We start from the raw sequence: 55,966 nt of genomic DNA, 5'->3' as shown, positions 1-55,966 counted from the left end.
TCGAACATCCAGGAACAGCTCGCCCGCCAGACCGCCGACTCCGGCGCGCAGGCCATCGAGGCCCGCACCATGGCGCGCGAGGCCTCCGAAGTGGCGCGCGACACGTCGGCCCGCCTCACGGTGGCCGAATCCCGCGTGAGCGAGGTCGCCCTGCAGCGCACCCAGCTCGAGGAGTTGATGCAGAGCCTCTCGCGCTCGCGCGACGAGAACCTGGTGGTCGACATCGAATCCGGCCTGCGTCTGGCGCTGCAGCAATCGCAGCTCACCGGCAGCCTCGAGCCCGTGATCGCCGCGCTCAAGAGCGCCGACCAGCGCATCGAACGTGCCGCCCAGCCGCGCCTGACGCCCGTGCAGCGCGCCATCGCGCATGACCTCGAGCGCATCGGCAAGTCCGCCGTGACCGACACCTCCGGTCTGCTCGGCCGCGTGGACGATCTCACGCGTCAGGTCGACGAGATCCCGCTGCTCAACGCCGTGGTGCAGGCCTCGACCATGCGCCAGCGCAACGCCAGCTCACGCAATGCCGCCGAAGCGGCCGCCACGCCTCCCGACGCCGACGAGCCGCGTTGGAAGGCCGTGCTCAACACCACCTGGGAAGCCATCGCCGCCGAAGCCCGTGGCCTCGTGCGCGTGAGCCGCATCGACCAGCCCGACGCCGTGCTGATCGCGCCCCAGCAGGCGTATTTCCTGCGCGAGAACCTCAAGCTCTCGCTGATGAACGCGCGCCTGGGCATCCTCTCGCGCCGCCTTGATTCTGCGCGTCTCGACCTCGCCAACGCCAAGACCGCGCTGGTCAAGTATTTCGAACCCGATTCGCGCTACACGCGCCGCGCCATCGAGACCATCTCGGAGCTGCAGAACAACATGCAGGGCATGGAACTGCCGCGCCTCGACGAAACCTTTGCAGCGCTGACCACCGCAGCGGCGGGCCGATGATGACGGCGATCGACATGACGATGAACGGAAGGCCCTGATCGATGCGCGCAGCTCTCTGGCTACTGGCCCTGTTTGGCGTCGCCGTGGCGGTTGCCCTGTTCGCAGGCAACAACCAAGGCACGGTGACCCTGTTCTGGCCGCCCTACCGGGTGGACCTGTCCCTCAACGCGGTGCTGCTGATTCTGTGCAGCGTCTTTGCGATCGTGTATGGCGCTCTGCGCGGCACCGCCGCCCTGCTGCGCCTGCCGCGCCGCGCACGCCGCTGGCGTCTGCAGCAGAAGGAACGCGCGATGCACGCGTCGCTGCTCGACGCCATGTCGCAACTGCTCGCAGGCCGCTTTCTGCGTGCGCGCAAGGCGGCGGAGTCCTCCATCGCCCAGGAAAGCGACCTGTCGCAATCCCTGCCGATTCCGCATGGCAAACAACTGCGCACGCTGGCCCACATCGTCGCCGCCGAAAGCTCGCACGCGCTGCAGGACCGCACCACGCGCGAGACGCATCTGCAGCAGGCGCTCGACTCGATCCCGCCCAACGCCTCCACCTCCGAACAGGAACTGCGTGAAGGCGCACAGCTGCGCGCCGCCCGCTGGTCGCTCGACGAGCGCGACGCCAACGCCGCGCTCGACCGCATGGCGACCTTGTCCGCCGGTGCCGCACGCCGCACGCTCGCCCTGCGCGCCAAGCTCAAAGCCTCGCGCATGGCGCACCTCACCGGAGAAGCGCTCGACACCGCACGCCTGCTCGGCAAGCACCGCGCCTTTTCCCCCGCCGCCGCCGAGAGCATCGTGCGCAGCCTCGCCATCGAGCTGATCAACGACGCCCACGACCCCGCGCAGTTGCAGAACGCCTGGATGTCGCTCGACGTGAACGAGCGCGCCATGCCCGAGCTGTCGATCCACGCCGCCCAGCGCCTGTCCCAGCTCGACGGCGACCCCGCCCAGGTGCGCCACTGGCTGCTGCCGGTGTGGGAGCGCATGGTCGACCCGAACCAATCGCTCTCGCAGCATCAGGCGTTCAAGCTGATCGAAGTGCTCGAAGCCAACCTGAGCGGCATCGACGCGCAGTGGCTCGCCCGCATCGAAAGCGCCCAACAGGCCAACCCACGTGATGCCCGTTTGCAGTATCTGTCTGCAGTGGCTTGCCTGCACCGTGAGCTGTGGGGCAAGGCGCAGCAGCTGTTCACTCAGGCTGCGCCCAAGTTGGCTGACAAGAAGCTGCGTGGGAGTGCGTGGCGGTTCCTGGCCGAGTTGGCCGAGCATCGGGGGGATGAGGAGGCTGCTTCTCAGGCCTGGAAGCAGGCGGCCATCGCTGTTTTGTGATGGGCAAAGGGCGTTTTCCAAACGCCCTTTTTTATTATCCAACGCCGGGTAGAATTTGCCGGCCCACTTGCTCGTCTGGCAGCTTGAAGTTCATGCGCATGAACAGGCGCCGATAGTGCCGACGCTGCTTTGGCTTCTCGCATCGATACCGTTACCGGGAACATCCGAACCGACTGCTCGGCGCAAGTCGGTCGGTCGGTCGGTCAGCTTGTGCGCTCAACATTTGGCCAGCAAGGTACTGCCGCAGTGAACCAGCACAACACCACCAGCACAGAGAAGACATCCACTTCCTCCCTGCCGTCCAGCATGAAGCGCATCGAGTTGTCTGAGCTTCAGCCGGGGCCGTTCTATGCGCAATTGCAGCAGCAAATACAGGCCTTGATTGCCAACGGCAGTTTGAGTGAAGGCAGCCAATTGCCGTCCGAGCGAGAGTTGGCGGATGCATTGAAGATCAGCCGCACGACGGTCAAACGGGCCTATGACGCACTGCGCGATGCGGATGTGATCGCCAGCGGCCAAGGGCGCGGCGGGACGGTGGTCAAACGCATGCCGCGCGTCAGCCCCGTCATGTCGCGCCTCAAAGGTTTTACCGAAGAGATGCAGGAGTTGGGGATGACCCCCTCCACCCGACTGATGGCACTGCAGGTGGTGCATGAACGCACCATCGCGAGCATCTTCGGGCGCCCATCACATGCGCCGCTGTTGCATGTGCGCCGTCTGCGACTGGGCAATGACTCGCCGATGTCGCTGGAGCTGGCGTGGTACGACCTCACGCTGGCCCCCGAGCTCGAAGAGTGGAGCGGCGAAGGCTCCATCTACGCCTGGCTGCGCGAGCGTTGCGGCATTCATATGGCAGATGCCGAGCAGAGCATCGAAGCGGTCATGAGCAGTGCACAGGAAATGGAGGCGTTCGGCTTTGACGCGCCCATGCCCTGCTTGCTCATCAAACGTAAAAGCTTGGACGCGCAATCGCGTTTGATCGAGTACGTCGAAGGCACCTTCCGAGGTGATGCCTACGCGTACCGCGTGCGCCTGGCAGGATAGCGGCGACCACGACCACAACCACGACTGCGCTGTCACTGCCGCAGTCAATTCATCCTTGCTGCCACTTTGTTGCCCGCCCTGTCTCAGCGCATGTTAACGATCTCATCGCGAGGCTTGCAGGATGTGGTTCGGGATGGGCTGCAAGGCGCAAACTGCAGCAATGGCTCGGGCCATTGCGAGGATTTGCAACGCGGTAGACCACCCGAGGCCGCGCCCGCAAGACCGTGTGGAGATCGTCAATACGCTCTCAACTAGCTTTGGCCATCTTGCGACAGCTCAGCATGCTGAGCAAGGCAGCCAGCAATGCCAAGGCCCAGGTCCCCAGTCCAGGCACTGGTGTGGGCGTGGCAGGGCCCGTGTTCAACGGTGCGCCTTGGAATGTCGCCTCAATCGTACAGGCAGCTATCGCTGTGCCGGTGTAGACGTTGCCAGCCAGTGTGCCGTCGCAGCCGGTCACCGATTGCAGTGCGTAGCCGGGCTCGGGAGTGAATGTGTAGGCGAAGGGCTGGTACAGACCATGAACCAGCGGCGACGCCACAGGCGCATGACGCCCGCCGCCGCCGTTGACCGTGACAGTGATCGGCACGTGCCACTGCGCCGGCATGGCATCCTCCACGGACTTCGTTGTGACGGTCATAGTACATCCACCTGGCTCAGTCGCCACCAGTATCACCGGGACGCTGTAAAAGCTGATGGACGTACCAATGGGAAGGACGGCGCAGGGGCTGGGGCTGGGCGCATCCAGCGCGCTCAGCACGTGGCCTGGCGCCGCATTGAACGTGACTGCGGCCCAGTCGCCCATGGCCAGGCTCTGGGGAAGGCCTGGCGCCGTGGCCGTGCCAGGCGGATCGATTTGCAAGGTGTACGAGGTGCGGCCCGTGGCCCATTGCGCGCTGCATCCGCTATCCCATGGGTTCGCGCCGACAGCCTGCTGCCACAGGACGTTTTGCGCGCCGGGCGTCGCGGCTTCGGATACGGCATTCGGGCAGATCATGGCCCCGCTTCCTGCGCCCAGAGACGCCGCCTGCGCGGCACGCAGCACGGGCGCCGCGTCATGCAATCGATTGGCCGCCAGGTTCAGATAGTCCAGCCCATCAGGCAAGCCGCTGAGATCTGCGCTGGTGATGTGATTGAATATGGCCTGCACGTCGATCAGCGACGGCAGGCCCGCCAGATTCAGGGTGGTCAGGGCGTTGAAGCTCACATCCAATTCGGTCAGCAAGGGCAGATTGACCAGCGCCATGCTGGCGATGCGATTGGCTGATGCTTGCACCCGATCCAACTTCGGTAGATCCGCCAAGTTCAACGCCGTCAGCGCGTTGCTGAGCACATTCAAACGCTCCAGTGATGGCAGATTCGTCAGCGACAGATCCGCAATGCGGTTGTTGTCGGCCTCGACGCGACGCAGCGCCGCCAGATCGCTCAGCGTCAACAAAGTCAAGCGGTTATTCGTGATCTCCAAGTCCTCGAGCGCCGGCAGATGGGTCACTTCGAGGCTGACAATGCCCGCATTCTCGGCCGTCACCTCGCGGAGCTTCGGCAGATCTGCAAGATTCAAATTCAGCGGCTGTTGCCCCTGCAGGGCTCCGTTTGAGATATCCAGCTCCAGCAGCTCGGGCAGGTTCGAGAGCTCCACGCGGCTCAACGGATTGCCAGGCGCGTGCACTTCAATCAGTTGGAGAAAGTCGGCAAGCACCAGTGCGGAAATCCGGTTGTTTCTCACCTCGAGGCGCGACAGCGCCGGCAACTGGGTCAGGCTCAGCTCAGTCAACTGGTTGTCGGAGAGCCTGAGAAATGACAGGCGCGGCAGGTTCGCCACGCTGACCGTGCCTGCCAGCTGGTTATCGCCAGCCAGCAAAGATTGCAGCTGGGGCAGGTTGCTGAGCGTCAGCCCCGTCAATGCGTTGTCGGACACATCGAGGCGACTCAAGTTCGGCATGTACGCCAGGTTGACCGTGCCCGACAGCCCGTTGCCGGGAAGGCTCACCTCGGTCACCTGATCGAGATGGCAGGAGACGCCAAACCAGCCATCAGCACACGGGTCGCTATCCGGATTGGACCAGCCCGTGTTATTCGTCCACCCGGCGCCGTTGGTGCGGTCATAGAAGATAAGCAGCGCCGATTTCACGGTGGCACTCACCGCCGCAGTAGCCGGCAATGTGCCTAATGCCAATACGCTGAAGACGCCGATACGGACCATGCGGATCAGATCATTTTTCAGAGAAAACGCCATAGTCGATCCATCCCTTCGTGAGTACTGATGTGGTTCAGTCGGCGCGTCCTGCACGGCGCCAACCCAGCGCCCCCAGCGCTGCAGCCAGCAACGCCAATGCCCAGGCCGCGTTCGCCGGAACGGCCTGTACGCTGGCACCCGGCGTGCCGTTGCCCGGGTTACCTGAACCGGGGCCACCTGTTCCCGGCGCACCAGTGCCGTCATCCTGGGCCGCAACACTCACGCGCACCGCCTGGCCCGTCACCAGCCAGCCGGGCTGCGCCGCATCCACGCCCACACTCACATCCACCGCAGCGGCCGGGCCGCTGGTAGGAGTGAGCGTGCAGGTCGCGGATGTTTGCAGCGCGGCGAAATCCACGCTGGCGCAGCCGCCAAAACGTGCGCCGTCGCCACTGAGCACGAGCGGCAGCGAATAGGCCGACTGCGGGGGATGAACAACGCTCACCGTGCAAGTGGCACTTTGGCCCGGCAACAGCTCTGTAGCAGCGCAGGCCACGCTCGCCTCGGGGATCAGCGGAATCACGGCAAAAGCGGCTGCCTGATTGCTAGTCGAAGTGTTGAAGAATTGGGTACGGATCGCAGTGGGGTTGAGCGTTGGGTGCAGCCAGGCACTGGCGCGATAGTCGGCTGCATCCAAGGGCGCCGCCGGATCATTCTGCGCAGTCAGGCGACTGCTCAGTGTGATGGTGTCGCCCAGATTTCCGAACGCGGGACTGCGGAGCACCGTGGCCGGCTTGTCGCCTCGCACCGGGGTGATCTGTACAGCTTCTGTACCATCCCAACTGCCGCCATCGGTTTGAAAAGACAGGGTTTCGCTCCTGGGCTCGCTATAGTCGCCCGGCGGCACGGGCACGGTCTCTTCGGCATCGGCGGCCACCAGCTTGAATTGCAGGGCGTGCCCGGCCGAATTGCGCAGCACGATCTGGCGCAGATTCAGCAACATGGACCCCGTGGAACTCACCAGCGCCGGGCGACGCGCCGCCGTGTCGGGCTTGTACAGCACCGCGCCCAGTGCCGATCCCCGATGGGATTGGGGGTCGGGATAAGGTGCAGCCACCGGCTTCACCGGCAACGCGGATGCGAGCAAATTACCAGGCCCCGGCGGGAACGGATAAAGAATCCCGGGGCGCCAAAGATTCAAAGCCAGCGTGGCCTGAACGCCCGCGTCCGAGGTGACGGCAAACGCGAAGTCCTGACCCGAGGCACCCTGCGCCTTGGCCACATCCAGCCCGGCGAAATCCAACCAGCGTGCCAACTCCATGCTGCCGACAGGGCCCGCACTCGCCCGATAAGTCTCCGCCGCCGTGGCCTGCGCATAGGCCGCGGGCCCCGCAGCCAGCATCAGTCCCGCGAGCAAGCCCGCTCGAATGGTCGCTGAATGCAACATGGATGGGTGAATAGCTGCATAAGGCTTGCTCATGGGATGTTCCCTCGTGTTTGTCTCTGGACACGACCTGGGCAGTACGCTCAGGCCTGCTCTTTTGAAAGAGTCCAAACTTACGTTTTAAGATTTATTGGACTTTTTGGATTCTAAATAAAAATCCATAAAAAAGTCCAAAGAAATAAACATCCGTCTGAAGATTTCAGATTTGTGCAAGAAAAATGAAGAGGGAATGCAGCGAAATGCGCCTTACGCATCCATTTCACAATATTTTCATGCTATTAAAATAGAAGCAAAAACAAAACTCTGTCAGTTTTGAACAGGTTGCTCTTGCGCGACAAAGGCATCGACTTCGACACGTTGTGGCAACGTAGTCAAGATGCCATTGCGGCTGGCAGCGAGCGCGCCGCAGACGTTCGCCAGTGCCAATGCACTCGCCATGGACTGGCCTTCCGCCAAGGCTGTGCACAGCCCCGCGCTGAAGGCGTCGCCAGCGCCTATGGGCTGCACCGAACGCACCGGATGGCTTGGCTGGTGAATCACCACCGAGTCATCACGGCCATAGGCGACGCAGCCCTGCGCCCCCAGCGTGATGATCAACCAGCGTCCAGCCCATTGGCGCCACACGGCATGCAGCACCAGAGCGGGCAAGGACTCCAGCGCAGGAGACATGCCCTCCTCCTGCGTCCAGGCATGGTGCTCACCAACCCACCGGGAAAGCAACGGCAAAGCTTCGCTGCGATTGACGACCAGTACGTCGGCGGCTGCGAGCGCCTGCGCACCCACGGCGCTGCGCATGCCTTCTGCAGGCCAGGGCGACGGATTGAGCACGGTGAGCACACCCGCACGTCGCGCCGCGTGCAGCGCATCGGCCACCAACGCCAGTGGCGCCTCGCACTGCGCATAAGCCACGGCAGCATGGTGCAGGCACGGTATCACCGGCTGCAATTGCTGCGCGCCCAACAAGTCATTGGCTCCGGTGAAAACCGTGACACTGGTTTCGCCATCTGCCCCCAGCAGGCCACAGCCGTGGGCAGAATGCGCTCCCAAGCGATGAACATGGGCTGCCGGCAGCCCATCACGTTCAAGCAGTTGCAGTGCCGCGTCGCCCGCAGCGTCATGACCAACGGCCATCAGCAAATCCACCGTGGCACCCAGCCGGTGCGCACCCAACGCGACCGCCAGCCCCTTGCCCGCGCATTCGCGCACATAGGCGCTGGCCCGCTGGCTTTCGTCGGCACCCGGCAGGCGCGGCACACTCCAGCAGTGAGCCTCGACAAAGCTGCCGACCACAAAAAGCCTACGCCTGAATGCATCATCACAAGATGGGTACATCGCTCAAGCATATCAAGACGATTGACAGACTGCCGTTCCACTCCCGGCTGGAGCAGCCCCGTGCATGACCGCGCGCTATCTGCGAATCCCATCGCGTTCGAACGTTACTTGCATGCGGCGCGACGATCATGCGGTCGGCAAAGGCGTCGCTGGGCAGTGGGGCAAGGCGCAGCAGCGGTTCACTCAGGCTGCGCCCGAGTTGGCCGAGCGTCGGGGGGATGAGGAGGCTGCTTCTCAGGCCTGGAAGCAGGCGGCTATTGCTGTTTTGTGATTTGGTTTGTTGATTTAGGGTGTTCATTGAACGCCCTCTTTCTTTTTGGGCTTCTGCTGATTTTTGGCGGCGGAGGCCGGGACTGCCCCCGGCGGGGCAGTAACTTTTTGGTCTTGCCCAAAAAGTCACCAAAAATGCGCTTTGAATACCTCCGGCAGAACTCGCTGCGTTCCTTCGTCACTCCGCTCGGACAACCGCCGGAAATCAGTTAGGAAAGAGGTGTTCACGGCACTTCGCTTCGCTCGTGCCTGTTGCTCCCTCTACTTCGTGAGGGAGCGGGGATCTCTTGTGCCGTTTCATCAGGCGCTGGGCGGCCGATCGATATCAGCAAAGATTCATGTCGCCCATTGATCGGCGCTTGATATTTACATCGACATCCATCATGGGGAACGTCGGTTCTCGACTCTGAGCAGGCATCCAAACTACCAATGCCTAAGTTAACGCACGGACCGGCCGGCGCAGCCGGTTCGCTGCGATGACGGGTTAGACCAAACGTGTGAGCGCCCGCTGGCCACAAACAATGGAGACGTTTCCAAACTCGATAGCAAGCGAGAAGGCCGATTGACGGAGTTCAAATTTCTTCCAATATTTGAGAACTTCTCCAGTCTCTGAACGAATGAATGGCTCCGAAAGACAGATTAGTCGGGCATCCGCTGGAGCTCCAACAATGCGACCATGAAGCGAATCGTCCTCCGGACCTGCAGCAAGAAGGCCTCTTGCTTCAAAATTTCGTATGCTAGAAAAATGAAAAGCAGCGTAAGCCCTTGGCTTATCCCATGCTTGCCAAGAGGAGGGAACATTGGACGGCAACTGCAGGAACTGCCCTTCAATTGAAACGCCATCCAGCATCACGCTATAGGCGTGCGGTGCAAACGTGTCGAGCGACGGCGGTTTGCCCTCATACGGCCCGAGAATCTTCATCGGCTCATCTAACAGATTCGTCCACATAACTGGTGCCCACACTTTGCGAAGTAGCCCAACTCAATTCAAACGACAGGCAAACCTAAAAATGTCGAGATTGGAGCTTGTTATGAGCAGTCAAAGGCCAGTGACGAAATGACTGCTTCTGGCCAACCACCGCCATCAATGGATGCGAGCCTGAAACCAGCGCGAACTCTCCCGCGTTCACGCAATCCCCGAACGCTCACCCCACACCACGCACAAGATACCCCAGCAGCGTAGCCACTACCAGAATCCCCATGAACACATCCCAACGCTGCTTGCGCATGTAGTACAGCGCGATCACGGCGACCATGGCGAAGATGGTGATCAGGCGGTTGTGCAGGATCGAGCCGAGGAAGAAGGTGATGGCGATCTGGGCCCAGTAGACCATCATGTTGCGGGTGCCGCGTTCCTTGGGCGAATCGGACTGCTGCGTGGTCTGTGAGCTGCTCTGCTGACGGTTTCCTGATTGCGACGGGCGTGCGGTTCCGTTGGCGTTGCCGCCGGTTTGCGCTTGCGATTGCGGCTGCGCGGGTTGGCGGGCGGCCTTGCGGTCTTCGCGGCGTTGCTGGTCGGTTTTTTCCAGAACCGGCGCGTTGGGCTCGGTGGGTTGCCACCAGGCTTTTCCGTCGGCGCGCACGGGGGGCTGGCCAGCGGCGGAGAGACGGCGGAAGTCTCCGGCGTTGGTCGTTGCACGGTCGGCGCGGCTGGCGGCCAGCAGGGCTTCATTGGCGCGGTCGATGGGGTTGCGCATGAGTTGCTGTGCGCTCGCCAGCAATGGCTTGCCCTGCTTGGCGTCGATCTGGTGCACGAAGGTGGCGAGGCCGAGTAGTTGCGACAGTTGCGCCGCATGGCCCTGCCAATGCGCGGGCCTGGCTGCGGCGTCGGGCTGGGATGCGCGGTGCAGTGCGGCGCGCAGGCGTCTGCGGGTTTCGCGGGAGACGCTGGGCGCGTCGCCGTTGACGACCAGGCCGGTCACCTCCTGCCTGCGGCCCTTGCGCATCACGCGTTCCTTGTCGGGATGCGGCGTGAATCCTTCGTCGCGCAAGATCCAGCGCACTCTCCCGAGCAGGCGGCCGACGTTGTTGCTTGCGGCTTCGCCGGATGCGGAGAACGTGAGGTCGTCGGCGTAGCGCGTGTAGACAAAACCGAGCTGTGCTGCGAGGCCCTGCAGTCGGCGGTCCATGCGGCGGCACAGCAGGTTGGTGAGCATGGGGCTGGTCGGCGCGCCCTGTGGCAATACACGCTCGCGCGCCTTGCCGCCGACAAACAGTTTCTCGCCATCCACCTGCCAAGCCTGCGCGCGGTTTTCGCTGCACAGCAGCGCGAACACGGTGGCGATCTTCTCGCCGTAGCCGAGCTGGCGGAACACGCCCTTGATGCGGCCAAAGGCGATGCTTGGGAAAAAATCCTTCACGTCGAGATTGATCACCACGTCCTGCCCCGCATGCGGTTTGGCGTTGCTGATGATCGAGCGCCCGGCGAGAAAACCGTGCGCCGCATCGTGCGCGGGCATCTTCGCGAGCACGTTGTCGAGCACCCAATACTGCGCACGCTTCAAACGCGGCATCGGCGCGGAGATCAGGCGCTCGCCGCCGGTCTTCTTGGGCAACGTGAACGAGTGGTAATGGTGCGAGCGCGCCACCTCGCGGTGAAAACTCAGGAACCGCAACTCCGCCACACTCACGCCCATGGACTGCGCGAGCTGCGCGGCGCTCGTCAGCGCAGGCAGGCCGTTGACCGCAAGCCGCGCCAGATCAGGCACCGCACGGTCGCGTGTCCGCCCTGCTTTCTTGTCTTGCGACGTGGGCGGCTCCACAGCCTGAAGCGAAGCCGAAACGCCCGGACCCAGATAACCCACATGCGTGGCACGCTTGTCATGCCACGCGAGCGCCTTCTCGTAACGCTGCTGCGCCTGCGCGCGCTTGGTCACCTCGCGCTTGTCGCGCGCATCCTTCATGCGCTGCTTGCGCATCTCGCGCAGCGCCCGCTCGGGATCGCGGCGCACCGCGAGTTGCTTGTGCAGCTCGGACAACTCGCGCTGCAGCTCGCCCTCGCGCCGGATCAGCTCCTCGGCCAACTGCGGCTGGCCCGAGTCCTTGCTCCAGAACCCCAGCCGCTGCATTTCCTCCAGGATGACTTCCTGCTTGCTCGACTGCGCAATGCGCTCGTAGATTTCCGCACGCGTAGGTTGAGGATTGCTCATGCAACACCTCCAACCAAAGCAAATGAATGAATTCGGACTTCGCCAGCGGGCCTTCGGAGCGAAGCGAGCGAACGAACCGAGCGCCACAACGACAAAACAGCCCCTGAGACGCGGCGCCGCGGACGCAGACAGTACTCCGGTACGGCAAGTCCGCGCAACAAAGTATCAGGGGCTGTCTTGTCGCCCCCGCACGACCAACCACCCGAGGCCGCAAGGCTTCGTGCAGCAAAGACAAAAGAGGAAGAAGAAAAAGAAAAAGAAAAATCCGGAGCAACGTGCATCTCGTCGAAGAGCCTGCAAGGCTCACGGGACGGGAGCTGTTCGCTCGACGCCACCCCGCGACGGTAGTGCAGTTTCGCTTGTGGCAAGCCACTCAGGAAATGCACTACCGTCGCTGGGGTGGCACAGTGAAAACGGCGCCCGTGGTGCATGAAACGGCAGTTCACAAGGGCGGCGAAACACCGCCCGGATTGCAAGAGCCTGCGCGTTGCTCCGGAAGAAAAGAGTTTAGTGGAAACCAAAGAAAAAGGGGTGAAAAAATCGATGTTCATCCTCACGCGGTTTCTCCCTGGCTCGTGGTCGTCTTGTCGCTGGCCGTTTGCGCCGCATGCTTGGCGTGCGTGCGATTCGCGTCGAGCTCGGGCTGGGCCATCAGGCGCAGCGCGACGATGTGCTGACAAGGGCCCTGATAAAGCCTGTGCTGCTGAAAGTGATTGCAGGTGCAGGTCGCGTCGGTCATCTGCTCGTCGGCGTTCAGTTCCAGCTGGGTTTCAAAATAGCGCTTGGCGTCATTGCCGCGCGCGATCTTTCCGCGGATGCGGGTATGGCCCTCGGCATAGTCGAGCGACGGCATCGGCACCTTGTGCTCGCGGATCAGCGCGAGCGCGGCCTCTTCCTCGGGCGATGCGGGCACCAGCACCTGGTCGGCGGTGAGCGGCTCGCGCAGCAGCTCGCGCCATGCATAGCGCTCGGCAGAAAGGTCGTAGACCGCGCGGCCCGCGTGCATCCAGCTGGTCATCGCGGTGTGCACCTGCGCACTCGACAGGCCAGTCGCCGTCGCGAGCTCCTGCGCCGTGGCCTGCCAGCGGGATTGCAGGTTGTCGCCCACGGCCTTGATGTCCGCATCCTTCACATCGGCCTGCGGCGCGAGCAGATGAAAGCGCGCACTCGCGGCCCAGTCGTTCGCACTCCAGCCCGACAGGCCGAGCGTGACGGTGACCAGCCCCATGTCGATCACCCAGAAGCTCGGCATGCCCGTGCCCAGCAGATGCACGCGCACACGCGTGGCCTGAGAAATCAGACGCTCGAGCGTGAGCAGCCTGCGCCGTCCCCACATGCGGATCGTCTTGCCGTATGTGAGCGGCTCGCCCACGACTTGCGAGCGCTTGGTGACCAGGCGCTTTTCCCACGGCTCGAACACGATGACCGGTGCGGCGTTCGGGCGCAGCTCGAAGCGCATCGAGCGCGGACCATGCTTCTCGCGCTGGCCGCGCAGTTGCGCGCAGATGTTGAAGAGATCCATCGCATGCAGATCGATCACCGTCGCGGGCAGCGCCATCGCGCTGGAGACCTGCAGAAAACCACGCAGCCAGCTGTCGGGCAGGTCGATCTTTTCTTCGCGCAGGCCAGGATCGTCGCCGGTCTGCACATCGAATCCCGAGGGATCGAGCTGCAGCCGCGTGTCCTTGTAGTTGCGGATCTTCTGGAACTCTTCGTAGAGGCTCGCGGAGTAGTCGATGTTGGTCGTGCCGCACTGCATCTCGCCCGCATGCTCGAACGCCGCGTGCTGGATGCTGACCGAGCAGTAGCTCGATTCGTCCTGGCTGAACGCTTCGAACAGCAGCCGGTCAGGGTGCACGGTGATCACCGGGTCGAGCACATACCAGAGGTCACGGTTGTTCTGGTACAGCCAGTCGAAGTACTGCTTCTGCGCCTTGTAGAACGGGGCGAGCGCCTTGGACTTGCTCGCGTAGATCGTCTTGAGTTCGGCGCGGATTTCCTTGGCGCGCTCCTCGGCCTTTCCGGTGTCAGCCATGAAGCCCGCAAGCAGTTGGGACTCGTGCTCGGCCAGCCATTGGCGGTAGGCAGACTTGTCGCGGCCGCGCGTGCGCATGTCGCTCACCACCACGTCGTGCAGCGCCGAAAGCCCCTCGCGCACCTGCAGATAGGCGAGGCCGTCGCGCTTCAAGGTACCGTCAAAACGCGTGGGCGGCCTGAGCAGATCGGGCGCGAAAGAGAACGATTGGGAGGCTGCCGTGTCGCTGACGCTGGTCGTGCCGTAGTACTGGTATTTGAATTCCATTGCGGACCTCAGTGAGCGACAGAAGTTGCGACAGGGCTTGCAACGGTGCTTGCAACGCCATGCACGCGCGACTCGGCCGCCACGGGCTGCATGAAGCTCTGTGCGAGTTCAGGATGGCGGTCCGCGATGTCGCGCAGCCCGGCCACGTAGTCGGGCTGATCGGCGAGACTCGCGCTCACCACCTGGCGCGCGAAGATGCCCGCGACGACCGCCGCCGTCTGCGGCGATTCGAGCTGCGAGCGCAGAAAGCCCAGCACCCGCGTTTTGCTGGCACGCGCGCGGTGCACCTGGCTGAGCACCGCCAGAAAATACGGCTGCAGCTCCGCAAGACGCGCGGCGCGATCGGTGGGCGATTCGTCGGGCAGGCCAAGCAGCCACTGCGTCACGAACAGCTGCACGCTGGTGCTCGGATGCTGCGACAGCCGCGTGAGGCACATGCTGGCCTCGGGCGCGCTCATGCGCTGCGTGAGCCGCTGTCGGCCCAGCGCCTGCACCCAGACCTGCGGATGATCGACCCACGCGACCAGCAGTTCCGGCGACAGCGCGGATGCGGGCAGGCGCTCGCCGAACAGGGTGCGCGCGTACTCCTGCGTGTCCGCAAAACGCGCATCGGCCAGCGGCAGCAGCTGTTCGGCCTGCTCGGGCGTGGTCGCGTCCATGGGCGTGAGCCGCGCATCGAGACTGCGGCGGCCGCGCGCGCGCACCTCGGTATCGGCATGCCGCGCGATCGTGGACCACTGGCGCAGCGTATAGGCATCGTCCCCGAGCGACTCGAGCGCCCATGCACCGTAGCGCTGCGCGCCGGTCGCGCGCGCCTGCAGCGCACGCCACGTGCCCGATGCGTCGCGCGCGGGCGCGACCTCCTTGAGCGGGCCGGTCAGCAGGGCCAGCACGTCGTCGTACACGCCCTCGCCTTCTTCGGCGCGGAACAGCACGTCGTGCAGACGCTCGGCGATGCGCGCGTTGCAGCGTGCATCCTTGGCGAGCCGCGTGATGATGGGCGCCACCGCCAAGCGCAATTCACGGTGCGGCGACACGGCAAACTCGGCCAGCACGTCGGCCTGTTCGTAGAGCACATCGTCGGGCAGACTGCCCAGCAGCCGGATGCCGCAGGCCACGCGTGCGGGCTCGTCGGAGCCAAGCAGATTGCGCAGCGCGCTCGCGGGCAGCGTCTGCAGCGCGGCGGGATGCACCAGCACCCAGGCGGTGGCGATCTGCACCAGCGGAGTGAGCGAATGCTCGAGCAGGCGCAGCAGCGGCAACGGCGGCACGCCCGCCGCATGCCTTGCGAGCGGCGCGTTCTCGGCAAACAGCGAGACGATGGTGTCGCGGATCTCGGCCAGAGCGGGATGGGAATCATCGACCGTCGGCAGCGCGGCCAGCAGCGCGAGCGCCACGGCCGCTCCATCAGCAAACGACAGCAGCGCCACGCCTTGCGTGCGCAGCGCTGCGGCCGGAGAAATCAGCAGCGCGGCGATCAGCTCCGCATCCGCCGCCGCGCTCACGCGGTCGCGCGAGAGCCAGGCGCTCAGGTAGTCCGCCGCAGGCCCGTCGCCGCACTGCGCGAGCACCAGCAGCCATGGCCGCAGCGCCTCGCCGTCGCGCAGATCGGCCATGTGCCTTTGCGCGACCGAAAGGCCGAGCGCCGCGGCTGGCGCATAGCGCTGATGCAGCAGCGCGGCGATCTGCGCGGGCTCGCGCTGCAGCAGAAAGTCCATCTGATCGGAGAGCGCGCGCGTGAACGACCAGAGCAGCAGCCGCGACTGGCTCTGGCCGACAAGCGCCAGCAATTGCGGCGCGTGCGCGTTCCACATTTCCTGAAGGCCATCGACGCGATTGGGAGCGAGCCGCTCCACGTCGATCGGCGTGCTCACGCCCCAGCTCCACGAGCGGTGCGAGGCATGGAGCTCGGGCCATTGCGGCAGCACCAGCCGCGCGGCAAGCAGCCACTGCATCTCGGGCAGCAGGCGACCGCGCGATGCAGGCGCTTGAGCGCAGAGCTCGTCCATGCGCCGCAGCAACGCCACGGCGAGCCCGGGCGCCTGACTGTGCCCGGCAGCGGCCAGACGCCGCAGATGCCGCCAGCCGCGCAGCCGCATGTAGAGCGCCGTCTCGCGGTGGTATTGGGCGAGCGCGGACTTGCGGCCATCGAAGCGGCCGTGCAGCAGGGCCAGCGTCGCATGGTCGTGCCGCCACTCCGCACGTTTGTAGATGCGCTTGACGGCGGGCCAGAGATCGCTGCTCAGGTCCACACGTTCAAGCTCGTGATGCGACGCGCGCGCCATGGCCTCGTCAAAGCGGCCGAGCTCATCGAGCTGCAGCAGCCGCCTGGCGTCGTCCGACAGCGCACACGACTTGCGCCGCGCACGGCCTTCGAACGAATCCACATCGTCGTGATCGGCAAACATCTGGCGCACCGGTTCCAGCGCTGCGTCGCGCTCCGCCGCGCCCAGCAGCGCCAGCCAGGCCTGCCGCGCGATGTCGCGCGTGGCCTCGCTGCGCCCGCGCTCGGCGAGCGCCTGCATCGCCACCGCCGCGCCACCATCGCCCAGGCGGCCGATCAGATAGGCAAGGCAGTAATCGAGCAGATCGTCGCCCGATTCGAGCAACGCGATCAGACGCGGCACCTGCGAATACAGCAACTGCTGCACCTGCCCGCCGCGCGCCGGGTCGGCATATTCCGCCAGCCGCCAGACAAGCCTGCCCTGCCGCTTGGCCGACAGCCGACGCCACGCGCCGCCGTCGAGCCTGGCGCACAGCGCGGCGATGGCACCGGCCTGCGCGGGCGACTCCACCGCGCCGACTGCTGTCGCGGTTGCCGTCGTGGTTGCGAACGACTCCGCCGAGACGACCTGCGCCACCACATCGTCAAAGCCCTGCTGCGACGTCAGCACCTCGCCCGCCGCGAGCCGCTGCTGCAGATAGCCCAGCGCCCGCTGCCGCGCAAGCGTCAGCGCCACCGGCATGGGGGTCAGCGTGCTCTCGTCGACCTTCACGGCCACTCCCGCCTTGAGATGCGTGGTCTGCAGCGTGACCACATGGCGCGCGGAGTCCCCGCCCTCGGGCTGGTCCAGCGCCACCACGCGCAGCGTGCTGATGCGCTCGTTGGGGCCCTGGGTTCTGGACAGTACGGCTTGAGCGATGAGATTCATGCGGCAGGCATCCATCAATGGGAGTGGGCTGCGGCACGCCAATGCGCCACATGGCGCCCACGATGTCGGTCAAGAAAATATCGGTTGCAGTGTAGAGCACCTTTCGCAAGCGCTCACTTTTTTACTGGTTTCGACGATGAACAAACCAGCGACTCAAGGTGCCTTGTCACCCGCCATCAAACTCCGCCCCCTGTGCGAGCAGCCAGTCGGAGAAGGTCTTCACCACCGGGTCGTGCTGGCGCTCCGCGCGGGTGATCAGAAAGTAGCCGGGCGTGGGCAGCACCTCTGTGCCGAACGGTGCCACCAGCCGCCCCGCCGCAAGGTCGGTGGTGACCAGCGTCGAGTAGCCCATCGCCACGCCGATGCCGTCGATGGCCGCCTGCAGGCAGAAGTACAGATGTTCGAGCTCGAGCGACTGCGCGGGCACCACGCGGCTGTGGTGAACGGTGGTCAGCCATTCGTCCCAGGCCGTGCGCCGCGCCGGGCAATGCAGGATGGTGTGGTGCTGCAGATCGGCGATCTGCGCGAGCGGCAGATGCTCCAGCAGGCCTGGCGAGCAGACCGGAAACGCCGTCTCCGACACCACGTGCGCCTTGTGCAGGCCGGTCACGTCCTGGGGCTCACGGCGGATCACCACGTCGATGTTGGCGGGCAGGCGGCTCATGGGCTCGAGTCCGGTGCTGATCTGCACCTCAATGTGCGGATGCAGCGCGCGGAACTGCGCGAGGCGCGGAAACAGCCAGCGCATGGTGAACGTGGGCAGCGCATTCACCCGCAGCACTTCATGCGCGCTGATGCTGCGCGAGGCCGAAGCGATGGCGGCCAGCGCCGGGCTGATCGAGTCGAGATACAGCCGCCCCTGATCGGTGAGCGCAATGGACTTGCCGAGGCGGCGGAACAGCGGCACGCCCACCCACTCCTCCAGCGCCTTGATCTGGTGGCTCACCGCACCATGCGTCACCGACAGCTCATCCGCCGCGCGCGAAAAACTCAAAAGGCGCCCTGCGGCCTCAAAGGCCCGGATCGACGTGAGCGGGGGAAGCTTGTACATGCAGTGTGAGTTTTACTAACAAGACACCCCAGTTTATATCGTTTGATTTGCGCAGTAACTGTGGATTTAATTTCCATCCAGCACAGCGATGTGAATAAATTTTCTTCCGGAGACAGTCACTCATGCTTTCAGGCAAACGCATTCTCGATCTCAGTTGGGTTCTCGGCGGCCCGTTCGCAGGCCAGCTGCTCGCGCAACTGGGGGCGGAGGTCATCAAAGTCGAGGCGCTCGATGGCGACTACGCCCGCCGCGTGCCGCCGGTGCTCGACTCGGGCGACACGCCGTTCTTTCTCTCGGTCAATCGCGGCAAGCAGAGCATCGCGCTCGATCTGAAATCGCCTGCGGGCAAGCAGGCGCTCGACGATCTGGTGCGCGAGTCGGATGCGGTGATCTACGGCTTCGCGCCATCGGTGCCCAAGCGGCTCGGGCTCGATTTCGAGACGCTCAGCGCGATCAACCCGCGCATCGTCGTGGGCCAGCTCATCGGTCTTCACGATCAGGGCGAATGGGCCGATGCGCCCGCGTTCGACCTGATGCTGCAAGCCATGAGCGGCGTGATGAGCATCACCGGCGAGGAAGGCGGCAAGCCGGTGCGCTTCGGCTACCAGGCGGCCGATCTGGTGGGCGGCCTGTACCTTGCGCTCGGCACCGCGGCCGCGCTCTCCAAGGTGCAGACCACGGGCAAGGGCGAGCAGGTGCAGGTTTCGCTGTTCGACGCGCAGATCGCGATGCTGACCTGGCAGGCGCAAGGCTGGCTCACCGGCGGGCCGCTGCCACGCGCCACCGGAGCGCGCCACGCGATGATCGCGCCGAGCGACATCTATCTCGCCAAGGACGGCAAGTGGCTCGCGCTCGCTCCCACCGGCGAGCCGTTCTGGCGCAAGCTCTGCGAAACCATCGGTCGCCCCGATCTGCCCGAGGATGCCCGCTTCTCGACCGGCGCTGGCCGCATCGAGAACATCGAGGCGCTGACCCGTGCGCTCGGGGACGCCATCGCCACGCGCAACTCGGACGAATGGCTGGAAATATTCAAGCAGGCACGCGTTCCGGCGGCGCTCGTGCACAACGTGGAGGAAGCCCTCGCCCATCCGCTGACGGCCGCGCGTCAAATGGTTGAAGACGTGCCGCGCCCCGGCTCGGCCGATGCGGTGAAGCTGCTCGGCAATCCGTTCAAGTTTGCGGACATGCCCGATCTGCCCTACCCGCCCGCCTTCGCCCACGACACCGCCGACGTGCTGCAGCGCGTGGCCGGATACTCGCGCGAGAAGGTGGAGGAGCTGGCACGCACGGGTGCCATCCGCGTGGCCGGCACCGCTGCCGGAAACACCTCCACAACTGCTACCAAGTCCGCCACAGAGAACGCCGCCGCCTGACGCGCCCCACACGCAAGGAATCACCAGAATGGAATCACAGAACTCCCGCCCAGCCCACACCGCAGAACTCGTCAGCGCCCTGCAAACCTTCGCGCAGCGTGTCGTCGCACCGCTTGCCGCACATCCCTCGCAGGATCAGCAATGGGCTGGAGACGCCATCCGCCAGGCCTGCCGCGAAGGTTTGGGCGGCATCGAGGTGCCCGTCAGCATGGGCGGTCTCGACCTGCCGTTCCAGGCACGCATCGATGCCGCGCAGACGCTTGCAGCCGTGGACTTCGGCTTTGCCTTCGGGTTCATCAATCACCACAACGCCATCCTGCGCATCGCCGAAAACGGATCTCGCGAAGCGCGCGACAAGTACGTGCCCGCCATGCTGCGCGGCGAGTTGATCGGCTGTACCGCGATGACCGAGGACGGCGCGGGCAGCGACTTCGCGGCCATCGGCATGGCGGCGACGAAAGTGGACGGCGGCTGGCGACTCACCGGTGCCAAGCAGTGGATCGCCAACGTGCAGGGCTGCGAACTGGCGCTGGTCTTCGCGCAGACGGACGCGAGCCAGGGCGCGGCGGGCATCGCCTGCTTCATCGTTCGGATCGATTCCGCGCAATGCCGCCGCGTGGCCGACAGGCCCATGGACGGCATCGCCATGGGCGGCATCGGCGGCTTTGCGCTCGACGGTTATTTCGCGGCCGACAGCGACGTGCTCTATCCACCGGGCTCGGGCTTCAAGCAGGCCATGGCGGGCGTGAACAAGGCGCGCGTGCATGTGGCCGCGATGGCCGCCGGCATGCTGCGCGGCGCGCTCACGCAGGCCACGGCGCATGCGGCATCGCGCATGGTGTTCGGCCAGCCGGTGCTCAACCAGCAGGGGCTGCGCTGGTCGCTGACCGAGGTGTCAATGACCGAGAGCATTCTGCAGATGCTGATCACGCGCGCGGCGGACCTGATCACCAGCGGCAGCGAGGACGCGGTGGAGGCCGCCGCCATGGCCAAGCTCTACGCGGGCAATGAGACGCTGGACGCCATCGCCGCCTGCATTCAGGCGCTCGGCGCGCGCGGCATGGCCTATGGCGAAGGCCTCACGCGCAAGCTGCTCGCGGCCAAGGCGCTGTGCCTTGCCGACGGCTCCAACGAGATCATGCGCGACCGGCTCGGTGCCACGCTTGCGCAGCGCCATGCGCGCAGCGTCCGAGCGCAGCAGGCCACGGCGTCCAATGCCTCCGACGCAGCGGCACCGCTCGCGCAGTTCAACGCCATCCGCATCACCAAGCCGGACGGTGGCAGCTACGGCGCGGCGCTCGACACACTGACTCCGGCCGATCTGCCCGACGGCGAGGTGCTGGTGCGCGTGAGCCACTCGACCATGAACTACAAGGACGCGCTCGCCATCACCGGCAAGTCGCCCGTGGTGCGCAAGTTCCCGATGGTGCCGGGCATCGACTTCGCGGGCGTCGTGGAGAAAAGCGCCGACCCGCGCTTTCAACCCGGCGACGCGGTGCTGCTCAACGGCTGGGGCACAGGCGAGGTAAGCTGGGGCGGCCTGTCGCAATACGCGACCACGCGCGCAGACTGGCTGATCCGCCTGCCTGCGGGCATGAGCGCCGAGCAGGCCATGTCCATCGGCACGGCGGGCTACACGGCCATGCTCTGCGTGATGGCGCTGCAGTCGCACGGCCTCACGCCCGAATCCGGCCCGGTGCTGGTGACGGGTGCGAACGGCGGCGTCGGCAGCATCGCCATCGCACTGCTGTCGCGCCTCGGCTTTCTGGTGACGGCATCGACCGGACGCATGGAAGAAGCGCCGCATCTGCAGGCGCTCGGCGCCAGCGCCGTCATGGATCGCCACGCGCTGAGCGCGCAGGGCAAGCCCCTGCAGAAGGAAAACTGGGCGGGCGCGGTCGACGCCGTGGGCAGCCACACGCTCGCCAACGTGCTGGCCACCATGCGATACGGCGGCGTGGTCGCGGCCTGCGGACTGGCGCAGGGCATGGACCTGCCCGCCTCGGTAGCGCCGTTCATTCTGCGCGGCGTCTCGCTCATCGGCGTGGACAGCGTCTACGCGCCCATGTCCCGCCGCCAGACCGCCTGGGATCGCCTCGCGGTGGAACTGCCCGCGAGCGTGCTCGGCAGCAACACGCGCCTCATCGGGCTCTCCGAAGTCATCCCGCTCGCGAACGACCTGCTGGCCGGCAAGGTGCGAGGCCGCATCGTGGTCGACGTCAATCGCTGAGCGAACGAGCCACTGCACGAATCGAACCCGTTTTCATCACAACTTCAAGGAGACAAGACATGCAACGCCACCGCCTCATCCGCAGCGCCCTCGCGCTCGCCGCAGCCAACCTTGCGCTCGGCGCCATGGCCCAGGGGAACTATCCGACCAAGCCGATCCGCCTCATCGTGCCGTTCCCGCCGGGCGGCTCGGTGGACTACGTGGCGCGCACCATCTCGCAGAAGCTCGCCGAAAACATCGGCCAGAGCGTGGTGGTGGACAACAAGGGCGGCGCGTCCGGAACCATCGGCACCTACGAGGCCTCGCGCGCGGCGCCCGATGGCTACACGCTGCTGCTGGTGTTCGATTCGCACGCGGTGAACTCGAGCCTCTACGACATCAAGTACGACACCTTCAAATCCTTCGACTACGTGAGCCTGATCGGCACCATGCCGATGGCGCTGGTCACGTCGAAGAAGTCGGGCTTCACCACGGCCGATGCGCTGATCAAGGCGGCCAAGGCGAATCCCGGCCAGATCAACTACGGCTCGTCCGGCGTGGGCGGCTCCAATCACCTGCAGCCGGTGGCGTTCGCGCGCGCCGCCAACATCAAGCTCACCCACGTGCCGTATCGCGGCGGTGGCCCGATGCTCTCGGCGCTGCTGGGCGGCGAGGTGGATTTCGTCATCGGAAGTCTGCCCACCGTCATCAACTACGCCAAGTCCGGCCAGGCCAACGTGGTGGCCATCGGCACCAAGGAGCGCATCAAGCAGTTGCCCGATCTGCCGACGATCGACTCCGCCGTGCCCGGCTACACCGCGCAGTCCTGGGTCGGGATGATGGCGCCCGCCGGTCTGCCCAAGCCGGTGCTGCAGCACGTGCAGACAGCCCTTCAGAAGACGCTGGCCGATCCCGCCGTCAAGACCAAGATGGAGAACGACGGGTTCAACATCGTCGGCAGCAGCCCGGCGGAGTTCGAAAGCATGGTGCGCGGCGAGTCCAAGCGCTGGGCCGAGATCATCAAGGCCGAGAACATCAAGGTGGAGTAAAGGGCGGCGGCAAAAGGGCTGCGGCATTCCGCCCGCACCTCCCGGCTCATTCTCGCGGCGCCCCGTCGGAACACTTTCCGGCGGGGCGCCGTTTTGCTTTGGAGTCAGCTTTTTGAAGTCTCTGCTTCGATTTGCGCGCGTCCTGTGATCTGAAACAAATACTGAAATGGCCCTGCCTTCACCATCAGGAAACCATCAATTAACAATTTCACTTCCGTAAATTGATTTCGATTAGTAGAATTTCAATTTTCGCTCCCGGAGACATCCATGAACGCCGTCCCCTCCCCCTCTCTGCTCAAAAAGCTGCCCGCCCCGGCTGCCATCCAGCAACTGCACCACTACGCCTACAAGGCCCGCGATGCCGAGGAAACGCGGCACTTCTACGAGGACATCCTCGGTCTGCCGCTCTATCACATCATCCAGAGCGACTACGTGCCCTCGACCGGCGAGTACTGCCCCTACACGCACTTCTTTTTCCGCCTGCAGGACGGCTCGTTCATCGCGTTCTTCGACATCGGTGATGACGAGAAGCCCCTGCCCTCGCCCAACACGCCGCTGTGGGTGAACCACATCGCCTTCCGCGTGGACACGGTGCAGGACCTCGAAGTCACCAAGGCACGCCTGCAGGCCCATGGCATCGAGGTGCTGGGCATCACCGACCACCACATCTTCAAGAGCATCTATTTCTTCGACCCGAACGGCATCCGCCTCGAGTTGTCCGCGCAGCTCGCGGGCGAGGCGCTGATGGCCCGGGAGAGCCGCTCGGCCCATGCTCGTCTGGCCGAATGGACCGAACGCAAGCAGCAGTGGCGCAAGGAGCGCGCGGCGGGATCGAACGTGGTGCCGCTCAAACCACAGGCCAACGACCGACCGGAGTTCGTGCCGCCCTCCACCAAAGGCTGAGCGGACGGCAATTCACCTGTGGCGGGGGCCGCAATCCCAGTACTGCGGGATGCCGCACTCGAAAAGAATAAAATGGCGTGAACCCCTCCGACCATTGCCACAACGGCATCCCACGGGATGCCGTTTCCATTTGCATTGCCATGAGCGACAACAAGATTTCACAACCGGGCCTCGACAGCCTCTCCAAATCCTTTGAACCCGCAGCCATCGAGGCCCAATGGGGCCCCGAATGGGAAAAGCGCGGCTACGGCAACGCGGGCTACCGCGGCACCGGCGCCCCGAATGCGGAATCGGTGGCGGAGCACAAGAACTTCTCCATCCAGCTGCCACCACCCAACGTGACCGGCACGCTGCACATGGGCCATGCGTTCAACCAGACGATCATGGATTCCCTCACGCGCTACTACCGCATGAAGGGCTACAACACCGCGTGGGTGCCGGGCACCGACCACGCGGGCATCGCCACGCAGATCGTGGTGGAACGCCAGTTGCAGGAGCAAGGCGTGAGCCGCCACGACCTCGGCCGTCCACAGTTCGTGGAAAAGGTCTGGGAGTGGAAGCAGCACAGCGGCAACACCATCACCACACAGATGCGCCGTCTGGGCGACACCGTGGACTGGTCGCGCGAGTACTTCACCATGGACGACAAGCTCTCCAAGGTGGTGACAGAGACTTTCGTGCGTCTGTACGAACAGGGCCTGATCTACCGCGGCAAGCGTCTCGTGAACTGGGACCCCAAGCTGCAATCCGCCGTGTCCGACCTTGAAGTGGAAAACGAGCAGAAAGACGGCTCGCTGTGGCACATCGCCTATCCGCTGACAGATGGTTCCGGTCAGCTGGTGGTGGCTACGACGCGCCCCGAAACCATGCTCGGCGACGTGGCCGTGATGGTGCATCCGGAAGATGAGCGCTACAAGCACCTGATCGGCAAGACCGTGACGCTGCCGCTGGTGGGCCGCGAGATTCCGATCATCGCCGACGACTACGTCGATCTCGAATTCGGCACCGGCGTGGTGAAGGTCACCCCCGCGCACGACAACAACGACTACCAAGTCGGCCAGCGCCACAAGCTGCCGATGATCGGCGTGCTCACGCTGGCGGCCACCATCAACGACAACGCGCCCGAAAAATATCGCGGCATGGATCGTTTCGTGGCGCGCAAGGCCATCGTGGCTGATCTGGAAGCCGCAGGCTTGATGGTCGAAATCAAGAAGCACAAGCTGATGGTGCCGATCTGCACGCGCACCGGCCAAGTGATCGAGCCGATGCTGACCGACCAGTGGTTCGTCGCCATGACCAAGGTGGGTGAAGGCGATGCCACCGGCAAGTCCATCGCTGCCAAGGCCATCGACGCGGTCGCCAGCGGCCAGGTGCAGTTTGTGCCCGAGAACTGGGTAAACACCTACAACCAGTGGATGAACAACATTCAAGACTGGTGCATTTCGCGCCAGCTCTGGTGGGGTCACCAGATTCCGGCATGGTACGACGAAGACGGCAACTGCATCGTCGCGCGCAACGAAGCCGAAGCGCAGGCCAAGGCTCCGGGCAAAAAGCTCACCCGCGACGCCGACGTGCTCGACACGTGGTATTCCTCCGCGCTGGTGCCGTTCAGCACCATGGGCTGGCCAGAGCAAGGCACAGCCGCCGATTCCGACTACAACCTCTACCTGCCCTCCTCTGTGCTGGTGACGGGCTACGACATCATCTTCTTCTGGGTCGCCCGGATGATCATGATGACCACGCACTTCACGGGCCGCGTGCCGTTCAAGCACGTGTACATCCACGGTCTGGTGCTGGATGCGCAAGGCAAGAAGATGTCCAAGTCGGAAGGCAACGTGCTCGACCCGGTCGATCTGATCGACGGCATCACGCTGGAACCTCTGTTGGAAAAGCGCACACAAGGCCTGCGCCGCCCCGAGACCGCGCCCACCGTGCGCAAGAACACGCAAAAGGAATTCCCCGAAGGCATTCCCGCCTACGGTGCCGATGCGCTGCGCTTCACGTTCGCTGCGCTGGCATCGCTCGGTCGCTCGATCAACTTCGACAGCAAGCGTTGCGAGGGTTACCGCAACTTCTGCAACAAGCTCTGGAACGCCAGCCGCTTCGTGTTGATGAATTGCGAAGGCTACGACTGCGGCCTCAAGGAACACACCAAGGAGCAATGCCAGCCGGGCGGCGAGTTCGCGGGCTACATGCACTTCAGCCAGCCTGATCGCTGGATCTCGTCGCAACTGCAAAAGGTGGAAGCTGAAGTCGCCAAGGGCTTCGCGGAATACCGCCTCGACAACGTCGCGCACACGCTCTACGACTTCGTCTGGAACGAGTTCTGCGACTGGTATCTGGAAATCGCCAAGGTGCAGATTCAGACCGGCAACGAAGCGCAGCAACGCGCCACACGCCGCACGCTGATCCGCACGCTCGAAGCGATTCTGCGCCTCGCGCACCCGATCATTCCGTTTGTGACGGAAGAACTCTGGCAGAAGGTTGCGCCCGTGGCTGGCCTGCAAGGCGATTCGATCGCCATCGCCCGCTATCCCGAAGCGCAACCCGCCAAGATCGACGAAGCCTCGATCGCCTACGTGGGCCGCATCAAGCAGATGGTGGATTCGTGCCGCACGCTGCGCGGCGAGATGGGCGTGTCTCCCGCACAGCGCCTGCCGCTGCTGGCCGTGGCAAGCTCCGAGGCCGATGCGCAGTTCCTGCGCGACAACGCCGCCGTGCTGCAGAACCTCGCCAAGCTGAGCGAAGTGAAGGTGTTCGACGACGAGGCCGCCTGGGCCGCCGAGGCGCAGAACGCACCGGTGTCGGTGGTCGGCGATGCGCGTCTGGCGCTGTTCGTCGAGGTCGACGTGGCGGCCGAAAAGGTGCGCCTGACCAAGGAAGCCACGCGCCTCGAAGCCGAGATCGCCAGCTCCGAAAAGAAGCTCGGCAACGAGGCCTTCGTCGCCAAGGCGCCAGCCGCCGTGCTCGAGCAGGAGCGCACGCGCGTCTCCGAAAAGAGCGCGACGCTTGCCCGCATCAAGGAGCAGCTGGCTCGTCTGGGCTGATATGCTCGGCACATCCTGAAGCAATGAAAAGGCGCAGCAACCACTGCGCCTTTTTTCCAGAGTTCGATTGAAGGTTCTCTCACATGAGCAACAACACCCGCGTTCGCAAAGCCGTTTTCCCCGTCGCCGGTCTGGGCACCCGCTTTCTGCCCGCCACCAAGGCATCGCCCAAGGAAATGCTGCCGGTGGTGGACAAGCCTCTGATTCAGTACGCCGTGGAAGAGGCCTACGAGGCCGGCATCCGCGACATGATCTTCGTGACCGGCCGCAGCAAGCGCGCCATCGAAGACCATTTCGACACCGCATACGAGCTCGAGAACGAGCTTGAGAACGCCGGCAAGAGCGCCATGCTCGAGCTGGTGCGCAGCATCAGCCCGGCCGACATGAACTGCCTGTTCGTGCGTCAGCCGCGCTCGCTCGGCCTTGGTCATGCGGTGCTCTGCGCCGAGCCGCTGGTCGGCAACGAACCCTTCGCCGTGCTGCTGGCCGATGACCTGATGCGCGGCGAGCCCGGCGGCCCCGGCGTGATGAAGCAGATGACCACCGCCTTCCAAAAACAGGGCCGCTCGCTGCTGGCCGTGCAGGAAGTGCCGCTTGAGCAGACCAAGCGCTACGGCATCGTCAAGGGCGAGGCTGCAGGCGGCCCGCTGATGCGCATCGACGAGATCGTTGAAAAGCCCGCGCCTGAAAAGGCCCCATCGCGCATGGGCGTGGCTGGCCGCTACGTGCTCACGCCCGCGATCTTCGAAGAGATCCGCAACCAGCCCAAGGGCGCAGGCGGCGAGATCCAGCTCACCGACGCGATTGGCCGATTGATGTCCAGCGAGACCGTCTACGCGTTCCAGTACAGCGGCAAACGCTATGACTGCGGCAGCAAGGAAGGCTTTCTGGAGGCGACCGTCGACCTCGCGCTGCAGCACCCCGACGTGGGCTCGAGCTTCCGTGACTACCTCAAGACGCTGAGCCTCTGATCCTCAATCCCGTTCGCGCGTCGAACTCTCGCCTCATGCCGCGCCCCGCGTCATGAGGCGAATTTCTTTGCGCCCGCCACGCAGAGCACCACGGCCAGCGTGACGATCAGCATGGCCGCACTCACCTGCTCATGCAGCAAGGCGGCAGCCAGCGCGAGCCCCAGAAACGGCTGCAGCAACTGCAGTTGCCCCACGGCAGCGATGCCGCCCTGCGCCAGCCCGCGATACCAGAACACAAAGCCGAGAAACATGCTGAACAGCGCCACATAGGCCAGACTCAGCCAACCCGGCACGCTCACCGTGACCAGCCGCTCAGGCCACCACCAGAGCACCGCCACGACCATCACCGGCAGCGACAGCACCAGCGCCCACGAAATCACCTGCCAGCCGCCCAGCGTTCGCGCCAGCCGTCCACCCTCGGCATAGCCGAGCCCGCACATGACGATGGCCAGCAGCATCAGCGCATCGCCGAGGGGTGCGGCCGTCACGCCCTCGCGCAGCGCAAAGCCCGCCACCAGCGCGCTGCCGATCAGCGAGAACACCCAGAACGCCGGCCGCGGCCGCTCGCCCGCCCGCAGCACGCCGAACGCCGCAGTCGCGAGCGGCAGCAAGCCGATGAAGACGACCGAATGCGCCGACGTCACGTGCTGCAGCGCCAGCGCCGTGAGCAGCGGAAAGCCGAGCACCACCCCCATCGCCACCACGGCCAGCGAGCACCATTGCGTGCCCTGAGGCCAGCGCTCGCGCCGCAGCAGCACGATGGCGAGCGCCAGCAACCCGGCGATGCTCGCGCGCGCCACGGTCAGAAACAGCGGATCGAAATCCCGCAGCGCCAGCCGCGTCGCAGGCAGTGATCCGCTGAAGATCACCATGCCCAGCATGCCGTTCCACCACCCGCTGGAAGCCGCACCGTTGCGCCTCGAATCATCCATCATCCGCCCCATTGAATTCCGCAAAAAACTGCGTATGCGACGCATGCTAAATCCGCAATTCAATACAATCAAAAAATTGTCATGGATACATTGCGCGATGGCCGACCACCCTACCCGTACCCGCTACAAGTCGCTCGTGGACCAGCTTGCGCAGGAGATCCGCTCGGGTCACCTGCCCGCAGGCACGTGCCTACCCACGCACCGCAAGCTCGCGGCAAAGCACGGGCTCGCGCTGGTCACCGCGACGCGCGTCTACGCCGAGCTGCAGGCCATGGGGCTCGTGAGCGGCGAAGCGGGACGCGGCACCTTCGTGAAGGATCTGTCGCTGCCGCTCGGCCTTGGCGTGGACTATCCGGCACACGCGCCAGATCACGCCGACCTCACCTTCAACAGCCCGTTGATCGCCGGCCAGACCGAGCTGCTGCGCACGGCCCTGCGCCAGCTCGCCAATCTGGGCGATCTTGAGTCGCTGCTTCACTACCAGCCGCACGCGGGCAAGCCGCAGCACCGCGCCATCCTCGCGGCGCACCTGCGCACGCGCGGCCTGCAGGTCGATGCGTCACGACTGCTGTTCGTCGATGGCGCACAGCACGGGCTCACGGTCACCGCCACGGCGCTGCTCAAGCCCGGCGACGTGGTCGCGGTCGATGCGCTCACCTATCCCGGCTTCAAGCTGCTGGCCGAGTCATTGCGACTGGAGCTGCTGCCGATTCCCGCCTCGGGCAGCGGTCCCGACCTGAACGCGCTGCAAGCGCTCTGCGCACGACGCAAGGTGCGCGCGATCTACGCCATGCCCACGATGCACAACCCGCTCGGCTGGGTGATGAGCCTCACGCGCAGACAAAAGCTCATTGCCATCGCGCGCCGGCATGGTCTGTTGATCATCGAGGATGCCGCCTACGCGTTTCTCGCCGATGCCCCGCCACCGCCGCTTGCGGCGCTGGCACCCGACATCACGATCTACGCAAGCGCCCTCTCCAAGAGCATCGCCACGGGCCTGCGCGTGGGCTTCATCGCGGCGCCCGAGCCCCTGCTGCCGAAGCTTGAGCGCGGCATCCGCGCGACCACTTGGAACACGGCCGCCGTCATGACCGCCATCGGCTGCCGCTGGCTGGAAGACGGCACGATTGAACAGTTGGAGAAAGGCAAGCGCGAGGATGCGGCCGCGCGTCAGGCCATCGTGAGCGAGGTGTTCGGCGGCATGCGCCTGCAGCGCCATCCCAACTCGTACTACGTCTGGATTCCGCTCGCTGAAGATCTGCGCCCCGATCAGGTGGCCAGCGCCCTGCTGCGCCAGCGCATCGCGGTATCGACTGCAGAGCCCTACGCGTGCACCCCGTCAGTGCCGCGCGCGCTGCGGCTGGCGCTGGGCTCGATTCCGCTCACTCAACTGCGTGCCGCGCTGCTGACGGTGCGCGACGCCATCGCGTATGGATGATGGGCATCCCTCGAAAAGAAACTAAAGGCCTACGCGAATCAGGCAGCCGCTGCGCTCCATACGTCGAGCAGCGCTTGAAACCGATGCGGCTCAGACGAGAGCAGCCGCGCAAGGGCCGCCCCGCCGCGCTGGCTGCGTTCCCTCCCGCGAAGCGAGAGAGGGGAAAGGCGCGAAGCGCCTCAGGGGGTGATCACCTGCGCTTCAGAATGTGGACGAACTCGTCGCCCACCGCCTGCTGATCGACCAGCTCATTGCCGGTCTGCTTGGCGAATGCCTGAAAGTCGCGCATCGAGCCGGTGTCGGTCGACACCACCTTGAGCAACTGACCGCTCGCCAGTTCAGCCAGCGCCTTCTTGGCGCGCAGAATCGGCAGCGGGCAGTTCAGGCCGCGCGCGTCCACTTCCTTGTCTACTTGAATATCCATTTTCAGTTCACTCAGTTCTTGGGAGCATCCGGCTCGCCCAGTCCACGACGGCGCTCCGCGTTTTCCTCTTCGGTGAAGAACACCGGTTCATATCCGCGCGACGTCAGCCAGTCGGCGAGCGCGTAGCCCGTACCCGCCGGCCAGCACTTGAGCTCTCCGAGGTTCACGAACTTGAAGTCCACCAGCTCGGGGGAGAGCTTCACCTCGCCCTCGGCCACCACGTGGTAGGCGATGATGACCTGGTTCATCCGCAGGAACTCGTAGGCCCCCACGATGGTGCAGCTGCGCACGTCCAGATTGGTCTCTTCCTTGACCTCGCGCGCGATGCCCTCCTTGGGCGACTCGCCGGCTTCCATGAAGCCGGTGATCAGCGCGAACATCTTCGGCGGCCACATCGCGTTGCGTGCGAGCAGGACTTGGCCATTCACCTCGACGATGGCGGCGAGCACCGGTGTCGGGTTGTTCCAGTGCGTCCATCCGCAGGCGGTGCAGCGCATGCGCTCCTTGATGCCCCCGTCTTCCATCATCGGCAAGAGCTCGAGTTCGTTCGCGCAGTTGGGACAGAAACGGGTTTCCTGGGGCATAAAAGCTCTCGTGGTGAAGGTCGTTTGCTCGTTCAGTGCGTTGTCGGCAGAGCGTGTTTGCTATCTGAGATCGTCAACACGCTCTCAGGCCGGAAACACGCCCGTCGACAGGTAGCGGTCGCCGCGATCGCACACCACGAAGACGATGGTCGCGTTCTCTTCGCGCTCGCTGATCTGCTGCGCCACATGACACGCACCGGCAGCCGATATGCCCGCGAAGATGCCTTCCTCGCGCGCCATGCGGCGGGCCATGTCCTCGGCATCGTCCTGCGTCACATAGACCAGCTCGTCGACCAGCGACGCATCGTAGATCTTGGGCAGATATTCCTCGGGCCACTTGCGGATGCCGGGAATGCGCGAGCCTTCGGTCGGCTGCGCGCCGATGATCTTCACGTTCGGGTTCTTTTCCTTGAGGAACTTCGCCACGCCGGTGATCGTGCCGGTCGTGCCCATCGCGCTCACGAAGTGCGTGATGCGGCCACCCGTCTGTTCCCACAGTTCGGGGCCGGTCGTTTCATAGTGCGCGCGTGGATTGTCCTGGTTGGCGAACTGATCGAGCACCACGCCCTTGCCCTGCTTGACCATGGTGTCCGCGAGATCGCGCGCGTACTCCATGCCGCCGCTCTTGGGCGTGAGGATCAGCTCGGCGCCGTAGGCCTTCATGGTCTGCGCGCGCTCGATGGACAGGTCCTCGGGCATGATCAGCACCATGCGGTAGCCCTTGATCGCGGCCGCCATCGCGAGCGCAATGCCGGTGTTGCCGGAGGTCGCCTCGATCAGCGTGTCGCCGGGCTTGATCTCCCCGCGTTCCTCCGCTCGGCGGATCATTGACACCGCAGGCCGGTCTTTCACCGATCCCGCAGGGTTGTTGCCCTCGAGCTTGCCAAGAATCACATTGCCGCGTGCGGCATTGTTTTGCGCTCCAATACGTTGCAGCGCAACCAGCGGAGTGTGGCCGATTGCGTCCTCGATGGTCGGGTAGGAATTCATACCCCAATACTGTGCCATAATTCGAGCTTCCAAGAATTTCCGTAGCTCTCATAGCCCGAGTGGTGGAATTGGTAGACGCAGCGGACTCAAAATCCGCCGCCGCAAGGCGTGCCGGTTCGATTCCGGCCTCGGGCACCACCTGTAGCAATTACAGTGGTTTATCTCCCTATAGAGTACGATTTCCCCCTCTAGCGGGGCATCACTTCCTTTTAGCTCTGCGAACAGATTTGCACACACGCTTCCCACAAAGCGTGCGAACAGACGGAGCTTCCCATGGCCTACATTGGCAAATTTCGAGACGGCTGGAGAGCCCAGATCCAGCGTGATGGAGTGCGCGTTTCCAAGACTTTCGCACTCAAGAAAGATGCCCAGTCTTGGGCGCTTGAACAAGAGAGCAAAAAGACGCTGCGCAAAGATCACACTTTGGGTCAGGCCTGCAAAAAGTACTTAGAGTCGGTCAGCGTCGAAAAGCGCGGAGCAGTCGATTGGGAGCGCCGCCGATTCGAGGCTTTCTGCGAACACTTTGGAGAGGGCTTGAATCTCTCGGACATCACGAGCGAGATGATTGGCAAATGGCGTGACGCTCGGCTGAAGACCGTGAGCGGATCCACCGTCCAGCGTGAAACGAATCTGTTTCGCAACATGTTCAACGTGGCTGTTTCGGAATGGAAATGGATCGCAGAGAACCCATACAAGGGCGTTCGCATGCCAAAGGAGAACCCTCCGCGAGTGGAGGTTTGGCGCTGGCAGCAAATCAAGCGAATACTGCGCGCTGGACAGCGCACTGGTGGAAAGACGCTTGAAGTCACTCAGGCCTTTCACATCGCCCTGCGCACAGCCATGCGCCTTCAAGAGGCGCTTGCCGCCCCCGCTGGATACAACGACGCCAGAAAGATCGTCAAGATCCCGCCAAGCAAAACAGACCCTCGACCATCGGATGTACCCGTCACACACCAAGCCGCGCGACTGCTCCGCAAAACGCCAGTGTTGACCGTGGACGCGAACGAGGCCAGCACACTGTTTGCAAAGCTCCGTAAGCAGCAGCTGATCACAGGCCTTGAGTTCCGTGACTCGCGCGCTACCGCCCTAACACTCATGGCGCGGAAAATGGACATTCTCACTCTCGCACGAGTGAGCCGACACAAGAACCTCGAGCTTCTTCGTAGTACGTACTACAGGGAGACAGCCGACGACATCGCCGCCCGCATCTAATGTCACCCATAGGATACAAACCCGGCAAATTGAGTAGTTTGCGACTCACTCACTCGGCAAGGGTTTGCACTGATGAAAAGTGCTTGCGATAGTTCGGATTCCGAACTACATTAACACCCATGGACAGCAAACAAGTTGTTCGCCGACGCACTCCGGTAGAGTGTTCTCCGAGGAGAAATCATCATGACAAGCATCATCCACATCGCTCTGGCTCAAGACGGTACTGTTGTGGCTCACTTCATAAACGACGAAGACGCTGCTCAGTTCTGCCGCGCCAAAGACCTGACGCATGTGCCGTTCAATCTGCGCAACCGCGATGGCGCACCCGCGCCGCTGGTTGGCACAACCTATCGAGCATGACCAATAAGCGCTACTGGCACAAAGAATGGAGTCGCGATGGCTCCTACCTTGTTCACTCATCCGGGCTCAAGGTCGAGTTTGATGAGGATCTTGGGTGGTCAGCCACCGAAGATACCGCCGAAGCTTGGTCTGCATTCGAGCTGGCTCGTGGCGCCCCCCTGCACGACCTGCCTGCAAGAATGCAGCGCCTATGTCGCGAGGCAGCAGAGTGGAGCGAGCGCAATCCATGACAGGCGAACAGTTGAAGGCTTGGCAAGCGCGTCGAGACTACACCTACGACACCGCCGCAAAGGCGCTTGGCATGGGCCGGACGACGTACTACGACTATCTGAAAAAGCCAGAACTCCCCCGCTGGCTGGCTCTGGCATGCGCGGCTGATGAGGCGGGCATTGAGCCGATTGGCGGAAATCAGCAGGATTGATTTCTCGGAAATATCAGCCCTGCTTATTTTCCTGAAATATCGCTCATTCGGCAGCTTGAGCCAGAGCTTTGTGGCCGACGTGGATAGGGTCGCTCTGGAGCGGCGCGAGAGCGACCTTGCCGACGCTTTGGAGCGGCTCCAGACGCACGGAGAGCCGGCTCGACCCGGCGCAGGGTACGGGGTAATGCCGGGATGTTGCAGCGAGACAACGGGGGTCTCGCCGGAAGCGGCCGGCGGCGGCCGGCAGGAGCCGCCCATCCGGGGTGTCGAGCATAGGCTCGACAGGGGTCGATGTTGATTTTCCAGACCTACATTGGAGGCGAGAAAAATCAACATCGCTTCACCCGGAATAATTTCTGGAATATTTTGTCGTCGAGCTTGTAGTCACTTCACCGCCTCAACCCTAGCCCGCCAGCAGGTCCCAGCGTACCGCTGGAGGTAGTCGAGCTTCTCAGCGTCGAGCTTGATGGACTCTCTGAGATCGAGAACACGGCTTGCAGCTTCGCGGTCGAGTTCGAGGGCTGCATCGCCCACGGTGCTGGCGCTTGAATCTGCGGCCCCTGCACTACGGGGCTCACGCACGTATCGGGTGACGATGCGCACCCCGCAAGTGCCAGCAGCGACACAAGCGCGCAGGCGGTCAGTTTCTTCGACATTTTTGGCAATCCTCTCTGTTGCTGATTGGTCGGCTGCCGTGATTGCAGCGTTGGCGGCCTTCTCGTACTGCCGCACGGCCCGCTGCGTTTTTTCCGTTGCTGTGGCTATGTCGGCCAGCACCTTGGCGTGATCCACCCGCTGAGACGCGATGCGTGCGTCCGCGCGCCATCCTTGCGTCACCCAGCCGACAGCCAGCCCGAGCGCGAACAGGACGGCAGCGATGATGGCTTTGGCGTAGGCGGTCATAGGCCCATCCACCAGTACCACCACATTGCGAACATGATCGGGTTCATAGCCCGCCCTCACAAAGCTGCGCATTGGCATCCGCCCGGATCGTTAGTCCAGGAAGCGCCATAGACACGCCATTTATCGTGCCTTTGTTCCATCGAGGGTTTTCGCGGCATGCCCCAACGATGTCACCCGCGTTCGCCTTGCGCCGCATGGTCGAGCTTGCGAAAGCACCCTCACCCTTGTTGTGAATGAAGTCGATGAACGTCGCCCGTTGCCAGATGTTGTAGCCCGCCCAGAATGACAAAAGCCGCTTTGCAGCGGCCTCTGATCTGATGTATCTGGCTTTTTCGAGCCGGTAGCAATCGGTCGGCGTGTAGTAGCGCAGGAACACGCCGTCGCCCGTGATCCCGTTGCAGACCGTGAGCGGCTGGCCCTTGCCCAGCTTGTCGATGTACGGGTCGCCGATGTGCTTGTAGCTCGACTCGTAAAACGAGCCCATGACCATGGCGACGCGCAGCTCGGTGGACGAGTGCAAGTCTTCAGCCACGGCTTGGATGTACTCGTTTCGCTGAGCCTCGCGGTGTACAGACTCGTTGTAGACGTAGCCACCAGCGCCGCCGGTCAGCAGCATGAGGGCCAGCAGGCCGCGAGAGAGGGCATCAGGGATTTTGTTCATCGCACTCTCCAAACTTGCAGGCCCAGCGGCCCCATCGGTAACGGCAGAGCCAGCGGCACAGCTTGCGGCCCAAGTCCGTCTCTTCGCGCATCCACTTGCGTGCGTAGTAGCCGATCTGCACCAGCAACAGCACCACGGTGAGCACCATGATCAGCCACTGGCCAGTCAGCAAAAACGCTGCCTGCCCCGGCACTTGCCCCGCCAAACCCATTGCAATATCCCTCGCCTCTGTTTGATTCATCGTTGGCCTTTCAGGAAAAAGAAAACCCGCCGAAGCGGGTCTGTGTTGGTGTCGTGTGGCTCACATGGCATTGGCATAGTCAAACAGCACCGCGAGGTCTTGCTCGCTCAGATTGAGTGCAGCGGCCAGCATCAGCACGGTCGGACTATCTGACTCGATAGCCGCCGAGCCTTGCCAGTCCACTTGCGCGCGGTATCGGGTCGCCTCGTCTGGGATGAGTGCGATCTGTGCATCGATGTCCGAGTCCTTGATGCCGCGCAGGTCAAACAGGGCAAGCAGGGCCTGGCGCTTCGAGACTGTCACGCGAGCCGCGTCAGCAGCCGCCCGCTCATCCGCCAATCGCTGAGCCTCGATCTGCGCCAGATCGTCGGCGTCGAGCGCCACAACCTCCCATTGCTGGGTCAGCACGCCCTCAATCTCGACGGGCTCAATCTGCACGACTTTGTGAGTCGCTGCATCGTGCTCAGGCTGAGCCGTGGCAGCGTAGCTCTCCCACTGCTCAAGCACGCCCTCAAAATCATCAGCGATCATTGCCACGCAGCCCTCTTGCGCAAAGTAGCTGCGCATGTCAACAACGCGCAGGCCAAACTCGCCCGTCTCTGTGTTTCGGATATTGCTCATTTAATTTATCCTTGATCCAGTGATCGTGCCGAGCGCGATCCATGTGACTTTGCTGTCGCCGTCCACTGCAGCGCCTGCCGCGCCGCCAGCGCCGCCGTTTGTGATGATGGTGGACGATGTGTAGTACTGGGTGATCGATGCGGCGCTGCCGCTCAGTCCGGCCGCACCGATGGCCCCACCGTTGCCGCCGCGCCCGCCCGTAGACGAGCCGTTGCCACCGCCAATGGTTGGGCCTCCAAGCTGCATCGTTGTGCCCGCTGAGCCCGCCGTGGGCGCGAGCAATGTGATCGCGCTGCTCGTAGAAAAGCCCGCTCCATTGCCGCCGTTGCCGGGCGATCCGAGTGCGCTGTAACCCTCAGTGCCGCCGATGCGGATGGTGCCGCCTGAGCCGCCCTGCCCGCCACTGCCTTGGATCGTGCCGCCAGCGTTGTCAACAGTGATGCGGTTTGTGGTCTGCAAACCCTTTCCGCCGTTGATCATGCCGCCGATGCGCCCCCTGTTGATCAGCGTGAGACAGTCGTTAGGGATCGTGGCTGGGATCACAAGACCAGCAACATCGACGCCAGCGTTGACGCGCAGCAGTATTTGCCCGCCACGCCAGCCCGCCGCCGCAGCCAGCGCGGCGATATCGGGACTCCGGACGCTGGCGGAAATGGTGATGCCGGTCAGCCCGCCCGCCATGAGCATTCGCGCGCCCAACATCAGTGGATCCCCGCGACAAAAGCGTGCCAATCGACCGCATTGTTGTCAGTGCAAAATGTCAGTGTGAGCCAGCGGTTCGAAGGTATTGATGGCAACGCAGCCCCGAGCGCCATCTTGACGTTACTGCTAAACGCAAGCGAGTAGCTGGAGTACTGGAACACCCGCATCGTCATCTGATCGCCAATGGATCGCGGCGTCGGCAGCGTAACTGTTGTGTTTGCGAGCAAGCCGACGATCTGCATGGTGCCGAGCGATGGGTCGCACGTACATGTGCCGCCCGAAGGCTGTTGCACCACCCATGCTTCAAGCAGCGAGCCATCGGTAAACACGCGCCGCCACGCCGACCACGTTCCATCCTGGCACACGCGCTCAAACACCCAGCCTTGGTGCGCTCCGGCAAAGACTTGCGAGGCTCGCTGAGTGATGCGTGTTGATGCGCCGATAGTCAGCACGTTCCACCAGCTCGACGTGTGAGTTGTGGGCCAGTCAGACCCGGCGCCCGTGGTGCTGCTGTAGGCACAGGGCTGGCCGAGCGGTGCATTTGCCATCAGCTGAGTCTTGTCGCGCACAGCTCCGATGGACGTTTCGACAAGGCCAGTCACAACACCGGAGCGCCCCATCACGGACACGACCGGCCCGGCTTGGATGGCTGCGAGCGCGTCCTGAATGGTGATCACGCCATCTCGCACCTGCCCCCAAAGGATCTGCATTGCAGCGGCGAATTCAGATACAGCAACCGCATTTTGGTAGGTGTCGGCGGCAGTGTTGTTCATTCCGCCGATGGTCGGCGCATACCCTGCCGCCATGGCAATCGCCTTGTCGTCAAAGATCTGTGGCGGATCTGTTGTCAGCGGTGGCGCAGGCATGCTGGGCACGACGCGCGGTACTACGATGTCTGTCATGATGCGCTTTGTACTTTCAGGGAAACTTTGGAAATATCGTGGTACTGCACAGCGATGTTTGCAGTAGCCACGCCGAAGGTGTTGAGGCTCTCGATGTCTGACGAGCCAATAAAAAAGGTCGGCTTGGCCGACCTGTCTTGGATGAACTTGACGAACCCGTCTACCTCTCGCCGCTTGAGCGGGACTGACATGGACGTCTCTCGAATCACTTGGCGCGGAACGAGTTTCAGATTGCCGTACTCGTCCCGTGTTTTGATCGAGTAATCCTCGAAGTCAATCGACGCTCCAAGCTCGACACCCAGCCCCCACTCCTGCACGATGCCGACGATCAGGTTGCGCACCTTCATGCCGGTCGTTCCGAAGAATTCCACCTTGATGGTGGCTTGCGGGAAGTCTGGCAAGTCGGTGAAGTAACCCAGCACGCCGGTCTGCTCGCGCGGGCCGAAGTGCCAGAGATACCAGCTGGATCGGGCGATGGTTCGACCGACATTCATGGTCTGCTTGTAGACCTCGCCGTAGTTCGGATCGGTCACGGTGACCTGCATGCGCTGCACGTTTTCAAGCCCATCGCCAAACACGCCATTGGCGGTCTGGCCGAACTTGAATGTGTAGCTGAGCGTGTTGTCGATGGCCGTCGCTTTGGACGTCATAGGGTCGAACAGCGACCACGTGTTTGTGGGGTACTGCGCAACCCACACCATCCCATCAAGAGGTGGCTGGATCATTCCGCTTGTTGCCGCGCCGTTCTTGTAAACGATGTGCTGATATCGGACAAACGAGCCCGCCGCGTACGGAGTTCCAGCCACCCATGCGGGCGCGGAATCCTCCACGGCGGGCTGGCTAACCAGCGTCGTATCGCTGACAACAAGCGGCTTGACTGTCTTCAAACCAGTCGTCATGTGCCCTCCATTTCTTTCAGCATCTTCAGCCGATTGACGTTCTTGTCGATGCTTTGAAGCGCAATCACCTTGGGCTCACCGAGCGCACGCTGGTCCTTCTCAACGCGCTCAAGGCGCGCATCAATGGACTGGAGAACCGCCAACAGCGCCGGGTTGTCCGAACTGCTCTGCAGCGCCCCGAGCACAGCCGTGTAGGCCGAGCCCTTGATCACTGCCGCCGCAGTCGTTGCCCCCGTCACCGACGATTGCTCGTTACCGATGTCCACGCCGTACTTGTTGGCAAGCAGATCGCGGGTGGCCGTCAAAGAGTCCAGCCAAGCCGACTGCATTAGCAGCACCTCGGCCTTTGTCCCTGCCGTACCCTTCGCGAGTTCTTCGAGTGCCTGGATGATCGATGGCAGCTCGTCGGCTGCGTCCTGATCCCCTGCCCTCGCCTGAGCGGTCTTGATGGCGTAGAGAGACTCGTAATAAGCCATCCCTTGGTCATCCGTCCCGCCCAGCAGCTCACCCCTCAAGCGCTTCATTTCCTCAGTCATCGAGTCCACGGTGGACTTCCACTGATCGGCCAATTTCTTGGCGGCTTCAGCGGCAGAGTCAGCAGCGTTTGCCGCATAGTTGTAGGTGCTACCCACGTTCGACACCGACGCTTTGTAGGTGCTCATCGGCTTCATGTTTGCGCCGATGGAGTTACCCAAGTCACGCACAGTGCCGAGCACGGTTTCAATCGCCGCGCGGAAGGTCGGGTCGTTGAGGATCGCGCCCAGCGCCTGAGCCGCAGCCGAAGCATTTGCCACCATGTTTTCAATGGCCGCCTGAGACACCGCAGCGGACACAGAGGAGCCCGTCATCGCGGCAGTCACCACCGGAGTGATCACGCCATCGATGATCGAGTTCATGATGATGCCGACGGCTTGGTTATAGATGGCCTGCTCAAACCCAACAGCAATCGAGTCCGCAAGCCACGTTCCAGCCTCAGCGCCTCGGCCAGCATTGACCTCAGCGATGAAGCCCGACACCATCGAATCGACCGACAGTCCAGCAGCAGCCAGAGCGGTTTGCTTGACTGCCTCAGCCGCCTCCTTTGCCGCCGCCTCGTCTTGCGCAGCCCAGATTTGCTTTTGCTTGTCCACGAGACTCTTGGCTACGTCGTCACCGTATGCCTCAAGCTCCTTGATGCGCATTTCGCGCTCAAGAGCAACCGCCTGATCCTCTTTGCCCGTCGCACGGAGTAGCTGGATGTCCATGTCCTTGCCGAGAGCCTTTGCAGCCTCTGCGGCAGAGAAAACGGTATCCAGCACATCAGCCACACCAAGCAACGCGGCGTAGGCTTTGCGGCCAGCTTCAGTCGTCAGGTCTTGCGCGTTGATCAGCGCCTTCAACTCTTCACGAGTCTTTGGCACCGTGTCCACGCCCAAGGTCTTCAACGAGTCGCCAATCTGCTTGTTCACTAAGTCCAATTGCTCGGACTGCGAAAAATACTTGCTGACGTAGTTGCCGGTTGCGGTCGAGAAACCCTCTTCGCCTCCGAATGCGTCGATGAGCTTCGATGCTGTGTCTGCGCCCACGAGGGACACTTCGAGCAGCGTGTCGCCCATCACGTCGAGCCACTGATTCACGGCGGTCATACGAGTGGACAAGCGCGCCAGTGTTTCCGCCCTCGTTTCCTCGCCCTGCGTGTACTCGTCCGAGACAAGAACGACAGCAGCCATTTCATCAGCGATGCGCTTGAATTCCTCTGCGACCTTGGTGTTGATCTCTGCATTGGTGAGGCCCATCATCGAAACTTTGATCTTCGACGAGAACCCAACAAGACTGTCAGCACTCAGTCCGATGGACGTTGCCATGTCAGCAACAGCATCCTTCACGACAAAGAACTGATCGGCAAAAGCGGAACGAGTTTCCTCATCCAGTTCCGAGTACTTCGTCTTGTTCGACCGAAACAGCCCCCCTTTGTAGTACTGGAACTGGCGACCTTCAAAGCCGGATTCGCCGCCAACAGATCCTTCAACGCCCGCGTCTTTGAGCTTGCGTCCAAAGAGGCCGTCGAAGATGTACTTTGCAAGCGGCGCACCGGTCAGGATGTTGGCTGTCTTGTCTCCAAGGAGTGGAGCAAGCATGTTGGTCTGGAACCAGTTGCCGGGATCAGTTGCCTTCTGGGCAGTGCTCCAAGTGTCAACAGAGTAACCTGCCTTGAACAGCTTGGACGAGATGAACATCCCAGCGATTGCGGCAAGAGGCCACATTGCGCCCATCGACATGCTTCCGGCGCTAGATCCAGCTGTGTGACCAGCCACCGCGCCTTCGGTCAGCGCTCCTGGAACTGCGTTCAGGCCACCGCCTGCTAGGCCGGTTCCCCAGCCCGACAAGTATGGACTGCCCACCATGTTGCCGAACCCGGAGACTACGTTTCCAATGCCGCCCTTAAAGGATGAGCCAAGCGTTGAAAAGCCGCCTGTGATGGCGTTGTAGATTGCCTTGCCAATGCTGAGCAGATTTGACCATCCACCCATCCCGCTTGAGCTGCTGCTTGTGCCGTCGCTGCCTCCACCAAGCAGCGAGGACAGCATGCTCATGATGCCGCCGGAACTGCCGGTTGTACCCAAGAAGCTGCCAACCAGCTGCACCACAAACGGCTTGGCAAATGCGGCATAGATCTCCTTCGCCACGAGCGTGTAGAACGAGGTCTTCAGCGACTTGCAGAACGAGTCCCAGCCGCTTTTTCCGTTGTTCATCATGTCGGCAAAGCCGCGCACGAACACGTCTTCGACTTGCTGGACAGAGCGCTCGAACTCGGCAACCATATCCTTCTGCGCCTGCTGAGCTTGAACGAAAGCGTCCCTATTTCCAATAAGCTCAATCAGCTCTTTGCGCTTGGTGATTTCATCATCCAACGCTTTCAGGTTGTCGGCATCTATACCCTTCGCTACTGCCTTGTCTCGGTTCTCCTGTGCGCGCGCCAATGCCACCTTAGCGACAGCCTTCGCCATGGATATGTTCTCATCCGAAGCCATGCGCATGGCCTGAATCTCGTTCTGCATATCCTGAACGGACTTCGCCATGGTCTCTGCGGCCTTCTGCCGAGCCGTGAGGATCGCATCCTGCGCCTGCTGCTCTGCCTGATACGACTTGATCTTCTCGTTCAGAGCGTCAGCTTCAGCCTTGGCCGCACTGACCATTGCTGGCTGCTTCGCCAGAAGTTTTTGCTGCTGCTCTTCCAGCTCCTTGACGGATAATCCTCCGTCGCGGAACTTTTTGGTCAGCATGTCCCACTGCTTATAGAAGTCGGACGACAACCCGGCAAGCTGCGCCATAAGACTCCGCTGGCGTTCGAACTCTTGATTGGATTCGCGGGTAGAGGCCGCCGCCCCACGGGTCTTCTCTGCGTATTTTTCCCGAATTGCCGCAAGGCGATCCTCTAATGCAGCGCCTGTTACGCCAGCATCAGCAGCCTCAACACGCGCTTTTGCCAATTCGCGCTCCATTTGCGCGTGCTTCGAGAGGTAGCGCTCGCCCTCCTGGCGCCACTTGATCGTCGCTTGCGCAATGCGATTCGACTCGGCCTGGGCGGCTGCATTCATTTGCTCCGCCGCGGCGTTGGCCTCAAGTTGCCACTCTTCGGCGCGCAGGGCCGCGATCCGTTCCTCAATGCGCTTGCGCTCTGCCGATGAGTAGCGGCCCGTTGCTGCGCCCCCTCCAGTCTCCCCCCATCCCTGCTGAGACAACAACCGGCTCAGCTCTGAACGCACCTCGCCCAACTTGTCGTTGATCGTCGCAGCACGACCAACATTGAGCATTGCATCCCATGCATCCTTTGCAGCTCCAGTGATGGCTTTCCAGCCCCGCTCCAGATATCCAAGACTATCTTTGATAGACTTGGCGCGGTCACGCATGGACGAGTCAAGCGCATCCATCGCCACGCGGGACGCGTCTGCGCTGCGGCCTTGATCGGTCAAAGCCTTGATCTGCTCGTACACGCTCGCAGTAAGAAAGTTAGACCCCTCATTTAGCTTGAGCACCGCCTTCAATGGGTCATCTTGCAAGCTGGCGAACTGCTCGGCAGTTTTGGATACAGCTTGCCCCGTTGCCTTCTCCCACTCGATAGCAGTTTCTGTGAACTGTCGGAGCTGAGATCCGCCACGCACACCAGCCGCAGCGAATGCAGCAAGCCCCTCTGCGGCTTGAGCCTGAGTACCCACAATGCCGTCAATCTCCCGTGCATACTCTCGGAGTTGCCCAGCACTGACCCCAGACGCATTCCCCGAAAGCACAATCGCCCTCACAAAAGTATCTTGCTCGCGACTCCCTTGGTTGTACGCAACACCTACTCCCGCGATGGCCGCAGCAACGATGGTGTAGGGGTTGACCAGTCCAGCGATGTAGCCACCCAGGGCCTTTGCAGCCGCGCCAGCGCCGCCGAACATGTCCTTCAGCTGACCGCCCTGCTGCAGGAAAACAGTCATGGGGTTCATGCCACCTTGTAGCGAAACAATGATGTCCGTGAACTGTGCAGGAACGCCTCGCAATGCGGCAGCAGTTTGTTTGGCTGATATGCCGATGTTGTCCATGCCCATCGCCGCGCTCTTATTGCGTTCGATGACTTGCTGCATCTCATCGAGGTATGGCTTGAACTTGGCTGAGTCCAAGCCCTTTAGCGCGAGCTTCCCCTCCCACTCCTTCACGGCGTCACCTGCGGCGGCAAGCTTGTTGGTGAAGCCCTGCATGCTCTTTGCGGTTCTCCGCTCAAGCGCATCCATGCCATCGGCCGCCACGCCAGCACCGTCCTTGATTCGTTTCAAGCCGCCATTAGCGCTATCCCCGGCATCCTTTACCTTGCGGCTGACCTTCTCTGCATCTGTCCCGAGCTTTGCAAGCCCTTGACTAGCCTCTGTGCCGTCGAACGTCGCTGTTAGTTGTGTGGTGAGTGCTTCTGACATTCCGGCCCCAGAAATGCAAAAGGCCCACGCAATGCGTGAGCCCATGAAAAAGGCCCGCCGAAGCGAGCCTTGGAAAATCGATATCGCCCCGAGGCGAACGGTTACTGGTCTAAATCTCTGAACTTGCTGCTGCAAAATTCCTTAGACATATTGCTATAGGCAAGCCCTGTTCCGCGCCCGTCCTCGGTTTCGACAGCAGCGCTCCCAGAGTTGTAGTAGAACCCTCTGTAGCCCACATACGCGCCGTAGGAGTTTTTGCTGTTGAGCTGCCCACACAGTGTCGGCATCCCGCCCGCATTGCTGAAATACAGATCTCGGAATCGCGTTGATTCTGGATCCTTGAATTTATCGGTGATGACTCGCTTCGCCGTCTTGAGGAAGTCCGCATAGTCCCCCTTGGCGATTCTTTCCGTTTGAGCCTGCCCTTCCCTCATTGCGGCCCGTTGGCGCGCAAGCTCGGCAGGAGTGAGGACATGGCGGCCATCGTGCACGCGTTCCAGCTCTCGGGTCGTTTCGTTGATGGAGCAAATCACGGACTGCGTCGGCGCTTCCATCCTCACATTCACCGTGTTCTGCACTGTGAAGTTGTTATCTCCGTCGTCCTGCGGATTCGAGGCACCCGGAAATTCTTTCGCACAGATGCCTGCCGCCACACTCAGGGGGAGCAATGACGAGGCCGAGGATTTGAATTCATGCGGCACAAAATTCGGATCCACAACTTTCACGCGTTTCGCGCAGCCGCCCAACAAAATGACCGTCGCCAATATCCCGACAGCAATTCGCATATCCCCTCCAAAGATGAAGGAGGCATGTTAGCAAATGCTTCGGATACCATCTTCTTTTCACCAAAGGAGGATGGGATGGTTCTGAATCGTGAGTTTCAGCTTTCTGTACTGCGCAGGTACGCCGATGTCTACCCAAACCGCACATTCGAAAAGTGGCACGACCTGAGTGACGATGAGCACACGGTTGCGGCCAACCTTCTCTACCTTCAAGAGCACGACCTAATAGCAATTGCCGGACAACTTGGATCATCCGGAGACTTGATCTACCAAGGCGGGCGCATCACCGCAAAAGGAATGGACTTTCTTGCCGATGATGGCGGTCTTTCGGCGATTCTCGGCATTGTGACGATCAAGCTACACGACGACACGATCAAGGCTATCATCGAATCGAAGATCATTCAGTCGGATGCGCCGGAGCCCGCAAAGAAGCGAATGATTGATCGACTTCGCGCGCTCGATGGCGAGGCCACAAAACATTTGGTATTGAAGCTGGTGGACTACGGATTGGGTCAGGGAATGAAGTCCATCGAGATGATAAGTAGCATGCTCGAGAAAGCGTCGTGAGTCTCCTGAATTCCAGATACCCCACTTCGCCCCCAAGATCAAGGCTGAAAGACTCGATAGCGGGATCATCTTCTTCTGCGAACTCAAAGACAAACCCGTTTGTCTTGTGCGCTACGAAGGCGCTAGGTTTCAGTTCAATCATCATCACCCCTTCGCCTTCCGGCGTTCTTCCTCTGCCGCTTCGTTGATGGCCTCCAGCGCACCGCGCTCGATCAGGCCAATCTCTCGTAGAAGCTGGTTCTGCTCTGCGGGCTTGACGCGTTCTGAGTCCATCCAGCGATACACCACGTTGTAGTCCAGCGCGAACACGCCGGAATGGCTCATGCGCCACTGCCCGGACAGGTCAATGAAGCACTGGAATGCCTCGGTGTGTTCCGGGTAGGGCTCCACTGGCGCAGGCGGCTCCACTGCGGCGAGTGGAATGCCAAACGCCTGCAGGGCCTCGATACTGGGCCGCTTGCCGAACAGTTCTCGGCCCAGATCCATCAGTTTTTTGCTTTGGCCTCCGAGTGCGAGCGGAAGAAGGCGGTGATCAGCTCGCCAAAGCCCATAGTGAAGGTGTCCAGGAACGCGATCAGGTTGTCGCGGTTGAACTCGTCTTCCAGTTCCCAGCCGTCCATCACGCGCATCAGCAAGTCCACCTGCTTGCCGGTCAGCTCGTCGTATTGCTCATCGGACAGTGGGCCGTCTTCGCTGCGCGAGTCCTTGGACAGTGCATCAACATCGCGTCCGAGATCGCGCATCGCTTTGCGGTCGTGGAATTTGAAGCGCACGCCCAGCGACTGGGCAGGCTTGCCGGGAACGGTGATCTGCGCCTTGGCGTCGAAAATGGGCGCGGGCGCGAAGGACTTGAGGGATTTAGCCATGGTGGTTTCTTTCTATGGAGGCAAAAAGACCCGAGAGGAGCGACCAAACGGGCATGAAAAAGCCCGCGCTAGGCGGGCGATGGCAAACGATTACGCGTATGTCTTGAGTGGGCGCTGCATTGCGAGCGTCAGGCTGCCGGTCGTGATCTGGTTCGACTGCACACGCGGGGTTTCCGAAACGGTGATGTAGCCGTAGCCATACGACACAGCGCCGCCATTCGGCAAGGCCATGCGGATCACCACCATGCGGCCAGCGCGCGAGGCGGCAAGAGCGGCCTTGTAGCCGGGCAGCTTGTTATCCCAGCCGAAGGTCATTTCCCAGCTCATCGCGGAGCGAGTCGTAGGGATCTTGATGCCGTACTTCTGCGACAGCGGGTTGATTTCCGCGTACTGCTGCTCGCCGCCCGATGGGTTGATTTCCGTGACCTGCTGCAGCTCCGTCCATGCCGTGATGGGCTGGATGGTGCCCGCCGACGAGCCGTTGGGGAACGCGATCAGGTCGGTGGTGTCCTCGTCCACCAGCGTGATGGAGTTGGTTGCGACCGTGCCCGCCTGCAGAACGGAGTCGTTCAAGTCCTCCCAGCCAGACTTCAGCAGGAACGGAGCGCCTTGCGCCAAGCCGTGAGCCGCAGCTGTGATGACGGCAGGAGCCGCGTTGGAGATGGCAGTGACCGGGATGGCCGCGCCGAGAGTGGTGGAGATTGCGAACCGGGTTCCGGTCGATACTGCATAAGCCATTTAGGGCCTCTTTCATGAAAAAGACCCCTTCCGGGGCCGATTTCTGCGAGGCGTAATGGCCGCGAGTCCTTGCGGAGTGGCGGGCCTGCGTGGCAGGGTTGGAAAATGTTTAGACGGAGCGCTTTTCGATCCAGCGCTCCCATGCGGTGATCACGCCCTTGGCAAGGCGAATCAGCGTCAGGTGGAGTTCTTTAGTTGCTTCATGCATCAGCGGTCATCCCAAATGTCAAAGTCCTGCATGGCTCCGTAGAGCTTTGTGTCGTCCTCGTAGATGGCTCGCATGGAGCCTTGAGGGACGACTTGCAGAGTGGAGTTCATGATGGCCTGCTCGATCAGCAAAGCCTTCGCCACAGCATCAGGCCGAGTCGCGGCCCAAACGGTCACCTGGAACACGCCGTTGCGCTTGTTGATCAGCTTCTGATCCAGGCTCGTCGGAGACTTGCCGCCGATCTGCTGATAGACGGCCCAAGGCGCGATGGTCTGTGCGCGCGCCACGTCGGCAAAGACTTGCCCCTTGGGCAGCACCGTATGCAGCGCGTCGATTAGCTTTTGCTCAAGCATTTACCACCTCCGCGAGCTTCTTTTTCATGGCATCGAGCGCTCGGCCGCCCGCCTGTCCTTGCGCCGGTCGCAGGAAGGGATGCGCCGCCGACTTGCTGGTGCCGTTCTCGACCATGAAGCCGTAAGGTGCCTCGGTCTTGTTCCAAGAGATGTGATACGTGGCCTTGCCGTCAGCGGAATTGGTCTTGCTGTACACCTGATAGATGGACTTGCGCAGACTGCCCGCGTTAAACCAGTATTTCTGGCCCGACTTCTTGAAGCTGGTGCCGTGGAACCAGTGGCCCTTCGTTCCCACTGGGACGTTCTGCAGCACCTGCTTGTAGAGCACATCAGAACCCTCAAAAGCAATCGCGCGGGCCGATTCCTCGACCTTCTGCGCCTTCGCTTTCAACTGCTCTTGCAGCCCTTTGACATCAAGCTCGAACATCACGTCACCCGCTTGCAAATCAGATCCATGAACACACGCCGGTCATCAGGCAATACAGCCTCGATGTCGTAGGTAAATCCAAGGTGTTGCACCCTCATGCTTGCGTCGATGTCCTTGCGGAACCGGACGCGAACAGAGGCCTTCACGATGGATGTGTCAGCGCCCGAGCGGATCGACTCGGTGCCGGTCAGGTGGCGGAAGTTGGCCCAGACTTTGGCGTACTCCTGCCAGTCGGTGGGTAGCGGGGTGCCCCATGAGTCTTCGCCAGATCCCATCTTTTGGATGGTGATGCGGTCGCGGAGTTGGCCTGCTGTGGTCATGCGCAACCCTTTCGGATGCGATAGAACCTCAGCAACGCCTCTATGCCAGACGGAACAGCCTTTGACTCGTCGCCTCGGTTCTCATACAAGAACTCGATCATGAGCAGCATCGCAGCACGGATGGAGTGCGGCAGGGGGTATGTCTGGCCTAGATCATCCTTGATCGTCTGGCCGTCAATTTCCAGCCCCGTGAAAGTTTCCGCAAACTCTCGCGCCGCAGAAATGAACGCCTGGATCAGCCCATCCTCATCAATCTGCTCCGCATCCACCCTGATCTGAGTCTTGGCCTCGGCTAGCGTGATTGGCTCAGCAGATGGTGGTGATGTTCTGAACATCTCAGTACCTTGTCCCATCCGGGAGAATGCGCGTCAGGTCACGGCCATCTTGGCCCTTTTCCCCCTGGTCGCCCTTCATCCCTTTATCGCCGTCCTTGCCGTCTCGACCTCGCTTTACAGCAAGCGTCCAAGTGTCGTCAGTTCCCGGCTTCGCCTCTGTATCGCCTTTTGCGTGCCAGAGGCTTCCACCGAATGTGACGCAATCGCCGCGCTCGTACTTGACTTGCTCGTCATAGATTCCGCGATAGATCATGTGCGGCAGCTTGATGGCGTGCTGGTACTTCCACAGCTTGCCATCACGCTGGAACATGATCTTCAGCGTTCGGCCATCCCCCAGCAAATCGAACGCGGCTTCCTCAAGCTGGAACGCATCCATCCCATCCAGGCCGTCTGCGCCGTTCAGGCCATCTTTGCCATCTCGGCCATCCTTCCCGTCGCGGCCATCTCTGCCATCCTTCGGCGCTGGCAGTCTGTCAATAGCTCGCTGCACTGCGTCCATCGCTCGACGCTCGACATCCAGCTCAAACACAGCCATTCGCGCATCAAACGCTTTCTGGAAGTCATCGGCGGTATAAGACTTGCCGTCCTGCCCGTCCTTGCCGTCAGCACCAGCAGCGCCATCTACTGGCGCCGGAACCTTTTCAAGGTAGTCCGCGACTTGCTTTTGCAGTGCTGGCAACACGTCATCAATGACAACGCTTACCCCGTCCTGCCCGTCCTTGCCGTCAGCACCAGCAGCGCCAGGGTCACCTTTTTCGCCATTGACTGGTTGGCGATCTTCAAGCGACTTGATCCGTTGCTCGATAGGGCCAAGCAAGGATTTCACGCGGCCAACAACGCTATCAGCCATTTTTTCGATTGCTTCAAGCATGCATGCCCTCCGTGAATTTGCGATCCAATGCCGAAGCGAAGGCCTTTGCCATATCTTCAGCCGATGCCGATGGTGATGGCTGCGGCGTTTGCTCTGCGGTGTCCCTCTTGTCCAGCGCTGCGAGTGAGAAGTTCTGCTGCTGCATGTACGGCGTAGCGCCGCCAGCCACAGGCCCGAGATTCAGCTTCTTTCGAGCCTCATCAGGGGCAACAACACCCGCCCCAACGCCATCCTTGGCAATCTGCACCTTGGTTTCCTCGTCAAGCCGGATGAGGCCATCCAGATCAAGCTCGGTTCCATACGGGTTTCCCGCCATATTCAACCCAAGGCCTTCATCAAGGCACAGTTCAAGCGCCTCAATTGGAGACTGCAGACATTGCGAGTAGTAGGTTCGGAAAATGTCCGCAGTCTTCCCGTATTTCGGCTCATCACCGATGCCGACCATGTATGCAGGAACATGAAAGACGCTGCACACTGTCTTGGCGGTCATGCCAAGCTGCTCAATAACCTTGGCATCAGCAGCACTCATGCGAACAGGCTCGTATTTCAGCCCGTCACCGAGCACAGCAATCTTGTTGCGGTTCTCGCCAGCATAGTTCTCGTCAAAGTGCTTCTTGAGGCGAGTTGCCGTCTCATCGCTGATGCGCGTAGGAGCCGTCAGGAATCCACCCGGCGTGCTGCCGTTCTTCGCAAATCGAGAGGCATCCTCAATGAGTGCTTGACCATGTGCCGCCGACATCCCGGCAGCGTAGATCGGGCTAACACCGACAAGCGGATGGAACAAGCAGTTCATGCGGTCATGAATGACCATGCTCGCCGGTACTGTCTTCGTTTCGTTAATGCGGTTCAGATCGTCAGAACCCAGCTCGTAGTACACATCTCCGCCATGCGTAACCAATGGCTTCACTGTCGCAGGATTCAGGACATACATCTTCCGGACAACACTGCGGTCGTCATATTCCTTGAGGATGTAGGCATTCCCCTTGATGAGCTTACTAAGCTGCCATTGCTCCAGAAATTGGATGCGGTTTTGGTAGTGGTTTGGCTTCTTCAATACGTTGTAAGCCGATGCCTCCACCTCGTTCCAAATGCCATGCACATCTTGGCGAACGAGTTTGATACGCAGCTTCCCAATGTCTTGCGCGATGCGAGTCACGCATGCATATACAGCATGGAAGGCGAGAACAGTCTCGGACGACCATTCAATGTTTCGCTGCCAAGCGCCAGAAAACGGCTCCGCTATCGAGGGAATCCACCCGCCGCGAGCATTGCTGACGTACCCTTTGGCCTGCTCCTTCTTGATTCGACGGGCTGATTTACTCATTTCGTTTCAGTCTTTCCGACCATGTCTTTACGCTTGTAGGAGCGCCTCGCCTGGTCAGGCTGCTTTTGCTCCGCCTTTTCGGCCTCGCACATCTTGGCGCGGCCAAGACCAACAAAAATCTTCGCCCATTGCTCGGGCACGTCCAGCACCTCGCCTAACTGGCGGGGCCGGTTGCCGTAGCTCATCGGGCCAATCACTTCAACTTGAGGCATAAGCCCTCCATGAAAAGAGGGGCCGAAGCCCCTCTAAGTCGTTAGGGTGTAGGAGTCGCGCCAGCCCACACTGCACCAGTGACATAGATCACAGCTGCGGCGCGGCGCTTCGCCCAGTTGATGTAGCGCTCTGCGCGGATGGCAACGCTATTGGTCTGGAACATCGAGACCAGTGATGCTCCAGTGCCAGCACCTGCATCCTGAGCTGGAGCATCAGACATTTCGAGCGATGCTTCGCTGGAAACGGCGATGTCCACCACGCCATCATCAGCCAGATACACGTCCGACGCGTTCAGCATGATCACCGTCCCTGCGGGAACGTAGTCAGACACGATCACAGGCAGGCCAGCCAGAACGCCGCCGTTCATGGTCAGACCCGGGAACTCCTGCTGGCCGAGCGGGTTTTGCATCAACGAGATGTTCAGCGCGGCAGTGCTGGACATGATCAGAACGCCGGTCGTCGGGGCCATGCCCGCAGCGATGTAGTTCTGGAACATCTTCTTCAGGTCAGCGCGCAACTCATCAGCCGAGCCAGTGTTGCCAGAAGTCACCACGGCGACTACGCCGTTCGTGATCGATGCGGGAGAGACGCCAGCGACAGCCGCCTTTGCGGGGTCGATGAAATCCTTATCCAAGCGCTCAACGATGCAATCACGCAGCGAGTCGCGCACCAATCCCTCAGCGGCTGGATTGCTGAATCGCAGCAACTCGTCGGTGAGGACGGAGATGCCAGCCACCTTCGCAAAACCCAGTTGAACCGTGCTGAAATCGAACTTCGTCAGCGGCTTGGCCTTGCCTTCACCGACCCAACTCGCAGTACCGCCAGAAGTTTGTCCTGCGATCTTGACGTTGAACGGCACGCGGCGCAGACCTGGGATTCCGGATTGGCCGAACTTGCCCAAGATCGTGGCAGGGCGCAGGTACTCGATGAAGTCACCCGTGTAGTTTTCATACTCCACCAGTGGCTTAGCCCAAGTAGCGGCAGTCGTTGTGCCTGCCGACACTGCAGCTTTGAACACTGTCTGCAGGTCGCCGCGCTCAGGGTAATTGGCCTTTGCCACTTCCAAGGCCAGCATGGGGTTGCCCTTGGCTTTTGCCACACACATGGCGTAGCGTGCGAAGTCGATGCCCTTCTCTGCTGCGCGAGGCGTAGCCTTCACAGTCGGGATGACTTTGCTTTCATTGGGCGCAGAAGGTGTCTGCGGCACAGCCTTGGCTTGGGCGATCTGCACCTGCTCCAGCGCCTTCAGGCGAACCAGATCGGCATCGATGGTCTTGATTTCGACCTGAAGCGTATCGAATTCCTCGCCTTCCGACGCATCGGTAGTTCGGCCTTCTTCAAGCGCCTTTTGCATCACGTCGTTCATGCGTGCCGCCTTGGCTGCACGGGTATTCTCCAGGTCGGAGATTTGTTCAATGATGGTTTTCATTTGGTAGAACCCTTTCTCGGGATTAGTAAAACTGCGCCGCGATATGCGGCTTTCTTGTTTCCCGAGACGCCGGGAGGTGAGCCGTCCTTGGCTTGCCCTGACGCGGGCAAATGCTGTCGGTCGGCAGATTTGATTGCAGTGATCACCGCCGACGCATTGGCCGGAATGGTCACAAGCGATAGCTCGAAAACCTCTGTTTTGAGAAACTTGACACCGCCCGTCTTGAGTAGCTCGATGGCGTCGTCAAGTGGTCGGAAGCCGATAGACACCGCCGTAACAAGGCCAGCCTTCACCGACTGCCACGCCTCATCTACGCGGTCTTTCAGCGGCCCAGGCTCGTCAATCTTTGGCAATCTGGCCTTGAACGGGACGCCTTTTGACGTCGGCTGCCCAAACTCAACCATTCCGACAGGCTTGTCATGTTGGTGCTGCCAAAGCAGTGGCGAAGGGTTTTTGAACTGCACCCCCTCGGACACAACGATGTCCCCAACTCGGTCAGGCTCCGGAGTAGTCGCCATACCCTCGATCACCCGCGCTTCTTCGTTCAGCGCCTTAACGTTGAGGACTGAATACGCTCGATTCATAGTGGTTTACCCATTGAAAAACCCGCCGAAGCGGGTCTGTAATTAGTTCAGAAAAAGAGCACTTGTGGATCGGATGGCCGCTCCACAGTGGTGACAATCCCAGCAGCCATCACGGCAGCAACGGCCAAGTCAATCCGGCCCGTTGCTTTCTCTTTTGATAGCTTGCGGTTCTCGGCTGCATCCTGCTCTACGACAGCATTACCTACGCAGTAGTTCAGCACCTTGTGCCCCGGATGAACCAACTCGCCGTTGAGCAACATGCGCTCAAACTGCTCGACCGCAGGCGACATATCCTTAAAACCCTGCCCGAACTCGCGCATTGGCGGTAGCGTGATTCCGTCATCGTTCGCCAGTGACAGCAGATCCTTCATTCGCCATCGGTCGTAGGCCACTTCCATGACCTCAAAGAAGTCACACAGTCCAGATAGGCGCTGCAGAATCACCCGCTTGCTGATAGCAGCCCCGGGCGTGGTGTTGAGCCATCCTTCAGCCTTCCACTGCACCCACGGCACACGGTCTTTGTCGGCCTTGCGCTGTAGGTCAACGTCTGGCAGCCAAGCGAACGGCACCAGCTTCCACGGCTCACCGGGTTCGACTGGCTCAACCATGAACATGAGTGCCGTCAGGTCGGTGGTGCTCGACAAGTCCAGCCCCGCGACAGCACGGCGACCGCGCAAGCTCTCGATGTCATATTCGCGCTCAGCAGTCTTCCAAACCTCTCGGCTGATCCAAGGCGACTCCGCATCCGTCCACACGCAGAAGTTCAGGCGGCGAACAAGTGATTCCTTGCTCGGCATGCCCTTCGCCTCTGTGACCTGCTCGCGGATGTACTTGTATCCCGGCAGGTTCGCATCCTGAAGGCTTGGATTCGCCTTCGGCCAACAATCCTCGCTCTCGAATGGATCATCCCCGTCATCGAGTGCGCAGATGTACGGAAACATCGCGTCATCAATCACCTCTTGTGCTGCAACCTTTGCCCCATACTCGTGATATCCCCAGCACGGCACCCGCTTGTCAGAACCGCTATTCGTGATGATGAACAACAGTGCCTGGCGACGGCTTTTCGTGCCTGCACGGAGCATTTCAGTCACAAGGTTCGTCTTGTGCTCGTGGTATTCATCCACCAGACTGATGTGCGGACGCGGGCCTGATTGCCCATCGTCCGAGCTGATCGGGCGAAAGAACGCCCCAGCCTGCAAATACGCAAGGTTCCAAACCTTCTCACCCGTACCCGATGGATGAATACGCTTCGTCAACTCTGACGACTGATTCACCATAGCCACAGCGTCACGGAAAAGAATCATTGCCTGATCCTTCTTCGTGGCCGCGCTGTAGATTTCCGCTCGGGCTTCGTTGTCGGCTACCAACCCCTTCAGGCCGATGCCAGCAGCAAGCGGAGACTTGCCCGATCCCTTGGCTGTCTCCACGTATGCGACGCGAAACCGCCGGTATCCGTCAGCGCCCTTCCAACCAAACAGGGAGCCGACTACAAATTTCTGCCACGGCAGCAACAGGAAGGGTTTGCCTTCAAAGTCGCCACCATTGAGTTTCAGAACCAGTTCAAAGAACCTGATTGCCTTGTTCGCCTCGTCCAAGTCCCACTTCAGGCCACGTTTGTGACCATGTTCAAGGTCGTCCAGGTGGCGTTTGCACTGAGCCCTGACATGTGGGCCTGCGACTCGATCGCCTGCTACAACCTCTCGGGCGTACTGCGTTACCGGGTCATCCGAAGAACTCTTGCAACGGGTCTTCCTTGTTGTCGTCATCAGTCTTCACCTGCACTTTCGAGCGGGCTGCGGGCGTCAGGCCGAACTCAACCAAATAGCTCTTGAAACGTCGATCCGCGTCGGCCAGCATGGCAACAGCAGGGTTAGCCTTCATCAGGACTTGCTCAATCGGCGAGTCTTCATCCCCGATGCCACGAATGCTCGTGTACGTGCGGCCCTGCGTCTCGATCAGTTCTCGGCACTCCAGAATTTCCGTGTAGCAATCGCACAAGCGCTCCAGCGCAAAGGCGTCGGCCTCTGTCAGCACGCCCATCCGATCCAGCATCGTGCAAAGACGACCCCAAGCCACCTTTCCGGCATCAGTCAGATGCGCGGGGCAGCTTGGAATCTCTTTGTTGGGCTTGGGCTCTTTCTTGTTGATGGCTCGCTTGCCGGGGTTGCCCTGAACCAGCTTGAGAGCCGTTGGTTTTGGGCGTCTTCCGGCCATCGAACCATCCTCCTAAAAAAGTCTTCCATTTCGCGGGTGTGCGAAAGACGAGAACAAGTCGGTCTGGAGGGAAGACCCCTTCAACCTGGACCAATCCCCCCCTGCCATGCCGCCCTCGCCAGCCGCATCAGATCGCGTCAGGATCGTTCAATCAATCCTCGACAGGCCAACCATCATCCTGCACGCCTCGACGCTTGGAGCCCTTCTCCTCGGCTTGCTTGTGTGAGTCGTGATGGAACTTGCAGAGCGGCTGCCAGTTCGACCGATCCCAGAACAGGGTCATGTCGCCCTTGTGTGGAATGCGGTGGTCAACCACTGTGGCAATCGTTACCCGGTTGTCGGCGCTGCACATCACGCAGAGCGTGTTATCTGGAGCATCGAGAAATGCGGCCCGTGCTTTCTGCCACCTGTAGCCGTATCCACGTTGGGCAGCCGTCTTCCCTGACTTCATCACCTTGTCCGCGACTGTAGCCCGCTCCCGTGTGCCATCAAGGCGCGCAGGGCCGTGTCCTCGCTGCGCTGCGGGCCGCACCAACCCTGCGCTTGCCTCCTTGACGGCCCCCGTCCGCGTGCTCCTGACCGTCGCGGGCGATGAACTCAGGAAAGACGGTGGCAACAGGGCCAACCGGGTTCTTCGTGCCAACCGCACCGAACAGCCACGAGGCTTTGATCAAGACTTGAGTCAACTGTGGCTAATAATTGGCTGAATGCTTCCGCTGGCCCCGCAGAAAAACGATAGGCATGGTCCAAATCATTCGAGGTTCGGAGTTCTACGGTGGCTCTATCT

Annotated in this window: 52 protein-coding genes, 1 tRNA gene and 2 pseudogenes (1 of these 55 cut by a window edge); 18 read left to right on the top strand and 37 right to left on the bottom strand. The window is 61.9% G+C overall.

Annotation, left to right across the window (positions count from 1 at the left end; all coding sequences use genetic code 11):
• The 3 genes from ISG32_RS17445 to ISG32_RS17435 form a co-directional block, all read left to right on the top strand.
• Window positions 1-936, top strand: the 3' portion of a protein-coding gene (locus ISG32_RS17445; RefSeq protein ID WP_194772316.1) for a uroporphyrinogen-III C-methyltransferase. It extends 255 nt beyond the left edge of the window; only the last 936 of its 1,191 coding nucleotides appear in the window; its start codon lies off the left edge, out of view; the stop codon is at window positions 934-936.
• Window positions 937-977: 41 nt separating this feature from the next.
• Window positions 978-2,255 (top strand): heme biosynthesis protein HemY, encoded by a 1,278-nt coding sequence (locus tag ISG32_RS17440; protein ID WP_194772315.1) that lies wholly within the window; start codon window positions 978-980, stop codon window positions 2,253-2,255.
• A gap of 246 nt (window positions 2,256-2,501) precedes the next feature.
• Window positions 2,502-3,299, top strand: a complete 798-nt coding sequence (locus tag ISG32_RS17435) for a GntR family transcriptional regulator (RefSeq protein ID WP_323745952.1) — start codon at window positions 2,502-2,504, stop codon at window positions 3,297-3,299.
• 247 nt (window positions 3,300-3,546) lie between these two features.
• On the opposite strand, the gene ISG32_RS17430 is transcribed toward ISG32_RS17435, so the two are convergent.
• The 3 genes from ISG32_RS17430 to ISG32_RS17420 all read right to left on the bottom strand — a co-directional run bounded on the left by ISG32_RS17430 (window position 3,547) and on the right by ISG32_RS17420 (window position 8,206).
• Entirely contained in the window at window positions 3,547-5,532 is a 1,986-nt protein-coding gene (locus ISG32_RS17430; protein ID WP_194772314.1) for a leucine-rich repeat domain-containing protein, read from the bottom strand.
• Window positions 5,533-5,566: 34 nt separating this feature from the next.
• Window positions 5,567-6,952: a hypothetical protein gene (locus ISG32_RS17425; protein ID WP_194772313.1), complete on the bottom strand. Its 1,386-nt coding sequence runs from the start codon at window positions 6,950-6,952 to the stop codon at window positions 5,567-5,569.
• Window positions 6,953-7,222: 270 nt separating this feature from the next.
• Complete coding sequence (locus tag ISG32_RS17420) at window positions 7,223-8,206, bottom strand: PfkB family carbohydrate kinase (RefSeq protein ID WP_194772312.1); 984 nt, start codon at window positions 8,204-8,206, stop codon at window positions 7,223-7,225.
• 106 nt (window positions 8,207-8,312) lie between these two features.
• On the opposite strand from ISG32_RS17420, the gene ISG32_RS17415 reads away from it, so the two are divergent.
• Window positions 8,313-8,519: a hypothetical protein gene (locus ISG32_RS17415; RefSeq protein ID WP_194772311.1), complete on the top strand. Its 207-nt coding sequence runs from the start codon at window positions 8,313-8,315 to the stop codon at window positions 8,517-8,519.
• A 483-nt stretch (window positions 8,520-9,002) separates the two neighbouring features.
• Here the strand turns inward: ISG32_RS17415 and ISG32_RS17410 are convergent, their stop codons facing one another.
• From ISG32_RS17410 to gcvA, 6 genes are all read right to left on the bottom strand, one after another.
• A complete protein-coding gene (locus tag ISG32_RS17410) occupies window positions 9,003-9,467 on the bottom strand; it encodes a hypothetical protein (RefSeq protein WP_194772310.1) in 465 nt (154 codons plus the stop codon).
• A 196-nt stretch (window positions 9,468-9,663) separates the two neighbouring features.
• Window positions 9,664-11,667: a reverse transcriptase family protein gene (locus ISG32_RS17405; protein ID WP_194772309.1), complete on the bottom strand. Its 2,004-nt coding sequence runs from the start codon at window positions 11,665-11,667 to the stop codon at window positions 9,664-9,666.
• Window positions 11,664-12,218: a hypothetical protein gene (locus ISG32_RS17400; protein ID WP_194772308.1), complete on the bottom strand. Its 555-nt coding sequence runs from the start codon at window positions 12,216-12,218 to the stop codon at window positions 11,664-11,666. Before ISG32_RS17400 ends, ISG32_RS17405 begins: the two co-directional genes overlap by 4 nt.
• A gap of 2 nt (window positions 12,219-12,220) precedes the next feature.
• Complete coding sequence (locus tag ISG32_RS17395; protein ID WP_194772307.1) at window positions 12,221-13,969, bottom strand: SWIM zinc finger family protein; 1,749 nt, start codon at window positions 13,967-13,969, stop codon at window positions 12,221-12,223.
• 8 nt (window positions 13,970-13,977) lie between these two features.
• Window positions 13,978-17,121 carry a hypothetical protein gene (locus ISG32_RS17390; protein WP_228529904.1) on the bottom strand — a complete coding sequence of 1,048 codons (3,144 nt, stop codon included), beginning with the start codon at window positions 17,119-17,121 and terminating at the stop codon, window positions 13,978-13,980.
• Window positions 17,122-17,287: 166 nt separating this feature from the next.
• Window positions 17,288-18,172 carry a transcriptional regulator GcvA gene (gene gcvA, locus ISG32_RS17385; RefSeq protein WP_194772306.1) on the bottom strand — a complete coding sequence of 295 codons (885 nt, stop codon included), beginning with the start codon at window positions 18,170-18,172 and terminating at the stop codon, window positions 17,288-17,290.
• A gap of 122 nt (window positions 18,173-18,294) precedes the next feature.
• Here gcvA and ISG32_RS17380 point away from each other — a divergent pair, with 122 nt between their 5' ends.
• The 7 genes and pseudogenes from ISG32_RS17380 (at window position 18,295) to galU (ending at window position 27,724) form a co-directional block, all read left to right on the top strand.
• Complete coding sequence (locus tag ISG32_RS17380) at window positions 18,295-19,545, top strand: CaiB/BaiF CoA transferase family protein (RefSeq protein WP_194772305.1); 1,251 nt, start codon at window positions 18,295-18,297, stop codon at window positions 19,543-19,545.
• A gap of 28 nt (window positions 19,546-19,573) precedes the next feature.
• Window positions 19,574-20,695 (top strand): annotated as a pseudogene (locus tag ISG32_RS27600) (acyl-CoA dehydrogenase family protein); the annotation flags it as partial.
• 105 nt (window positions 20,696-20,800) lie between these two features.
• On the top strand, window positions 20,801-21,775 hold the full coding sequence (gene acuI, locus ISG32_RS27595; protein ID WP_407645075.1) for an acrylyl-CoA reductase (NADPH): 975 nt from the start codon (window positions 20,801-20,803) through the stop codon (window positions 21,773-21,775).
• 59 nt (window positions 21,776-21,834) lie between these two features.
• Complete coding sequence (locus ISG32_RS17370) at window positions 21,835-22,803, top strand: tripartite tricarboxylate transporter substrate binding protein (RefSeq protein WP_194772303.1); 969 nt, start codon at window positions 21,835-21,837, stop codon at window positions 22,801-22,803.
• A 267-nt stretch (window positions 22,804-23,070) separates the two neighbouring features.
• The gene (locus ISG32_RS17365) at window positions 23,071-23,706 is read left to right on the top strand and encodes a VOC family protein (RefSeq protein WP_194772302.1); all 636 of its coding nucleotides are present in this window, start codon (window positions 23,071-23,073) and stop codon (window positions 23,704-23,706) included.
• A 140-nt stretch (window positions 23,707-23,846) separates the two neighbouring features.
• Window positions 23,847-26,753 carry a valine--tRNA ligase gene (locus ISG32_RS17360; protein ID WP_194772301.1) on the top strand — a complete coding sequence of 969 codons (2,907 nt, stop codon included), beginning with the start codon at window positions 23,847-23,849 and terminating at the stop codon, window positions 26,751-26,753.
• 83 nt (window positions 26,754-26,836) lie between these two features.
• A complete protein-coding gene (galU, locus tag ISG32_RS17355) occupies window positions 26,837-27,724 on the top strand; it encodes a UTP--glucose-1-phosphate uridylyltransferase GalU (protein WP_194772300.1) in 888 nt (295 codons plus the stop codon).
• A gap of 50 nt (window positions 27,725-27,774) precedes the next feature.
• Here the strand turns inward: galU and ISG32_RS17350 are convergent, their stop codons facing one another.
• On the bottom strand, window positions 27,775-28,659 hold the full coding sequence (locus ISG32_RS17350; protein ID WP_228529903.1) for a DMT family transporter: 885 nt from the start codon (window positions 28,657-28,659) through the stop codon (window positions 27,775-27,777).
• 59 nt (window positions 28,660-28,718) lie between these two features.
• On the opposite strand from ISG32_RS17350, the pseudogene ISG32_RS17345 reads away from it, so the two are divergent.
• Window positions 28,719-30,094, top strand: a pseudogene (locus ISG32_RS17345) (aminotransferase-like domain-containing protein).
• Window positions 30,095-30,284: 190 nt separating this feature from the next.
• Here the strand turns inward: ISG32_RS17345 and ISG32_RS17340 are convergent.
• The 3 genes from ISG32_RS17340 to cysM all read right to left on the bottom strand — a co-directional run bounded on the left by ISG32_RS17340 (window position 30,285) and on the right by cysM (window position 32,092).
• Complete coding sequence (locus tag ISG32_RS17340) at window positions 30,285-30,518, bottom strand: sulfurtransferase TusA family protein (protein ID WP_228529901.1); 234 nt, start codon at window positions 30,516-30,518, stop codon at window positions 30,285-30,287.
• A gap of 11 nt (window positions 30,519-30,529) precedes the next feature.
• Complete coding sequence (locus tag ISG32_RS17335) at window positions 30,530-31,102, bottom strand: NUDIX domain-containing protein (protein ID WP_194772298.1); 573 nt, start codon at window positions 31,100-31,102, stop codon at window positions 30,530-30,532.
• Between the two features lie 84 nt (window positions 31,103-31,186).
• A complete protein-coding gene (cysM, locus tag ISG32_RS17330; RefSeq protein WP_194772297.1) occupies window positions 31,187-32,092 on the bottom strand; it encodes a cysteine synthase CysM in 906 nt (301 codons plus the stop codon).
• 53 nt (window positions 32,093-32,145) lie between these two features.
• Between cysM and ISG32_RS17325 the strand changes: the two genes are divergently transcribed.
• The 5 genes from ISG32_RS17325 to ISG32_RS17305 all read left to right on the top strand — a co-directional run bounded on the left by ISG32_RS17325 (window position 32,146) and on the right by ISG32_RS17305 (window position 34,085).
• Window positions 32,146-32,230 (top strand) — tRNA-Leu (locus tag ISG32_RS17325).
• Window positions 32,231-32,365: 135 nt separating this feature from the next.
• Window positions 32,366-33,304 (top strand): tyrosine-type recombinase/integrase, encoded by a 939-nt coding sequence (locus tag ISG32_RS17320; protein ID WP_194772296.1) that lies wholly within the window; start codon window positions 32,366-32,368, stop codon window positions 33,302-33,304.
• Window positions 33,305-33,487: 183 nt separating this feature from the next.
• Window positions 33,488-33,664, top strand: coding sequence for a hypothetical protein (locus tag ISG32_RS17315; protein WP_194772295.1), 177 nt, complete (start codon window positions 33,488-33,490; stop codon window positions 33,662-33,664).
• On the top strand, window positions 33,661-33,894 hold the full coding sequence (locus ISG32_RS17310; protein ID WP_194772294.1) for a hypothetical protein: 234 nt from the start codon (window positions 33,661-33,663) through the stop codon (window positions 33,892-33,894). Before ISG32_RS17315 ends, ISG32_RS17310 begins: the two co-directional genes overlap by 4 nt.
• Window positions 33,891-34,085 (top strand): helix-turn-helix domain-containing protein, encoded by a 195-nt coding sequence (locus ISG32_RS17305; RefSeq protein ID WP_194772293.1) that lies wholly within the window; start codon window positions 33,891-33,893, stop codon window positions 34,083-34,085. Before ISG32_RS17310 ends, ISG32_RS17305 begins: the two co-directional genes overlap by 4 nt.
• Window positions 34,086-34,469: 384 nt before the next feature.
• Here the strand turns inward: ISG32_RS17305 and ISG32_RS17300 are convergent, their stop codons facing one another.
• The 9 genes from ISG32_RS17300 to ISG32_RS17260 all read right to left on the bottom strand — a co-directional run bounded on the left by ISG32_RS17300 (window position 34,470) and on the right by ISG32_RS17260 (window position 44,733).
• Window positions 34,470-34,988, bottom strand: coding sequence for a lysis system i-spanin subunit Rz (locus tag ISG32_RS17300; protein WP_194772292.1), 519 nt, complete (start codon window positions 34,986-34,988; stop codon window positions 34,470-34,472).
• A gap of 43 nt (window positions 34,989-35,031) precedes the next feature.
• Window positions 35,032-35,649 (bottom strand): glycoside hydrolase family protein, encoded by a 618-nt coding sequence (locus ISG32_RS17295; protein ID WP_194772291.1) that lies wholly within the window; start codon window positions 35,647-35,649, stop codon window positions 35,032-35,034.
• Window positions 35,633-35,890 (bottom strand): hypothetical protein, encoded by a 258-nt coding sequence (locus tag ISG32_RS17290; protein ID WP_194772290.1) that lies wholly within the window; start codon window positions 35,888-35,890, stop codon window positions 35,633-35,635. The genes ISG32_RS17295 and ISG32_RS17290 overlap by 17 nt, the downstream gene beginning before the upstream one ends.
• Before the next feature lie 60 nt (window positions 35,891-35,950).
• Window positions 35,951-36,511, bottom strand: a complete 561-nt coding sequence (locus ISG32_RS17285) for a hypothetical protein (protein ID WP_194772289.1) — start codon at window positions 36,509-36,511, stop codon at window positions 35,951-35,953.
• Window positions 36,512-37,213: a hypothetical protein gene (locus ISG32_RS17280; RefSeq protein ID WP_194772288.1), complete on the bottom strand. Its 702-nt coding sequence runs from the start codon at window positions 37,211-37,213 to the stop codon at window positions 36,512-36,514.
• Complete coding sequence (locus ISG32_RS17275; protein WP_194772287.1) at window positions 37,213-38,115, bottom strand: hypothetical protein; 903 nt, start codon at window positions 38,113-38,115, stop codon at window positions 37,213-37,215. The genes ISG32_RS17280 and ISG32_RS17275 overlap by 1 nt, the downstream gene beginning before the upstream one ends.
• Complete coding sequence (locus tag ISG32_RS17270) at window positions 38,112-39,014, bottom strand: hypothetical protein (RefSeq protein WP_194772286.1); 903 nt, start codon at window positions 39,012-39,014, stop codon at window positions 38,112-38,114. Before ISG32_RS17270 ends, ISG32_RS17275 begins: the two co-directional genes overlap by 4 nt.
• Window positions 39,011-43,948 (bottom strand): phage tail length tape measure family protein, encoded by a 4,938-nt coding sequence (locus tag ISG32_RS17265; protein ID WP_194772285.1) that lies wholly within the window; start codon window positions 43,946-43,948, stop codon window positions 39,011-39,013. Before ISG32_RS17265 ends, ISG32_RS17270 begins: the two co-directional genes overlap by 4 nt.
• A gap of 101 nt (window positions 43,949-44,049) precedes the next feature.
• Window positions 44,050-44,733 carry a hypothetical protein gene (locus tag ISG32_RS17260; RefSeq protein ID WP_194772284.1) on the bottom strand — a complete coding sequence of 228 codons (684 nt, stop codon included), beginning with the start codon at window positions 44,731-44,733 and terminating at the stop codon, window positions 44,050-44,052.
• 24 nt (window positions 44,734-44,757) lie between these two features.
• On the opposite strand from ISG32_RS17260, the gene ISG32_RS17255 reads away from it, so the two are divergent.
• Complete coding sequence (locus tag ISG32_RS17255; protein ID WP_194772283.1) at window positions 44,758-45,297, top strand: hypothetical protein; 540 nt, start codon at window positions 44,758-44,760, stop codon at window positions 45,295-45,297.
• 144 nt (window positions 45,298-45,441) lie between these two features.
• Here ISG32_RS17255 and ISG32_RS17250 read toward each other — a convergent pair whose 3' ends face one another.
• The 15 genes from ISG32_RS17250 to ISG32_RS17185 form a co-directional block, all read right to left on the bottom strand.
• The gene (locus tag ISG32_RS17250) at window positions 45,442-45,783 is read right to left on the bottom strand and encodes a DUF1799 domain-containing protein (RefSeq protein WP_194772282.1); all 342 of its coding nucleotides are present in this window, start codon (window positions 45,781-45,783) and stop codon (window positions 45,442-45,444) included.
• Complete coding sequence (locus ISG32_RS17245) at window positions 45,783-46,163, bottom strand: phage tail assembly chaperone (protein WP_194772281.1); 381 nt, start codon at window positions 46,161-46,163, stop codon at window positions 45,783-45,785. The genes ISG32_RS17250 and ISG32_RS17245 overlap by 1 nt, the downstream gene beginning before the upstream one ends.
• A 90-nt stretch (window positions 46,164-46,253) precedes the next feature.
• Window positions 46,254-46,901, bottom strand: a complete 648-nt coding sequence (locus ISG32_RS17240) for a phage tail tube protein (RefSeq protein ID WP_194772280.1) — start codon at window positions 46,899-46,901, stop codon at window positions 46,254-46,256.
• A gap of 207 nt (window positions 46,902-47,108) precedes the next feature.
• Complete coding sequence (gene gp17 / locus ISG32_RS17235) at window positions 47,109-47,462, bottom strand: tail completion protein gp17 (RefSeq protein WP_194772279.1); 354 nt, start codon at window positions 47,460-47,462, stop codon at window positions 47,109-47,111.
• Window positions 47,455-47,889, bottom strand: coding sequence for an HK97-gp10 family putative phage morphogenesis protein (locus ISG32_RS17230; protein WP_194772278.1), 435 nt, complete (start codon window positions 47,887-47,889; stop codon window positions 47,455-47,457). Before ISG32_RS17230 ends, gp17 begins: the two co-directional genes overlap by 8 nt.
• A complete protein-coding gene (locus ISG32_RS17225) occupies window positions 47,889-48,209 on the bottom strand; it encodes a phage head closure protein (RefSeq protein ID WP_194772277.1) in 321 nt (106 codons plus the stop codon). Before ISG32_RS17225 ends, ISG32_RS17230 begins: the two co-directional genes overlap by 1 nt.
• The gene (locus tag ISG32_RS17220) at window positions 48,206-48,544 is read right to left on the bottom strand and encodes a head-tail connector protein (protein WP_194772276.1); all 339 of its coding nucleotides are present in this window, start codon (window positions 48,542-48,544) and stop codon (window positions 48,206-48,208) included. Before ISG32_RS17220 ends, ISG32_RS17225 begins: the two co-directional genes overlap by 4 nt.
• Window position 48,545: 1 nt before the next feature.
• Window positions 48,546-49,415, bottom strand: coding sequence for a hypothetical protein (locus ISG32_RS17215; protein ID WP_194772275.1), 870 nt, complete (start codon window positions 49,413-49,415; stop codon window positions 48,546-48,548).
• Entirely contained in the window at window positions 49,408-50,739 is a 1,332-nt protein-coding gene (locus ISG32_RS17210; RefSeq protein ID WP_194772274.1) for a phage portal protein, read from the bottom strand. The genes ISG32_RS17215 and ISG32_RS17210 overlap by 8 nt, the downstream gene beginning before the upstream one ends.
• Complete coding sequence (locus ISG32_RS17205) at window positions 50,736-50,951, bottom strand: hypothetical protein (protein ID WP_194772273.1); 216 nt, start codon at window positions 50,949-50,951, stop codon at window positions 50,736-50,738. The genes ISG32_RS17210 and ISG32_RS17205 overlap by 4 nt, the downstream gene beginning before the upstream one ends.
• Before the next feature lie 41 nt (window positions 50,952-50,992).
• Window positions 50,993-52,381, bottom strand: coding sequence for a phage major capsid protein (locus ISG32_RS17200; RefSeq protein WP_228529900.1), 1,389 nt, complete (start codon window positions 52,379-52,381; stop codon window positions 50,993-50,995).
• Window positions 52,378-52,965, bottom strand: coding sequence for an HK97 family phage prohead protease (locus tag ISG32_RS27590; RefSeq protein ID WP_228529899.1), 588 nt, complete (start codon window positions 52,963-52,965; stop codon window positions 52,378-52,380). The genes ISG32_RS17200 and ISG32_RS27590 overlap by 4 nt, the downstream gene beginning before the upstream one ends.
• 47 nt (window positions 52,966-53,012) lie before the next feature.
• Complete coding sequence (locus ISG32_RS17195; protein WP_228529898.1) at window positions 53,013-54,560, bottom strand: terminase large subunit; 1,548 nt, start codon at window positions 54,558-54,560, stop codon at window positions 53,013-53,015.
• A gap of 127 nt (window positions 54,561-54,687) precedes the next feature.
• Window positions 54,688-55,179: a phage terminase small subunit P27 family gene (locus ISG32_RS17190; protein WP_194772271.1), complete on the bottom strand. Its 492-nt coding sequence runs from the start codon at window positions 55,177-55,179 to the stop codon at window positions 54,688-54,690.
• Between the two features lie 151 nt (window positions 55,180-55,330).
• Window positions 55,331-55,630 carry an HNH endonuclease signature motif containing protein gene (locus ISG32_RS17185; RefSeq protein WP_194772270.1) on the bottom strand — a complete coding sequence of 100 codons (300 nt, stop codon included), beginning with the start codon at window positions 55,628-55,630 and terminating at the stop codon, window positions 55,331-55,333.
• Between the last annotated feature and the right edge of the window lie 336 nt (window positions 55,631-55,966).

The sequence above is a fragment of the Diaphorobacter caeni genome (assembly GCF_015354245.1).
Lineage (GTDB): Bacteria > Pseudomonadota > Gammaproteobacteria > Burkholderiales > Burkholderiaceae_C > Diaphorobacter_A > Diaphorobacter_A caeni.
The sequence above is the reverse complement of the archived record's forward strand: the minus strand, read 5'-3'. Positions and strand labels throughout refer to the sequence as shown.

Excerpts from the sequence above, each read along its gene's own strand:
- ISG32_RS17440 (WP_194772315.1), top strand. The coding sequence starts at position 978 with ATGCGCGCAGCTCTCTGGCTACTGGCCCTGTTTGGCGTCGCCGTGGCG.
- ISG32_RS17430 (WP_194772314.1), bottom strand. The coding sequence starts at position 5,532 with ATGGCGTTTTCTCTGAAAAATGATCTGATCCGCATGGTCCGTATCGGC.
- ISG32_RS17425 (WP_194772313.1), bottom strand. The coding sequence starts at position 6,952 with ATGAGCAAGCCTTATGCAGCTATTCACCCATCCATGTTGCATTCAGCG.
- ISG32_RS17415 (WP_194772311.1), top strand. The coding sequence starts at position 8,313 with ATGACCGCGCGCTATCTGCGAATCCCATCGCGTTCGAACGTTACTTGC.
- ISG32_RS17410 (WP_194772310.1), bottom strand. The coding sequence starts at position 9,467 with ATGTGGACGAATCTGTTAGATGAGCCGATGAAGATTCTCGGGCCGTAT.
- ISG32_RS17405 (WP_194772309.1), bottom strand. The coding sequence starts at position 11,667 with ATGAGCAATCCTCAACCTACGCGTGCGGAAATCTACGAGCGCATTGCG.
- ISG32_RS17400 (WP_194772308.1), bottom strand. The coding sequence starts at position 12,218 with ATGAACATCGATTTTTTCACCCCTTTTTCTTTGGTTTCCACTAAACTC.
- ISG32_RS17395 (WP_194772307.1), bottom strand. The coding sequence starts at position 13,969 with ATGGAATTCAAATACCAGTACTACGGCACGACCAGCGTCAGCGACACG.
- ISG32_RS17390 (WP_228529904.1), bottom strand. The coding sequence starts at position 17,121 with ATGAATCTCATCGCTCAAGCCGTACTGTCCAGAACCCAGGGCCCCAAC.
- gcvA (WP_194772306.1), bottom strand. The coding sequence starts at position 18,172 with ATGTACAAGCTTCCCCCGCTCACGTCGATCCGGGCCTTTGAGGCCGCA.
- ISG32_RS17380 (WP_194772305.1), top strand. The coding sequence starts at position 18,295 with ATGCTTTCAGGCAAACGCATTCTCGATCTCAGTTGGGTTCTCGGCGGC.
- ISG32_RS17370 (WP_194772303.1), top strand. The coding sequence starts at position 21,835 with ATGCAACGCCACCGCCTCATCCGCAGCGCCCTCGCGCTCGCCGCAGCC.
- ISG32_RS17365 (WP_194772302.1), top strand. The coding sequence starts at position 23,071 with ATGAACGCCGTCCCCTCCCCCTCTCTGCTCAAAAAGCTGCCCGCCCCG.
- ISG32_RS17360 (WP_194772301.1), top strand. The coding sequence starts at position 23,847 with ATGAGCGACAACAAGATTTCACAACCGGGCCTCGACAGCCTCTCCAAA.
- galU (WP_194772300.1), top strand. The coding sequence starts at position 26,837 with ATGAGCAACAACACCCGCGTTCGCAAAGCCGTTTTCCCCGTCGCCGGT.
- ISG32_RS17350 (WP_228529903.1), bottom strand. The coding sequence starts at position 28,659 with ATGATGGATGATTCGAGGCGCAACGGTGCGGCTTCCAGCGGGTGGTGG.
- ISG32_RS17340 (WP_228529901.1), bottom strand. The coding sequence starts at position 30,518 with ATGGATATTCAAGTAGACAAGGAAGTGGACGCGCGCGGCCTGAACTGC.
- ISG32_RS17335 (WP_194772298.1), bottom strand. The coding sequence starts at position 31,102 with ATGCCCCAGGAAACCCGTTTCTGTCCCAACTGCGCGAACGAACTCGAG.
- cysM (WP_194772297.1), bottom strand. The coding sequence starts at position 32,092 with ATGAATTCCTACCCGACCATCGAGGACGCAATCGGCCACACTCCGCTG.
- ISG32_RS17320 (WP_194772296.1), top strand. The coding sequence starts at position 32,366 with ATGGCCTACATTGGCAAATTTCGAGACGGCTGGAGAGCCCAGATCCAG.
- ISG32_RS17315 (WP_194772295.1), top strand. The coding sequence starts at position 33,488 with ATGACAAGCATCATCCACATCGCTCTGGCTCAAGACGGTACTGTTGTG.
- ISG32_RS17310 (WP_194772294.1), top strand. The coding sequence starts at position 33,661 with ATGACCAATAAGCGCTACTGGCACAAAGAATGGAGTCGCGATGGCTCC.
- ISG32_RS17305 (WP_194772293.1), top strand. The coding sequence starts at position 33,891 with ATGACAGGCGAACAGTTGAAGGCTTGGCAAGCGCGTCGAGACTACACC.
- ISG32_RS17300 (WP_194772292.1), bottom strand. The coding sequence starts at position 34,988 with ATGACCGCCTACGCCAAAGCCATCATCGCTGCCGTCCTGTTCGCGCTC.
- ISG32_RS17295 (WP_194772291.1), bottom strand. The coding sequence starts at position 35,649 with ATGAACAAAATCCCTGATGCCCTCTCTCGCGGCCTGCTGGCCCTCATG.
- ISG32_RS17290 (WP_194772290.1), bottom strand. The coding sequence starts at position 35,890 with ATGAATCAAACAGAGGCGAGGGATATTGCAATGGGTTTGGCGGGGCAA.
- ISG32_RS17285 (WP_194772289.1), bottom strand. The coding sequence starts at position 36,511 with ATGAGCAATATCCGAAACACAGAGACGGGCGAGTTTGGCCTGCGCGTT.
- ISG32_RS17280 (WP_194772288.1), bottom strand. The coding sequence starts at position 37,213 with ATGTTGGGCGCGCGAATGCTCATGGCGGGCGGGCTGACCGGCATCACC.
- ISG32_RS17275 (WP_194772287.1), bottom strand. The coding sequence starts at position 38,115 with ATGACAGACATCGTAGTACCGCGCGTCGTGCCCAGCATGCCTGCGCCA.
- ISG32_RS17270 (WP_194772286.1), bottom strand. The coding sequence starts at position 39,014 with ATGACGACTGGTTTGAAGACAGTCAAGCCGCTTGTTGTCAGCGATACG.
- ISG32_RS17265 (WP_194772285.1), bottom strand. The coding sequence starts at position 43,948 with ATGTCAGAAGCACTCACCACACAACTAACAGCGACGTTCGACGGCACA.
- ISG32_RS17260 (WP_194772284.1), bottom strand. The coding sequence starts at position 44,733 with ATGCGAATTGCTGTCGGGATATTGGCGACGGTCATTTTGTTGGGCGGC.
- ISG32_RS17255 (WP_194772283.1), top strand. The coding sequence starts at position 44,758 with ATGTTAGCAAATGCTTCGGATACCATCTTCTTTTCACCAAAGGAGGAT.
- ISG32_RS17250 (WP_194772282.1), bottom strand. The coding sequence starts at position 45,783 with ATGGATCTGGGCCGAGAACTGTTCGGCAAGCGGCCCAGTATCGAGGCC.
- ISG32_RS17245 (WP_194772281.1), bottom strand. The coding sequence starts at position 46,163 with ATGGCTAAATCCCTCAAGTCCTTCGCGCCCGCGCCCATTTTCGACGCC.
- ISG32_RS17240 (WP_194772280.1), bottom strand. The coding sequence starts at position 46,901 with ATGGCTTATGCAGTATCGACCGGAACCCGGTTCGCAATCTCCACCACT.
- gp17 (WP_194772279.1), bottom strand. The coding sequence starts at position 47,462 with ATGCTTGAGCAAAAGCTAATCGACGCGCTGCATACGGTGCTGCCCAAG.
- ISG32_RS17230 (WP_194772278.1), bottom strand. The coding sequence starts at position 47,889 with ATGTTCGAGCTTGATGTCAAAGGGCTGCAAGAGCAGTTGAAAGCGAAG.
- ISG32_RS17225 (WP_194772277.1), bottom strand. The coding sequence starts at position 48,209 with ATGACCACAGCAGGCCAACTCCGCGACCGCATCACCATCCAAAAGATG.
- ISG32_RS17220 (WP_194772276.1), bottom strand. The coding sequence starts at position 48,544 with ATGTTCAGAACATCACCACCATCTGCTGAGCCAATCACGCTAGCCGAG.
- ISG32_RS17215 (WP_194772275.1), bottom strand. The coding sequence starts at position 49,415 with ATGCTTGAAGCAATCGAAAAAATGGCTGATAGCGTTGTTGGCCGCGTG.
- ISG32_RS17210 (WP_194772274.1), bottom strand. The coding sequence starts at position 50,739 with ATGAGTAAATCAGCCCGTCGAATCAAGAAGGAGCAGGCCAAAGGGTAC.
- ISG32_RS17205 (WP_194772273.1), bottom strand. The coding sequence starts at position 50,951 with ATGCCTCAAGTTGAAGTGATTGGCCCGATGAGCTACGGCAACCGGCCC.
- ISG32_RS17200 (WP_228529900.1), bottom strand. The coding sequence starts at position 52,381 with ATGAAAACCATCATTGAACAAATCTCCGACCTGGAGAATACCCGTGCA.
- ISG32_RS27590 (WP_228529899.1), bottom strand. The coding sequence starts at position 52,965 with ATGAATCGAGCGTATTCAGTCCTCAACGTTAAGGCGCTGAACGAAGAA.
- ISG32_RS17190 (WP_194772271.1), bottom strand. The coding sequence starts at position 55,179 with ATGGCCGGAAGACGCCCAAAACCAACGGCTCTCAAGCTGGTTCAGGGC.
- ISG32_RS17185 (WP_194772270.1), bottom strand. The coding sequence starts at position 55,630 with ATGAAGTCAGGGAAGACGGCTGCCCAACGTGGATACGGCTACAGGTGG.